Genomic DNA, 57,671 nt, shown 5'->3' on the forward strand with positions numbered 1-57,671 from the left:
TCGAGCTCGGGCCCTACGTCATTGATGACCAATCGCTCGATACGCGGCGCATGCGTGTCGCTTGCCGCCAACAACATACCCAGCAGGCCGCCCATGGACGTGCCGACCCAGGCCACGCGCTCTAGCTCGAAATGATCGAGCACGCCGATGGCCACGTCCATATAATGGCTGTACAGGTAATCCTGCGCTGGGAACAGCGACCAGCTCGACAGGCCTCGCCCCGGGGCATCCGGTGCCAGCAAACGCCACGTCGGCCCCAGCTCACGTGCCAACGCGTCGAAATCGCCCCCATGGCGAGCCAGACCGTGCCATGCGACGACCGTGCGCGGGGCTTCGGGATGCCAGATTCGAACGGCAACTTCCAACTGGCGAACGGTAATCAGGGCCAGGTCATCCATAGAAACGCTCCCCCTATGTGACACGACCCTGAGTGTAGCGGAATCTTGCTGCGTTGCAGCAGGCTTAGCGACGCATGAGCGTGAATAGCGTATCCACGAGTTGCTGTCCGTCGCGCACGATCGAGTAGCGTTCAGGATCGCGCAGCCAATCGTGAAGCAGGCCGCCGAGCGTCGATTGCAACAGGCGTGCGGCCAACTCTGGCGACAAGCCCTCTTTCATCAGCTCTAGCTCATGGGCGCGACGGAAGTGATCGAGGATATCGTCGAAGCATTGCTGGGCGAGAGCATTCTGCATTTCAAGGGGATTGATGTCGCTGAAGAACTCACAGCGATGAATCAAGATCGACAGGATTCGCTGGTAGCTGGGCTGTTCGAGCCGTTGCAGGCTGGCGTGGCACGCCAGGCGGATCGTCTCCAACGGTGAGGCATCGGCATTCAGACGAGCCGCTTCCTCTGCAAGCTCCTCGAACGGCATGCGAACCCGTTCGAGCAACGCCATGAACAGGTCGCCCTTGTTGCGAAAATGCCAATACACGGCACCCCGCGTCATATCGGCATGGCGTGCAATCTGCTCCAGCGAGGTGCGGGCCACGCCTTTCTCGTAGAAGACTTCTTCGGCGGCATCCAGCAGGGCTTCGCGGGTGGCGGCGGCTTCCGCTTTGGTCTTTCTGGCCATGGCGTGCTCGTCTTGGTGGACCTGGATGCCATTCTAACGCAATACATTGTTATTTACATACATGATTGTATGCTTGAAAGGGAAACTTGACCCAGGTCGTCTTACACGAGGTCAGTCGGGGGTCGTCAAGCTCGCATGAGACAGGTATAAAAGGAAACACTGTTCTTGTCAGGATGTCGATATGGCCCGCGCCCCCTTCGAAATTGCCGGTACCCGTGTGGCACCGGGCTCACGTGCCCAGATCGATGTGCCCGTGGCCAAGCTCTACACCCATGCACCGCTACACATCCCGGTCGAAGTGGTCCACGGCCGCCAGAGCGGCCCGGTCATGCTGGTGTGCGGTGCCATACACGGGGACGAGATCAATGGGGTCGAGATCGTGCGTCGCCTGTTGCGTTCCAAGGCGATACGCCCCTTGCGCGGCACCCTGATCGCGGTGCCCATCGTCAACGTATTCGGCTTCGTGCAGCACACTCGCTACCTGCCCGACCGGCGCGACTTGAACCGCTGCTTCCCGGGAACGGAGGAAGGCTCGCTCGGGTCGCGTATTGCCGCACTGTTTCGCGAACAGATCGTCGATCTCGCCACGCACATCATCGACCTGCATACCGGGGCGATTCATCGTACCAACCTGCCGCAGATCCGCGCCCAGTTGGTGCCCGATAGCGAAACCGATGCCATGGCGTCGGCCTTCGGCGCGCCGGTGATCCTCAATGCCGAGTTAAGAGAGGGCAGTATCCGCCATTACGCACAGAACCGGGGCGTGCCGGTGCTGACCTACGAGGCGGGAGAGGCATTGCGTTTCGATGAGTGGGCCATTGGCCCGGGGGTGCGCGGCATACTGCGGGTCATGAGGCGCATTGGCATGCTATCCGGCGATCAGCGCCGGCGTGCTCCGCGGGCGGCCGAAGTGGCCAATGGCTCGAGCTGGGCGCGGGCGCCCATCGACGGTATTCTGCGCCCCAAGGTGCGTCTCGGGGCCCGCGTGGCCAAGGGCGAGATTCTCGGTGTGGTGGCCGATCCCTTCGGCAATGCCGAAGGCGAGGTGCGTGCCAATGCCGATGGCATCGTCATCGGCATGAGCAACCTGCCGCTGGCCAACGAGGGTGAGGCGCTATTTCACGTCGCCCGCTTCGAAGCCATCGAGGAAGCCGAGAACGCTGTCGAAAGTTTCCAATCCGACTACCCGGCCAACGCGACCAATCATTGATCGGGTAGCGTTGGCAGGTACTCAGGCGGCAAAGTACTTACGCGGTGAGTGCGGTGCTTGCGTTGGCTTCCGGTACCAGGCCCAAGGCATCGTCGAATACCGACAGGCCCGCGCCATCGCGATGGGCATTCTCGGAAAGGTGCCGGCGGAAACGCCGCCCGCCGGGGCAGCCCTGGAACAGGCCGAGCACATGGCGGGTAATGTGATTGAGGCGTGCGCCTTCCTCGAGTCGCATGGCGATATACGGGCGCAGGGCGCGCGCCGCCTGGTGCCGGGTCGCCGCCGGCCCAGGCTCTCCGTATAGCGCGGCATCCACCTCGGCCAGCAGCCAAGGGTTCTGATAGGCTTCGCGCCCGAGCATCACGCTATCGACGTGCTCAAGATGGCTACGGCAATCCTCAAGCGTCTTGATGCCGCCATTGATGCCGATGTGCAGCTCGGGTCGGCTGGCCTTGAGGCGATAGACCCGCGGATAGTTGAGCGGGGGCACATCGCGGTTTTCCTTGGGCGACAGGCCCTGAAGCCACGCCTTGCGCGCGTGGACGATGAAGGTGTCGCAGCCGGCATCGGCCACCGTCTCGATGAAGCGCGTCAGGTCGGCATCCTCATCCTGATCGTCGATGCCGATACGGCACTTCACCGTGACCGGAATCGAGACCGCCTCGCGCATGGCACGAACCGCCGCTGCCACCTTGTCGGGGTGCGCCATCAGGCAGGCACCGATCAGATTGTTCTGCACCCGATCGCTGGGGCAGCCCACGTTGAGATTGACCTCGTCATAGCCCCACGCCTCGGCAATCGCCGCGCACTCGGCCAGTTCGCCGGCATCACTGCCGCCGAGCTGCAAGGCCAGCGGATGCTCGACCTCGCTGTAGCCCAGGAAGCGCTCGCGGGGGCTGCCGTGCAGGATCGCACCGGTGGTGACCATTTCGGTATACAGCAGGGCACGCCGCGTCAGCGTGCGGGCGAATGCACGGTAGTCACGTGTGGTCCAATCCATCATCGGCGCCACGGAGAACGTTCTATCCAGCGCAGGGCGCGTTATTTCATCACTCATAGGTTTCGCTGAGACTTGCCTTCGGCAATGTTGGGATCTCGAGTCGGTGCCCTTGGCATGGCATCGATGGATGCGCGCGAGTGCCTGCACGTATGCCTGGGATCCGAAGAAAGGGCGGCAGTTTCGCATATCTGAACGCAAACCGCATGGCTAACACGAGTCCAACTGACCTCGATAGTTATTCATATGATGATCTCATCGCAGCGGTCATCACCGACCAAAATTGTCATAGATCTCTTACACGCATTCATAACCCAGGTTAAACCCCGTGCCTGGTCTATGTGGGACCATGCTTTTCCAGAGCCAGGACGGCTCTGACGAAGGAACCCGAGCAAGGATTGCTCGACGACCCAAGGATGCGCGAACAGGATGTTCGTGGAGTGTGTAGCAAGGAAGCGTGTATGAAGAAGCCCGGCCTTGATGGCCGGGCTTCTTCGCGTTTGCCTGTTTGAAAAGCCCACCTCGACCGCTTTCCCCTGGTTCCTGCTATCGTACGGACGACACCCGCCGGGATAGGAGCGATCAACTGCCGGGACGACGTAATGTGATGGAGAGCACCTGGGTCGATGTGGGTGGACGACGCATCCACACTCGCTGGAACCCCTCGGCAACAGCCACTGACCAGCCGCCGATCGTGCTGGTGCATGGCTGGGGTGTGTCTGGCGGCTACTTCACGCCGACGGCGGAGCGGCTCGCCCAACGCGGCTACGCCGTTTACGTTCCCGACCTGCCCGGCCACGGTAAAAGCGACACGGCGGATGCGCCGTTGGATATCGCTGGCTTGGCTGATGTATTGATTGAATGGCTGGATGCCATGGGCATCGGTCGAGCCGATTGGGTAGGGCACTCGATGGGCTGCCAGATGGTGGTCGATGTGAGCGTTCGCTATCCCTCGCGAGTCAGGCGATTGGCCTTGATGGGCCTTACCACTGATCCGGCTCACTGCAGTGCGCCTGCTCAATTCTTTCGCGCCTTGTACGCCTGCGCGTTCGATCGGCCCGGGCTGCTCTACTACCTGATCAAGGATTACATGCGCATGGGGACGCGGCTGTGGCCGGAGGCCTTGGCGATGCTGCGCGATCCGGTGGAAGAGAAACTGACAAAACTCACACAGCCGGTGCTGCTGATGCGCGGCCAGCGTGATGCCATCGCGCCACAACGCTGGCTCGAGAGGGCGGCACAGCTAGCGAGAGCCGAACGGGTGGTCACCATCCCCAAGTGGGGTCATAACATCAATTACAGTGCGCCTGACGCTGTCGTCGCCGAACTGTGCGATTTCCTGGATCCGCCAGCGAGCTGATCAAGCGAACTTCATGGTTATAATGCCCGCCACGATGAGCAGGGCGGCGATGACGCGCAACGGGGTGATGGCTTCCCCCAGCCAAAGGACACCGACCACGAACGCCCCGATGGCGCCGATCCCCGTCCACACCATGTACGCCGTGCCCAGCGGCAACTGACGCATCGCCAACGACAGCAGGCCGAAGGAGCCGATCATGGCGACCAGCATGATGGCGGTGGGAACGAACCGCGTGAAGCCGTGCGATTGCTTCATCGCGTAGGCCCAGACGACTTCTAGCACCCCAGCCACGCCCAGAATCAACCAAGCCATGTATTTTCCCTAGTCCAAACGTTTTCCCAAACCATCGTCTCTCCAGCCTCGGAGTGAGCGATCACTCACCCAGCCTCAACGTAGCTTGGTAGCTCGCAAGGCCTGCTCACGGGCAGGGGGGTGAAAGGTATCCGTGCGCGCCGTGGCCCAATAGTCGCGGAAAACGGCGTGATCGGGCATGCCATTCAGCAGCTCATCCGGTTCCAGATGGGGGAACAGCGCGGCAAACGAGCGTATCTCATTCATCGAGACACGACGCAGTACATGTTCCGGGCCCAGCTCGCTAGTGTCGTTCAGGCCAGCTGCAGCGAGCATCTCGGCCAGCGCCTTCAGGGTATTGTCGTGATAGTGGTAAACCCGCTGGGTCTTGTCGGCGATGTCCAGCTTCTTGCTTCGACGGGTGTCCTGGGTCGCCACGCCACTGGGGCATCGGTCGGTATGGCAGGCCCGGGCTTGAATACAGCCCAAGGCGAACATGTAGCCTCGTGCGGCGTTGCACCAGTCCGCGCCCAGGGCAATGGTGCGGGCGATATCGAAGGCGGATACGATCTTGCCGGCGGCCCCGATATGGATCCTGGTGCGCAGCCCCGCGCCCACCAGCGTGTTGTGAACCAGCAGTAGCGCTTCGGTCAGAGGCATGCCCAGCCGGTTGATGAACTCCAGCGGTGCGGCGCCGGTACCGCCTTCGCCGCCGTCCACCACGATGAAATCGGGATGCTGCTCTGATTCCAGCATGGCCTTGACCAGCCCGAACCACTCCCAGGGGTGGCCAATGGTCAGCTTGATGCCCACCGGCTTGCCCCCCGAAAGTACCCGCAGGCGCGAGATGAACGCCATCATTTCCAGCGGTGTCGTGAACGCCGAGTGGGCGTAGGGTGAAATAACGTCTTCGCCGACCGGGACGCCGCGCGTCGCGGCAATTTCGGGCGTCACCTTGGCGCCGGGCAGGATACCCCCATGGCCGGGCTTGGCGCCCTGGCTGAGCTTGAGCTCGATCATCTTGACTTGATCGAGTTGAGCACCGGCGGCGAAACGCTCATCGCTGAACGTGCCATCCTCGTTGCGGCAGCCGAAATATCCCGAGCCGATCTCCCATACGAGGTCGCCGCCTTGGCGGTGATAGGGCGAAATCGCCCCTTCCCCGGTGTCATGGTAGAAGTTGCCCAGGCGGGCGCCGGCGTTCAGTGCGGTGATTGCATTGGCGGACAACGAGCCGAAGCTCATGGCTGAAATATTGAAGACGCTTGCCGAATAGGGCTTGGCGCAATCGGTACCGATAGTCACGCGAAAATCGTGGGAGTCGATGTGGGTGGGGCGCAGCGAGGGGTTGATCCACTCGTACCCCTCGGCATACATGTCCTGCACCGAGCCGAAGGCTTTCTTGTCGAGCACGTTCTTGGCGCGCTGGTAGACCACCGAGCGCTGCTCCCGTGAAAAGGGCACCTGTTCGGTGTCGGACTGAATGAAATACTGACGTATTTCCGGGCCAATCGACTCGAGGAAATAGCGAAAATGCGCCAGGACGGGATAAATGCGGCTTACGGTGTGACGGCGCTGGGTCAGGTCATGGGTGCCCAGCGCGGCTAACAACCCGAAGGGCAGCATCAGCCATGCCCAGGAGGCGCCGAATATGACCGTGGCGATCAGCGAGACCAGGAGCCCGACGATGCTGAGGAGATAGGCGGTATATCGCAACGGGATGCGCGTGTGCGCTGATGACGAACGTAGCAGCCATGTCGGCTTGGGCATGGGCGGGAAAACTCCTGCATCCGAGTAATTGGTAGGCATTGTAGCGACTCGACCCAGCCGGGTGCCATTCGGCCCGCCAAAGCGTGGAGAGCGGCATCAGGAAAAGAAAGAGGCCAAACCAGGTGGCTGATTCGGCCTCGGTGCTACCCTGGCAACGCTAGTTCTTCCGGCGACAGCGTCTCACGAGGGAAAGGAGAACTGGGCGCCTTCGCGAACGCCGGCCGATGGCCAGCGCTGGGTAATCGTCTTGCGCTTGGTATAAAAGCGCACGGCATCCGGGCCATAGGCGGAGAGATCGCCAAATAGCGAGCGCTTCCAACCCCCGAAGCTGTGGTAAGAGACCGGGACCGGTAGCGGGACGTTGATTCCCACCATGCCTACCTGGATATTGTCGCTGAAGTAGCGGGCCGCTTCGCCGTCGCGGGTGTAGATGCAGGTCCCGTTGCCGTATTCGTGATTGTCGATCAGCCTCATGGCATCGTCCATGGAATGGGCGCGGACCACCAGCAGGACCGGCCCGAAGATCTCTTCCTGATAACAGGTCATCTCCGGTGTGACGCGATCGATCAATGTGCCGCCGACGAAGAAGCCGTTTTCGGCACCGTCCACCCTGGGTCGACGGCCATCCACCACCACCTCGGCACCCTGTTGCTCGGCGCTGTCGATGTAACCGACCACCTTGTCGCGATGGGCGGCGGTAATCAGCGGACCGAAGTCATTGCTCTCGTCCGAGAACACGCCGACCTTGAGGCGTTCCATCTGGACTTTCATCTTGCCGATCAGCGTGTCCGCAGCGGCGTCGCCCACGGCAACCGCGACGGAGAGGGCCATGCAGCGTTCACCCGAGGAGCCGAAGGCTGCCCCGGTCAGCGAGTTGACGACATTATCCATGTCGGCGTCGGGCATCACGATGGCGTGATTCTTGGCGCCGCCCAGGGCCTGGCAGCGCTTGCCGTTGGCACTGGAGCGTGAATAGATGTACTCGGCAATCGGGGTGGAACCCACGAAGCTCACCGCCTGTACCCGCGGGTTGTCGAGCAGGGTATCGACGGCTTCCTTGTCGCCATTGACGACGTTGAGCACGCCGGCGGGTAAACCTGCTTCCATGGCCAGCTCGGCAATGAAGAGGGTGGATGTCGGGTCGCGTTCGGAAGGCTTGAGCACGAAGGTATTGCCGCAGGCGATGGCCATGGGGTACATCCACAGCGGGACCATGGCCGGGAAGTTGAACGGGGTGATACCCGCGACCACGCCCAGCGGCTGAAATTCGCTCCAGGAATCGATCCCAGGGCCGGTATTCTTGCTGTGCTCGCCCTTGAGCAGTTCCGGCACGCCGCAGGCATACTCCACGTTCTCGATACCGCGTTGCAGTTCGCCCTTGGCATCGTGACAGATCTTGCCGTGCTCCTCACCGATCAGGCGGCAGATCTCGTCGGCGTTCTGCTCCAAAAGCTCCCGGAAACGGTACATGACGCGGGCACGCTTGGCCGGTGGCGTAGTGCGCCAGGCCGGGTAGGCGGCCTGGGCAGCGGCAATGGCCTCTTCGACGGTGGCCTTGCTCGCGAGGCTCACCTGACCGGCAACTTCCCCGGTGGAGGGGTTGAAGATGTCCTGGGTGCGTCCTTCGCGGTCGACACGGGTGCCGTTGATCAAATGGCCGAGGGTATTCATGAAAGCCTCTCTATAGGACTGCAGGTATTAGGACTGAAGGTATTGTTTTAATCGAGTTCACTGATAGCGTCGCCCAGCACATTGACGAGACGGTCGATTTCGTCGCGCTCGACGATGAAGGGCAAGCCGAGCTGGATGGTGTCGCCGCCATAACGGACGTAATAGCCCTTGTCCCAGCACTTCATGGCGATCTCGAAGGGGCGACGGCCCGGCTCGCCGGGGTAGGGCTCGATTTGCAGGGCGCCGGCGAGCCCGTAGTTACGAATGTCGCTGATATAGCGTGTGCCCTTCAAGCTGTGCAGGGCGTCTTCGAAGACCGGGCTCATCTCGCGCACGCGCTCGATCAGGCGATCGTTTTCCAGCACATCCAGGGCGGCGAGGGCGGCGGCACACGCCACCGGATGGCCTGAGTAGGTATAGCCGTGGGGCAGCTCGAGCATGTAATCCGGCCCGCCTTGCTCCATGAAGGTGTGATAGATCTCGCTCTGCACGATCACCGCGCCCATGGGTACCGCACCGTTGGTGAGCTGCTTGGCGACGTTCATGATGTCGGGCACTACGCCGAACTCCTCGGCTCCGGTCATGGCCCCCATGCGGCCAAAGCCCGTGATGACCTCATCGAAGATCAGCAAGATGTCATATTGATCGCAGATCTCACGCAGTCGCTTCAAGTAGCCTTGGGGCGGCGGGATCACCCCGGCGGAACCCGCCATGGGCTCGACGATCACGGCAGCGATATTCGAGGCATCGTGCAGGGCGATCAGCTCGAGTAGGTCCTCGGCACGCTCGGCGCCTTGCTCGGGCATGCCGCGTGTGAAGGCGTTTTCCTTCAGCAGGGTGTGGGGCAGGTGGTCAGCATCGACCCCCTGGCCGAACATGGTGCGGTTGGCGGCGATACCGCCCAGGCTGAACCCTCCGAAATTGACCCCGTGATACCCCTTGGCCCGGCCGATGAGCTTGGTCTTGGTCGGCTTGCCCTTTTTACGCCAGTAGGCGCGAGCGATCTTCAACGAGGTGTCGGCGCTCTCGGAGCCCGAGCCGGTGAAAAACACGTGATCCAGCCCCTCCGGCGTCAAGCCGCGGATGCGGTGGGCCAACTCAAAGGCCTTGGGGTGGCCGAATTGAAAGGCGGGAGCATAATCCAGTGTCTTGAGCTGCTGGGCGACCGCTTCGGCGATTTCGGGGCGGCAATGGCCGGCACCGCAGGTCCAGAGCCCAGAAAGACCATCGTAGACCCGGCGGCCTTCGGCATCGGTGAAATAGCTGCCTTCGGCGCCGACAATGATACGTGGATCGCGCTTGAACTGGCGGTTGCCCGTGTAGGGCATCCAGTAGGCGTCCAACTGGTCGGGGCTCAGCCCTGCAGCCTTCGAATTTTCTTGTTCTGTCATGCGGACATCCTCGGTTATAGCCGCTGCGCTTTATCGGTCACTTGCAGTCGTCTGTCTTGCGAGCCTAGAGCGTGGCATCGATAAATGAAATTCCGGTTCGTTTAATTTCATGTAACCCGTTGCTTAACTTTCACGATGGGGCTGGCTATTCTCGACGCGTACAGGTTGGGCGAGGGGAGACCGATGTCGGCAAGAAAGGACGCCTTGGCGGGTCAAATGAGCGACGCGGACCTTCGTCTGCTTCGTATCTATAAAAAGGTAGTGGAGTGCGGGGGATTTGCCGCCGCCGAGGTGGAGCTGAATATCAGTCGTGCGGCCATCAGCATGGCCATGAACGATCTCGAGACGCGTCTCTCGTTGCGCTTGTGCCAACGCGGACGCAGCGGCTTTTCACTGACCGATGAAGGGGCGGAGGTCTATGAAGCCACGCTACAATTATTGGCGGCGACGGAGGGCTTTCGCACTCGGGTCAATAGTCTGCACGCCTGGCTCAAGGGCGAGCTCAATATCGGTATAACCGACAATCTCGTCACCATGCCGGAAATGCACATCACCCATGCTCTGAGTGCGCTCAAGAAGCGGGGCCCCGATGTGCACATCAACATTCGCATGATTCCGCCCAGCGATATCGAGCTGGCCGTGCTCGATGGCCGCTTGCATACCGGTGTGATCCCGGCCTTCAAGACCCTGCCTGGGCTGCATTATCTTTCGCTCTACGAAGAAATCTCTGAGCTCTATTGCGCCTCGGACCACCCACTGTACGAAGCCGAGAACGTGACTGAGGCGCAGCTGGCAGAATGTGAAGCCGTGCTGCCGGCCTATGCGCAGTCGCCTGCCATCAAGGCGTTGCATGACCCGCTCAGGACGGCTGCCTCCGCCACCGACCGGGAGGGCATCGCTTTCCTGATCCTCTCCGGGCGCTATATCGGTTACCTGCCGACCCACTACGCCCAGCGATGGGTTCGCGACGGCAGAATGAAGGCCTTGAATCCGGGAAAATTTCGCTATGTCACCCGCTATAGCTCGATTACCCGCAAGGGGGCTCCGCCCAACCGAGTGCTGGAATGCTATCTCGAAGAACTCGAGCGGCTGGTAGGGGCTTCATCAAGGGCATGACCCAAACGATGGCAGGGCAGGGCGCGTTGCTTTAGATGGACTCGAGGCGGCGGGTTTATCTCACACGGTCAACGCCTTATACTATTGCGGCTTTTCTTCGGCCCCCATAGCTCAGCTGGATAGAGCGTCCCCCTCCTAAGGGGAAGGTCTCAGGTTCGAATCCTGATGGGGGCACCACTGCTCGCTACGCCTACATAACCGCCCCCACGCTTAACGCCGCATAGGCGGGCTTCACCAAGCCCATTGGTTTCGTACCATGTCACTGGGCTACGCCAAGCCGTTTAGGGCAGGACAGTCATTTTTGCATGTTGACCCACCGCCTCAGGGAAGTCCGGTTGACTTCCGCTAACAGCGGTAATTGTGGGCAGGCGTAAACAACCCGATATGGGGAAGCCATTCGCATTATCAGCCATGTATGCCGTGGCGATGTACTTCATAGTTCCAATCACTAACATCTTATTATGCATAACCTTCTTTTTCATTAATTGATACAAATCAATTGTTGTTGGGGTAATGCTGTATTAAATAATGTAATTATTTCGTTTTGTTGCACTCAGACTGTTTGACCCTGCCTAAGCGGGAACCCTATAGTGTGTCCAAACCCAGCGCAGCGGTTCGGTAGAATTACTGCCATGAGCGATAAGATGCAGGGGCAGGTGGGTTGATTATGATGATTACTTGCGCCTGTTTGTTTCTAAAAGGACGTAGCCTTGGAAAAGATATTTAGAATACTCAGCTACGTGGTTCTCGTGCTTATGTTACTAGCGATCATTTATGCTGGGGTGATCGGTGTCACCTATTGGACCGGCATCGGCGTTTAAAAGGCACGGGAGCCTTTCATGAACAGACGACAGACCCGCTTGTTCGCTATCGGTTCGACAGCGCTTGCGACAATAGTATTCGTTGGGTTAACGATCGATAGTCATCGCCAATTCCCTGAGTTGACCAATGCAGACACGATTACTCCGGCCGTGACTCGCGGCAAGGATGTTTGGCATGAATATAACTGCATCAACTGTCATACCCTTTTTGGCGAAGGGGCGTATTATGCGCCCGACCTGACGAAGATAGCGCAGCACCGTGGCGAGCCCTACTTGACTGCCTTCCTCAAGGACCCCTCGCAGTTTTATGACGAGCAGCGTCATCGGCGATTGATGCCGAACCAGGATCTTGACGACGAGGAAATCGCGAGTCTCATCGCCTTCTTTGAATGGGTCGCTAACGTGGATAACCAGGGTTGGCCGCCTCGGCCGATTCTCGTCGCAGGATCGTCGATTCCCGGCACCAGCATGACGCTGGCTCAGCAGGATGCCTCAGGTCCTGGCAGTACAGACGAAACATTGCCTCCCGGTTCACGCCCCGTCAGTGAAGAAGACGACCCTGTTGCCTTGGGGGATGCGCTGTTCAACAGCGCTACGCCTACCTGTAGCGCCTGCCACTCCATTGCTCCCGGGGTGAATCTTGCAGGCCCTTCATTGGCGGGTATCGCCTCGCGGGCTGAGCAAATCATCGGCTCGGAGGAGTATCAGGGTGATGCGGATAGCGTTGAGGCCTATATCAGGGAGTCGATTGTTGCTCCCAGTGCCTATCTCTTCCCCGGCGAGATGTATTCCGCCAACGGCACGTCCTTCATGCCGACGACCTATGCCGAGTCCCTGACATCCGAACAGGTCGATCAACTGGTCGCTTACCTGTCGACATTCAAATAACAGTCATTCCGGCAAATGCCATGGAAGTCAGACTAGCTATTTTCTGCAGGAGTAGGCCATGCGCTACAAGTCTCAATCAGTCGCTTACTGGTATTTTGCCGTCGCGATGGCACTTTTCGGACTGCAGCTCGTATTCGGTCTGCTGTCCGCTGCCAAATACCTCGGTCCCGATCCGCTGCTTTACATCCTTCCTTTCGATGTGACCAAGGTCATCCATACCAACCTGTTAATCGTCTGGGTGCTCACCGGTTTCATGGGGGCCACTTACTGGATGGTCCCCGATGAGTCACGAACCGAGTTGTACAGTACCCGATTGGCCTATATCCAATTGGGGCTCTGGACTGCCATGGGCGTCACGGCAATTATCGGTTATCTATTCCGCTATGGTACTGGCAACAAGCTTCTTGAGCAGCCTCTACCACACAAGATCGTTATCGTGATCTGCATGTTGATCTTCCTCTACAACATCGGCATGACGATAAAGAAATCCGGTCGCTTCACGACCACAGAAGGCGTTCTATTGCTTGGCCTGGCCAGTGCTGCCGTTCTTTATATACCGGCTCTACTGCACTATGAAAACTATACGGTTTCTATCTATTATCGCTGGTGGACCATCCATCTCTGGGTCGAGGGTGTCTGGGAAATGATCCAGGGGGGCTTTCTGGCCTATCTATTGATTCGACTCTCGGGGGCGGATCGTGAGGTGATGGATAAATGGCTGTACGTCATCGTCGGCCTGGTGTTCATCGCGGGTATCCTGGGTACGGCCCACCATTATTACTGGGTTGGCGTACCGTCGTACTGGCTGCCGATTGGCGGTTTCTTCAGCGCGTTGGAGCCGGTCGCCCTGGTGGGCATGGCCATGTATGCCTACTATGCCATGCGCCGCTCGGGGCTGGCACACCCCAATAACCTGGCCCTGCATTGGACCATTGGTAGCGCCGTCTTCACGCTGTTCGGGGCGGGTCTGCTGGGCTTCGCCCATACCTTTCCTAGCGTCAACAAATGGACCCATGGCACCCTGATCACCGCCATGCATGGCCACGCGGCGTTCTATGGTGCCTACGCCATGATCATCATGGCAATGATTACCTATGCCTTGCCATCCCTGACCCGAGGACGAAGCGAGGATAGCAATAGCCTTGGCTATTGGGCTTTCTGGCTCCAGCTGGCAGGCATGTTCGGTATGACACTATCCTTTGCCACGGCAGGTATCGGTCAGGTCTATCTCGAACGCATCCTTGGCCTGGGTTATCTCGACACCCAATTGAAGATACAGATTCACTTCCTGATGCTGGTGGCGACGGGGTCTATCTTCGCTGTCGGGGTGGGGCTGTTCATCTACGATTTCTTCCGTCTTCCGCCACGACTCAGTGTCGACCGGGACGATCCGGCGCTTAGCACCCAAGCGGTAAGGTAGCATTATGATGGAGGGGGCCGAATCGACACTGAAACGCCTTGATAGCGAGCCTTTACAGCCCGAGGCCGAACCCTGGTACGAGCCTTGTGGGGACGAAGTATCCATCTTCGAGCAGTGTCATGCCCACCAGCTGGCAGTGATGCTCAAGGGGCCCACCGGCTGCGGCAAGACGCGTTTCGTTGAGCACATGGCATGGCGTCTCGGCCGGCCACTTATCACCATCTCGTGCCACGATGACATGACGGCCAGCGACCTGATCGGCCGTTTCCTGATTGGTCATGAAGGCACGCGCTGGGTTGATGGCCCATTGACCCGGGCGGTACGAGAGGGCGCAATCTGCTATCTGGATGAAGTGGTTGAAGCGAGACAGGACACGGTCGTTGTGCTTCATCCGCTGACCGATCATCGACGCATCCTTCCGCTGGACAAGACCGGCGAAACCATCAATGCCTCTCCCCATTTCCAGCTTGTCGTCTCCTATAACCCGGGCTATCAGCGCATGCTCAAGGACCTCAAGCCCAGTACGCGGCAGCGTTTCGTGGCCCTGGACTTCGAATTTCCCAAGCCTGAGCAGGAAATCGCAATCGTCATGCACGAGAGCGGGGTTGACCGCGCTACGGCTCAGGCGCTGGTGTCGCTCGGCCAACGCCTGCGGGCATTACAGGACCGAGGCTTGGCCGAAGTGCCAAGTACACGACTCTTGATTGCTACAGCCCGATTGAACGCCAGTGGCATTCCCATCCGTACGGCCTGCCAGGCGGCGCTGATCTCGCCACTCTCCGATGATGCTGCGTTGGTGGGAGCCATGCGTGACCTTGTCGAGATGACGTTTGTCTAATGGCCGAAGCTGAAGACGTCATCACTGACGTTGCCCGCCACGCAACGGTGTACGCTCAAGGGCTCTGGCGCCGGTACAGGGCACCTCATGACACCCCCGGCCCCATCGGACTGGAGGACGTGGCCGAACGGCTTGAACTCTTGTTACAGGCCGCCTTCGGTAATACCCACTCATTACGTATTGCCCAGCCTCCCGCACCGCCTACCTTGCTGGATAAACTGTTCCGGCGCGGTCAGCGGCCCCGCCGGCAGTGTGCCGTACCCGCCACTGACGGCGTCCAGATTTGGCTACCTGCACACTTGGGCATCCACGACTACGCCTTGGCGCTGGCGCGCTATCGGACCATGGCCTTACAGCAGGCGATACGTGCCCAACGGGGAAGCGCCCCCTATGCACACACACTCGATACCCCCTTGAAGCGTCACCTCTATCTGATTTTTGAGGCGTGGGCTGCCGATGCCGAGCTTGTAAAGCACCTCCCAGGCATGGCGCTCTCGATCAACGACTTGAAACAATACGCACTGTCAACAAGGCCTGCGCTAAAGCTGTTCCCGGGGGCCCGCCAGCCACTGGAGAGTGTTCTGCGTCAGGTATTGGGTGGGGGTGGGCTCGCTGGGGAAATAGCGCCCCCCGCGGCGCCCCTCGATTCGGCCGCCTTGGCTGAGCGAATGTCGGCTCAACTGAGTTCGGGCTCGATACCGAATGCTCAGCAACAATCGCTATTGCTCGATTATTGGACAGGGGACTTGCGACAACCTCCTTCGCGCCAGGCAGATGACTCCACCTACGCCGTCGACGAACCTGAAGATGACTTGGCACTTACCCGTAGCGCTCGTCTTGAGCGACGCCCCGAGGTGCGAGAGGCCCGCGAAGACGAAGACGAGGAGCAGCAACCCGGCCTGTGGATGGTGCAATCCGCACAGCCACAGGAGCATGCCGAGGACCCGATGGGAATGCAGCGCCCCGCCGACCGGGACCAGGCGACTCCAGCCGAGGATTTCGCGGATTCCCTCTCTGAGTTGAATGAAGCGCGCCTGGTAACCACCCCCGGTAGCCCCAAGGAAGTGCTGCTAGCCGACGATCCGCCCGAAACGAGACCACTGAACCAGAGTGGAGCGGGAGATCATTCCCAGGCCCGCTTCAACTATCCCGAATGGGACTACCGTGCCAGGGCCTACCGCAACCCGGGCGCCTCCATCCATCTGCTCGAGACGCCTTTGGGCCGCCAGCGATGGATCGATGAAACGCTTGAAACCTACCGCTCGTTACTTGATTCGATCCGCCGTCAATTCGAAATGCTACGGGCCCGTCGGGTACGGCTGCGTCGGCAGCTTGACGGTGACGAAATCGATCTTGATGCCTATCAGGATGGCCTGGCCGACACCCGGGCGGGGCTGAGTATGCCCCAGGCGGTCTACCAGACGCAGCGTACGGACAGGCGAGACATGGCCATCATGCTGCTGGTCGATGCCAGCGGCTCTACCGATAGCTGGCTGTCCAAGAATCGCCGCATAATCGATGTGGAGCGAGAAGCGCTGCTTTTGGTATGCCTGGCGCTGGAAGGGCTGGGAGAGCCCTACAGTGTCCAGGCCTTTTCCGGTGAAGGGCCACAGACGGTCACGATACGTAGCCTGAAGCGTTTTGATGAGCGCTATAGCGCTGAGGTGGGCAGACGGATTGCCGCATTGGAACCTGAACGTTATACGCGCACAGGTACTGCGATACGGCATGCCAGCACGTTATTGATGCAGGAGCCGGCGGAGCATCGGTTACTGTTGCTCCTGTCGGATGGCAAACCTAACGATATGGATGAATATGAGGGTCGGTACGGTGTCGAGGACACGCGCCAGGCAGTGACGGAGGCCAAACTGCAGGGAATATACCCGTTTTGCCTGACTATTGACCGCCAGGCCGCCAGCTATCTACCTGTCGTGTTCGGCGCACAACAGTATGCACTCCTGACAGAACCCGAACGTTTGCCCAGTGTCCTGCTGACGTGGCTCAAGCGCTTGTTGACGATCTGACCATCGATGATGTCATTTCTTGCCATGAGCCAGGGAAGAGCGGGGCCAGCCAGATCTTAATCGGCGTTGCACCAAGCGTACTGCGGCGGTTCGTGTAAACGTCAGCGTAAATATTTATCTTTATCTTTTGGATGACTCAGAATGCGCAAGCGCTCGGCTCGGTCGCAGCCAGCTTTTCGGTTGCCTGCTCATATCCTCTTCTTCCCCGCGGCGAGCCTGTATGCAGCGCTGCTGGCGCCCTTGTCGCTACTCGCGATGTTCGATGCCCCTGGACTCTTTCCAGGGCTGGCTAGTGGACTCGGCCATGCTCGGGAACTGCTATTCGGCTTCGCCCTGGCGGTGATCGCGGGCTATCTGCTGGGACCGGTAACGCCGCAGCGCCTGTTCGTGATGTTCTTCCTGTGGTTGGGGGCGAGAATAGGCTATCTCGTTACTCCAGCGAGCCTTACGCCCGCGTTACTTGGGGCAACATTCGCGATCGCCTTGGGCATTCTCATTGCCCCACGTTTTCTTGCCGCAAAGAAGTGGCGCAACCGCATCACGGCTCCCTTGCTGATGGCCATTTGTCTTGCTGCGGCGGCAGCCTTTGCAGCGAGGTATAGCGACGTAGGGGGCGGGCTTCAGTACGGCCTCATCCATCACGCTGTTCTGCTGGTGGCGCTTCTCATGGTCTTCATGGGCGGAAGGGTGATCGCTCCGGCGATGGCGGGATATCGTCTCAACCGGGGAAAAGCCATCGAGGCTCGAGTACAGCCGCGTATCGAGGGGCTGCTGATAGTAACGCTGGTCCTGGCTATTCTGCTTATGGCCTGGCCCGCCGGCCGGGCGTGGGCTGGCCTGCTCGAGACGATGGCGGGGCTACTAGCATTGATACGTCTACTGCGCTGGCAATTGTGGCATTGTCTTCGCCGGCCGGACCTGATCTGCCTTGGCATCGGCTATGGCTGGCTGGCGATTGGCCTGACGATCACTGGCCTCGCGCAGTGGCTTGGTCAGGGAACGCCGGCACTGACGCATCTTGTCACACTGGGCGCGCTGGGGACCCTGACGGGAGCCGTCATGTTGCGCGTGGCTGTGCTGCAGGCGAAACCGCGGGCCGAGGCTGACCTGGCCGGTGAATGCTGGATCGTGACATTCACCGTTCTGATCGCTATCGCGACTTTAATGCGGGTCGTGGCACCGCAGCTGGGGGACCTTTATCTTCCATTTTTATGGGGAGCTGCCCTGGCCTGGAGCCTGGCTTGGTTACTGGCAGCACATCGGTTGCTCCAGACAGGCTATCTAACGCTACAGCGCCGCCTCTCACGCTCCACCTGAAATAGTCCCGGGCCGGCCTGCGACAGTTTGAAAACCATAGCTGCTCCCGTGGTAGCCAGTAATCTTCCAGTGCCTCGACGAGCCGAGATTCTTGGTTGGCGAACGGCTTCACCTTAAGGTATATTCAAATTACATCTTTAAGGAGTGCGAAACGATTCACTGCTTAGCCAAGGATCTCCCATGGTTCTGCGATGTAAATCATCCTGATTACCGGGGGCAGCATGCGATATTGGAGAAAGAAGACTTCAGCATTAGATAGCAAGCAGAGCATTCGGCTCGATGCCCTGACCCATGAGCGTAACCTGCTGCAGGAACGTGTGGAGTCACTAGAGGCCGAGAAAAAGATGCATGAACATCTTTTCCAGAATCTTACCGGCTTCGGGGACTCCGTCGTCGCATTGCGCGAATCCTTTTCCGAACTCTCGTCGCTGTTGGTTGATAATCAGAAAATCAACTCTTCGACGGCCAATGAATCGCTACGTAGTCAGGAAGACCTGAGTTCCATGGTCGTCGAGCTCCGCTCCCTCAATGAGCGGATCAGCAAGACGGCAGAGCAAGTCACCGTATTGCGAGGCGATGCTGGCGATATCAGCATGTTTGTCGCCGCTATCGAAGAAATCTCCCTGCAGACTACGCTACTCGCTTTCAATGCAGGTATCGAAGCAGCCCGAGCCAGCGAGGCCGGGCGCGGTTTTGGCGTCGTGGCCTCCGAGATCAGAAGCTTGGCATCTCGTACCAATTCGGCTACTGACGAGATCCGCGGCCTCAACAGCAATATTCTGGACCAGGCGGGTGTTGTCGATAAAGACGTCGGTAATAACGCCAAGGAGGCAGAGCGGCTCAGTCTCAAGGCCAGTCAGGTAATGCAGCGCACCAAACAGCTATTGACGCTGATAGTGGAGAGCAGCCAAACGCTTTCGTTTGCGGCGATGCTAAGTGAAATCGAACTCGCCAACCTCGAAGAACTGGAAATCAAGCTGGAGGTCTACCGTATCTTCATGGGGCTTTCATCGACAACCGCGGCAGATCTGCCCGATGCAACACAGTGCGCCTTCGGTCAATGGTACTACCAAGGTACAGGCAACGCCCAATTCGTCGCGGACCCAGATTTCCAGGCATTGGAAGGCCCGCATCGGGAAGTACATGTGCAAGCCATAGAGGCCGTAAAGCACTTCCATTCCGGTGATAACGAGCTTGCCATGGAGGCGCTGGCAAAGATGGAAGCCGCCAATCTGGATGTAATGACTCGACTGAGAGCGGTAGTTCATAAACAACCTAAAGTAACGGCGGAGTCCAAGGCCAGCCTGCCAAGGTAAAAAATGAGTATGGCGTTATAAGTTGGCGCGCGGGTTTACTAAGTGAACTGTGATAGTTCTCTGGCTGCCTGATATGGCCGGTGCACTTCACGCAGGAGGAAGCATGAACTCTTTATTCGCTGATGAACATAAGGCACTTGCTCTCTCACGTTACATGCTGGCTTCCGGGGCGGCATTGTTGATTATCGGCATCCTTGGCGGCTATGTTTTCGATTCGATATTGACGCTACCAGCCCAAGTATTTTCCCACATCTTGGTTATTGCGGGTCCAACCCTAGTTAAAGTGGGCTATGTGATTCGGCTGAATGCGCTGGCACGGTGTGCCAAGAGTTTTAATTAATGGCATGACGAATCGGGTCATGGGCTGACACCATCGAGCGCTAGTCAAAAATGGCCCACCTGGAGGGGCGGCCACAGGCTCTAGAACCAGTGGGTGTGGCTTGCACACGGGGGCTCAGCGCGTTTGAGTTACCTTGCGTCGCGTTCAAGTAACAATTGCTAGCGCAAGCTTTCGTCTATGTGGCTTCTGATCGTTGCATTCTGTCTCGTGATGCACCATCGTTGTGCACAATTTTCTCCCGACTCGCGTTAGGTATCCCACAATGTCCTATGTCCACGATACTATCGTCCAATTGCAAAAAAGCAGTCCGGCTCAGACTGAGTTTTATCAGGCGGCAGAAGAGGTGCTGGATTCATTGCGTCCGCTCTTGGAGCTGAACCCTCGGTACCACCAGCACAAAATCATTGAGAGAATAGTCGAACCAGAGCGGCAAATCCTGTTTCGCGTTTGCTGGGTTGACGATCGTGGCGAAGTTCAAGTCAACAAAGGGTATCGGATACAATTTAATTCGGCACTCGGACCTTACAAGGGTGGTCTGCGGTTTCATCGAAGCGTAAACGCCAGTGTCATTAAATTTCTCGGTTTTGAGCAGATATTTAAAAATGCGCTTACAGGCCTACCCATCGGTGGGGGTAAGGGCGGTTCGAATTTCGACCCCAAAGGCAAGTCAGACGCTGAAATCATGCGTTTCTGTCAGGCATTCATGACGGAGTTACACCGGCATATCGGGCCCACGACTGACGTGCCAGCGGGGGATATCGGTGTTGGAGGCCGTGAGATCGGTTACTTATATGGTCAATATAAGCGGCTAACGACCCGCCATGAAGGCGTTCTTACCGGGAAGGGCCTGGACTGGGGCGGCTCCCTTGGGCGTAAGGAGGCGACCGGCTATGGCGCCGTTTATTTCGCGCAGAACATGCTGAAGTCGCTTGGTGAAGATATCGATGGCAAAACCTGTCTCGTCTCGGGGGCAGGCAATGTCGCGATCTATACCATCGAAAAGCTGTATCAACTTGGCGGTCTGCCGATTACCTGCTCCGACTCTCAGGGCGCGGTATATCACCCGCAAGGCATCAACCTCGATACGCTCAAGCTGATAAAGGAAACTCGGCGTAGCTCATTGAGAGAGTACGTGGAGCATCATCCAGAAGCCACCTATGTCGATGTCGAAAGTTATCCTGAGGACGGCCACGCCGTATGGCGCTACAAAGCCCACCTTGCTTTTCCTTCTGCCACCCAGAATGAATTAACCGAAGCGGATGCATTGGCCCTGTTAGGCAATGGTGTCTTCTGCATAAGCGAAGGCTCGAACATGGCTTCTACGGCCAGTGCTGTTGACCAAATTCTCCAAGCTGGAATCGCCTATGGTCCAGGTAAGGCTGCCAATGCAGGCGGTGTGGCGACGAGCCAGTTGGAGATGGCACAGAACAGCAGCATGCAGCAATGGACCATCGAGAAGGTGGATAAGAAACTGATGAGTATCATGCACGATATACACCATCGCTGTGCCAGTACCGCCGAAGAGTTCGACCAACCGCATAACCTTGTCCTGGGCGCTAATATCGCCGGTTTCCGTAAGGTGGCCGATGCGATGATCGATCAAGGGGTGTATTGATAACGCTTCGCACGCCCGCTTCGTGGGGCCTGAGCGGCAGCACGAGCCGGTCGTACCTATGCCAGCGGCATCAATAGTTGGGAACCGCGCCTTCGAGCGGCTCGGGCCGGTGCACGCCATACCCCTGAGCGAAATCGACGCCGAGGGAGCCGAGCAGCTTTAGAATCCGATCGTTCTCTACGTATTCTGCAATCGTCTGGATTCCCATCACGCTGGCGACCTTGGCGATGGCTTCGACCATGGCACGGTCTACTTGGTCTTCGACGATATCCTTGATGAATACGCCATCGATCTTGATGAAATCGACAGGGAGATGCTTAAGGTAGCCCAGTGATGACATGCCGCTGCCGAAATCGTCGAGCGCGAACCAGAAACCCAGTTGGCGTAGGGCACGGATAAGATGGGCGGTCTGTTTAAGGTTGGCGACTGCCATCGTCTCGGTAATCTCGAAACAGATTCGAGCGGGTGATACGGAATACTGCGTTAGCAGATCTTGAACGAACCTCAGAAAGTCATCGTCGCCCAGTGTCGCGCCCGACAGGTTGATCGAAAGTGTCGTTCGGTCTCGCTTGGCTGCGGGTAAGCTGGCTAGATGGCGAAATACCTTCTCAACGACATAACGGTCGAGGAGCGGCATCAGGTTATAGCGCTCCGCCGCGGGGATAAAGGCCATGGGAGGCACGATACTGCCGTCGGGCTCCTGCAATCTTATCAGTACTTCCCACCGATCCTGATTGCCATCACCGCGAATCGGAGCGATGCGCTGCGCATGGAGGACCAGCCGCTCCTCGTGAAGCGCTTCGCGCAACCGGCTGATCCAACTCATTTCACGCAGGCGAGACGATAGCTCATCATCGTCTGGAGAATAGACATGTACTCGGTTGCGCCCCTTCTCCTTGGCCAGGAAACAGGCGGAGTCCGCCGTGCTCAGGATTTCTTTGAGCGTCAATCCTTCCCCGAAGGTCATCACACCGATACTGACCGGGATACCGAAACGGAGTTTCCCCCAGCAGAACTCCAGCCCTGCGGTCAGCTCACGTAGCTCCTCGGCGATTCTATGAGCATAACCGCCCGACTCCTCCCGGATAAGCAGGCCAAACTCATCACCGCCCAAGCGGGCCAGGATGCTTCCACGGGGAGCCCATTCATCGAGCTGGGCGCTAAGGTAGCGCAGTAGTTCATCCCCCGCGGCGTGACCGCATGTATCGTTGACGACCTTGAATTGATCCAGGTCGAAATAAAGCAATGCGTAGCGCGAATCCGTGAGATGGGCTTCCTGGATGACCTGACTGACTTGCCGCTCGAACTCTCCCCGGTTGACAAGGCCAGTCAACGCATCGTGACTCGCCTGGTGCCTGATCTCGCACGCTAGCTGGTGCGCCTTGGTAACATCGTTCCCTTGAACGAAGATACCCGTAACGTTCCCTCCGGTATCTGTGATCGGTTGGTAGACGAAATCGAGATAGACCTCGTGCTGTTGCGAGCCTTCCGGCAGGAGTAGACGCACCGCGCGGCCGACGAAGGGGTTGCCCGTTGAGTAGACGCGATCGAGCAGTTCATAGATATCCTGCCCCTCGAGTCCGGGGAGGGCCTCCCTAACGGTCATGCCCATCAGATCCTGGCGGCCGACAAGTTGGCAATAGGCCGCATTCGCCAATTCAAAGACATGCTCGGGGCCACGTAACACGCAGACGAAGCCGGGGGCCTGTTCGAACAATCGACGCAGGTGCGTTCGTTCAGCGAGCAACGTCTCATTTGTCTGCTGCACGTCTTGGGCACGCCCGAACACGTACCTGTGCAAGTCATGGGCCGAGTCTACCGATTGTCCTTCAGCCTCAGCGCCCAGTTGTTGTCTGAGCTGGTGGAGCTTCGTCACGTCCGCGGTGTGGTGAAGAATCAACGCCACGTCTCCGTAGGCGTCGAAAATAGGAATGTTCGTCACGCTCCAGTAGCGATCTTCGATCTCACCCTTCGTCGTGGAGACGATGGGGTAATGCAGTAGCGCCAGGCTATCGGGCCGGCGCTCGAGGAGGGTGCGCTCGAAGGAGGCACGTAACAGCTTGACGCCCCTATCATCGTTCAGGGCGGGAAACGCCTCGAAAACATCCTTTCCAATCAGTGCTTCGTACCTGCGGCCCGTTGTACTTAGGTAGCTCTTGTTGACGTCGACGAGTACAAGTTCTGGCGAAAGCAGCAGGTAGGCGTTGGGTGATGCATGGAATATCGCTTCGAAATCCAACTGTGGCATTACCAAGTCTGGATTCGTCATCATCTCTCCCTGCTTCTTTTATGCTCCAAGCAGCTCATTCTGAATCAATCCGATGTAGTTTCATATTTATACATCAGTCTTTGACGAGCCCGATGCCCTGCTGGCCGAGGAGGTGCGTCATGGATCTACGCCTCGAGAGGGCAGAGGTAAGTTACCCTTCGATCAACACTTGCGTACCCACGCCCACCCATTTGGAGAGCTGTCGGATCTCGTCATCCGTTACCGCAAGGCATCCATCGGTCCAGTCCATCTGTTTATGCAAGAAAGCACTTCGCCCGCCCAGCCCATGGATACCGATATGCCCGCCAAGGGAGGTATTCGGCAGTGAAACACGATGCCGGTCATAGTGCCGTTGGATACGCTGCGCCTCGTAGTCGCTGATGAAGCCGCCTGCGATGGCTTCCTCGGCGATCTGGGGATTGGGATAGTTGATTCCGAAGAACGTATGGAATCGGCTGGCGCCATTGATTCGCTCGATGCGAAACGTGCCGATCGGAGTCATCTTGCTGCCTTTAAACCGGATGCGGCCGGCTCCGTTTTTGCCGATGGCCACATGGCCCACCTGCCAGATCACATCCTCTCCACGGAACACGAGCAGCCCACGCGTCTTGAGATCGATGTATAGCCAGGCCTCATCAGGTTTGACAGGCAGGAGCGGTACTCCGGTATCGACCTCTAACAGGAAATGTGGATCAGGCGCTACGATCACGGATTCAGGCGTGGAAGGGGCAGGCATCTCTATTGCTGACGCTAGGCTGGGGAGTAAACACAAGAAAGCAAGGGCGAAACGACGGAGAGCTTGGCGCATGATGGTCGATTCAGGTAGTGAGCGGATAGGACAGTATCTCAACTGTTTCGAGCAGTAAGACGGGCATAAGCGATACAAAACGGTGTTTTACCGTGGCGTTGGCCAGTCAATTGCAGGGAGGGAGCGTATGCGGGGCGAAGAATATTGCCGTTTCGATGGCCTCGGCCTGGCGGCAGTGATACGCAGTGGCGAGGTCAGTCGGTGGGAGGTATTCGAGGCGGCCTGCGAGGCGATCGAACGCGACAATCCTCGGTTCAATGCCGTGGTGCGTACCCGGTTCGACAAGGCCAGGCATGAGCTGAATGTTGTCGGTCCCGACGCACCCTTTGCAGGCGTGCCGTTCCTGACCAAGGATCTGCTGACGGCACTGGCTGGTGAGCCGCTAACGTTTGGCAGTGCCTCGCTCAAGCAGTGGCGCCCCCCGGCCGATTCCAGCGTTGTCACGCGATTTCGGCAGGCCGGGCTATCGATAGTGGGCCAGACCGCAACGCCGGAGTTGGGCCTGATGGGCATTACCGAGCCCAAGGCCTTCCCTGCCCCCCATAACCCTTGGAAACGGGGATATTCGCCCGGTGGCTCCAGCGGCGGCTCCGCCGCTGCCGTTGCGGCGGGGTTGGTGCCCTTGGCCGGTGGTGGCGATGGGGGCGGGTCGCTGCGTATTCCCGCCAGTTATTGCGGTCTGTTCGGCTTCAAGCCATCCCGGGGCCGCGTCCCGCAGGGGCCTACGCATGGAGACGTCTGGGAAGGTGCCGTGGTCGAGCACGTACTGACCCGCAGCGTGCGCGATAGCGCGGCAATGTACGAGGCCATCAACGGCCCGGATACCGGCAGTCCACTGCCGATAACTCGTGAGACGAATATCCTTTCAGCACTATCGCGTCCTCCCGCGTCAATGCGGGTGGCTGTATCTCTGGGCGAGCCTTTGGCGGCCCCGCTGGGGGCGCGCAACCATGCCGAAGTTCGCCTTGCGGTGGAGCGTGCCGCTGAGGCCTGTGCGTCATTGGGGCATCATGTCGAGTGGCGCGATCCGCCCGTCGATGGGGCGCGTTTGGCGCAGTGTTACCTGATTCTGTACCTGGGTCAGGTCGCTGCCGATCTCGAGTGGATCAGCCGCGCTACCGGTGTGGCGGTATCCCGCCTGGATATCGAGCCGTCAACGCGTGCCATAGGGCGGCTGGGGCGAGCCTTGAAAGCAAAGGACTACATCCTGGCGCGACGTGACTGGAATACCGCCGCGCGTGCCATGGGCGATTTCCATCGGGACTATGACGTCCTGCTGATGCCGGTGACAGCCGGCCCCCCGCCACGTATTGGAGCGCTCTACCCGAGTCCGATGCGGGAACGCTTGATGGCCGCCTTGGCGATTCCCGGCATGGCCAATGCAGCACTTGCACTGGATGTGTTGGGTCAACTCGCCCGCGATGCGTTGCGCCATACGCCGTATACCCAGCTAGCCAACCTGACCGGGCAACCGGCCATGTCGTTACCCATGCATGTGGCTGCCGAGGGCTTGCCGGTGGGAGTGCAAGTAGTCGGTGCCATGGGAGAAGACAGACGGATGTTGCAGTTCGCGGCGCAGATCGAGACGGCGTTTCCCTGGCCGGCGCTCCCTCTGGCCCCGAAACCGGACTCGCAGGCAGGGGTGCACCTAAATGAATGAGAGGGAGGCCGTTTCCGGCTAGACTGTCGCCCCAAATCGCAAGATGCCGGAGCCGCCATGCCGTCGCGCCCACCCTCGCCACGTCCCTCTTTCCTGTCCGAGCGGGGGGATCGTCATTTCGACGGGCTAGGCAACAAGTTTGCTGCCAGCCTGTACGGCGGTTCCCGGGGGCGGGTTCGCCTGGCCGTGCTCGACCACTTGCTCCCGCAGATGCTCCAACTGGACGGCCAGCCCGTATTGGATGTTGGGGCGGGTCTGGGCCAGATGGGCCTCTGGTTCGCACAAAGGGGGCATGCCGTCACGCTATGCGAGCCCGCGGAGGAGATGCGCGAGCAGGCACGTTCGGCAATGGAGGGGCATCCAGCCGAGTTCCTGCCACTCCCGTTACAGGATTTGCCCGAGCAGGCGCCAGGGCCTTGGTCGCTGGTGGTCTGTCATGCCGTGCTCGAGTGGCTGGGCGACCCCCGGGCGGGGCTGGAAACGCTGAGCCGGCTATTGGCCCCTGGCGGGCAGCTGTCATTGATGGTCTTCAATCGGGATGCACTGCGTTTCTCGAACGTGGTCAAGGGCAACCTTGAGAAAGCCCTTGCCGATCGACTGTCGGGCACGGGTCAACGCCAGCGTCTGACGCCTATCTCGCCGGTATCTCACGCAGAGATCGAAACCTGGGCCAGTGAGTGTGGTTTGACGATCGAAGCGGTCGCCGGGGTGCGGGTCTTTCACGATTACCTGCGGGTACGTGAGCCGAACGAGGCGGACCTTGAACGTCTGATAGAACTGGAGTGTCGCTACTGCCAGGCCGAGCCCTACTGGCGGCTGGGGCGCTATTTGCTCTATATGCTGAAACGACCCGAGGAGTTGCACCCATGAACGCCGAGACACCGGTCTGTCAGTTGCTGCAGCGACAGGATGAGGCGTATCGCGGCTGGCTGTGGGTAGCGCCGCCTAGGGACGCCTGGCTGGAGCAGGGGGATGGCAGCGTACTGTCGGGGGATCATGGCGTGCTGCACGCCTGGCAAGCGTGCGGGCGCCCCGCGTTTGGCGCTTTTGAGATACCCCCCGTTTTGCCACCGGGGGCGGTGCTGTTCTGGCCCAAGACCCACGCGCTAGGGGAGTGGTGGTTATTAACGCTTTGCAAGGTATTACCCGAGGGCACACCGCTGCAGATCGTGGGGGAGAACAACGGCGGTATCAAGCGCGTGCTCAAGGTACTGGCGGCGCTGGGGCTGGGGTGTCGCAAGCGCGATAGCGCGCGTCGCTGCAGCCTGTTCGAGACCCGGCTGGGTCCGGTCGACATCGATCCGGATGCTGTCTGGCAACGCTTCGAGATCGAGGGGCTGACCGTCGTCAGTCACCCCGGGGTGTTCGGCCACGGCAAGCTCGATGCCGGTACGCAGTTATTGCTATCCCAGCTACCCGGCACCTTGCCTGAAACAGGTGAGTCGATCCTCGATATGGGCTGTGGCGATGGGATTTTGGCCGCTTGGCTGGCTCGGCGTGGCGCATGGGTCACTGCGGTTGATGTGAACGCGTTCGCGGTGGAAGCGACGCGGCGAACGCTTACCGCCAATGCGTTGGAAGGCCAGGTCGTGGCAGGTGATGTGTATTCGTCCCTCGCAGGGCATCGCTACGACGCCGTCGTCAGCAACCCGCCGTTTCATCAGGAACGGGCCATCGACTACGGTCCGGCGGGGCGGCTCATCGGCGAGGCGCCTGAGCACCTGGTGCCCGGTGGGCAACTGGTGATCGTGGCCAATGCCTTTCTGCCTTACCCCGACCGGCTTCAAGCCGCCTTCGGCAATTTCGAGATCCTCGCCGATGACCGACGCTTTCGCGTCTACCGCGCGTTCAAGCGCTAGGCGCCTGGTAGGAAATATCTGTGATCACGTACGTGGTTTCTCCGCCGGGGGCGGCCACGGTGGCTTCATCGTCGAGCCCCTTGCCGAGCACGCTCTTGGCCAACGGCGCATCGATGCTGATCCAGTGCTTTCCTGCATCGGTCTCGTCGTGACCGACGATGCGTATACGTAACTCCTCGCCTTGCTCGTCCTCCAGGGTGACATAAGCCCCGAAATAGACGCGCCCGGTATCGGCCGGCAGCCGATCGACGACCTGCAACTCGTCGAGTCGCTTCCCCAGGTAGCGAATCCGCGCAATGACCCGGTTGAGTTCCTTCTTGTTGTAGGTGTAGTCGGCGTTCTCGCTACGATCGCCCAGGGCAGCGGCTTCCCCGACCTTAGTCGAGAGTTGCGGTCGCTTGACTCGGGAAAGGTGGTCATGGATGCCTTTGAGCCGGGCGAACCCTTCGGCGGTGATGAGGTTGCTCTTGGGTTCCTGGCGGGGATCCTTGGCGGGATCGCGCCAGCGAGTCATGTTGCGGCCTTTCATGGAAATTCGGCTGTGTGGCGGTATCAGCCGACACCTTACGCATCCTCTCGCCAGGCGCCAAGCCAGGCGTGTTAATTCATTGGTCTTGCCTGTCTGGCGATTCATTCAAACGTTCGTTACATTGAAATGGTCGCCTCTGTCGCGACGATAACAATCGATAATCGGAGTTCGCCATGATTCGTCGCCCCTTGACCGCCGGCATGTTCGGTGCCGCCTTGCTGGCCGCTACGCTGACGTCTGCCCACGCCTTCGAAAATGAGGTGTTTGCGCTCAAGAATCGCTGGGAGCACATCACCACCGAAATGCCCGCCAACGCACGTGAGGATGCGCTGGGCCAACTGGCCGACGAAGCCGATGCGCTGGCCGATGCCCATCCCGATGCAGCGCCGGTCCTGACGTGGCAAGGCATCATCCTGGCCAGCGAGGCCCGCGCCAAGGGAGGTGTCGGCGCGCTGGGGTTGGCCAAGCAGGCCCGTGCCGCCCTCGAACGCGCCATCGAACTTGATCCCCAGGGTCAGAACGGGTCGGCCTATGTCACCCTGGGTGCTCTTTACGACCGCGCGCCCGGCTGGCCGCTGGGCTTCGGCGATAGCGAAACTGCCGAACAGATGTTCAAGCGCGCCTTGGAAATACGACCCCAGGGGATCGACGTCAACTACTATTACGCCGCGTATCTTGCCGATGAAGGCCGTCGTGACGAGGCGCGCGAGTACGCTCAGCGCGCAGTGGCGGGTGAGCCCCGCGAGTCGCGCCAGACCTCGGACGAAGCCCTGCGCGAAGAGGCCCGGGCGTTTCTCGAAGGCTTGTAAGTATCGTCTCCACAAGAAAGGTCCTCGTCGAAGGGGAGAGAGCTGTAATAAGCTGGCGGCATGACGAACCATGACCCCCCCTCAGAACACATGCCGGATGTCCTCATTGGCCCGCTGCTGCGCCGTGTCGCCAACGATCGCCTGGTCTTGTGGTTGGTGGCATCACGTCCCCTGACGCTTTCACTCTCGCTGTGGCCGGTGTCGTCAGGCAGCGAGCAGCATCACAAGCTCGATGTATTGCAGTGCCGCTGCCTGGCCGTGGGACGATACGCCTACATACATCTTATCGACGTGTCGCTAGACACGCCGCTGCCCTGCGATGAACGTATCGCCTACGACGTGACAATCGAGGGCGAGGAGGGCAGCCAGCGGGGCATCGCCGATTGGGCACCTCACTTGTGCCATGACGGCGCGGCGTTACCGGGATTCGTCATTACCTCTCGGCTGTCGAGCGTGCTGCATGGCTCCTGTCGCCGCCCCCACCATCCCGTTGGCGATGGGCTGGCACGCGCCGATGCCTGGCTTAACGAGCGCTGGCAGGATCCTGGGGCGCGTCCTTCCTGGCTATTGATGACCGGCGATCAGGTCTACGTCGATGACGTGGCGGGTCCCATGTTGAGTGCCATCCACGCGCTGATCGCTCGGCTGGGACTGTTCGACGAGACCCTCGAAGGCGCCATGCTGGAGAGTAGCCAGGCGCTCTATGATTCGCCGCAGGGTTACTATCGTCGCGAGTGCCTGCTACCCGATATCGAATCGAGTGAAGCCCTGCGCGAGCGTTTCTTCGGCGGTGTCAGAAAACCGGTCTTTACGTCTGCCAGTGCGCATAACCACTTGATCACCTTCGCCGAGGTGATGGCCATGTATCTGCTAGTGTGGTCTCCGGTCCCGTGGAGGCTGATCGCGGCGATGCGACCGGCCCTGTCAGAGGAGCATGAGGCACGCTACGCCGAGGAAGCGGCGGCAGTGGATGCTTTCGTCGAAACCCTGCCTCAGGTGGCGCGCTTGCTGGCCAATCAGCCTACCCTGATGATTTTCGACGATCATGACGTCACCGATGACTGGAATCTCACCGCCGCCTGGGAACAGACGGCCTACGAGCATCCTTTTTCGCGGCGTATCATCGGTAATGCCTTGCTGGCCTATGCCTTGTGCCAGGGGTGGGGAAACGATCCGGATCGTTTGCGCGAGCCGATCGATGCGATTGCCGTTCTCCTCGCCGACGGAGCCAGCGATGGCTGGCTGTCCCCGCAGGGGCAGGACGCCGCGATTCGTCAGCTCATGCGCTTTCAAGGTTGGGAATACGAAGTCGCCTCGTCGCCCAAGCTGGTCGTGCTCGATACGCGAACACGACGCTGGCGCAGCGAGCGACGGCGGCATCGGCCTTCGGGTTTGATGGATTGGGAAGCCCTGACTGAGCTGCAGCAGGCGCTACTCGATGAGCGCGCGGTGGTGATCGTCTCGCCAGCGCCGATGTTCGGCGTCAAGCTTATCGAAGGGGTTCAGAAGCTCTTTGCCCTGGCGGGCAAGCCGCTATTGGTCGATGCCGAGAACTGGATGGCCCATCGCGGGGCGGCCAGTGTCATGCTCAATATCTTCCAGCACTCTCGGACCCCGGGTAACTACGTCATACTGTCCGGCGACGTTCACTACTCCTTCGTCTACGATATTCGTATTCGAGACCGCCGGCAGGGCCCCCGGCTTTGGCAGATCACCAGTAGCGGGGTGAAGAATACCTTCCCCGATACGCTGCTGGACTGGTTCGATCGTTTGAATCGTTGGTTGTACGCACCGCGCTCGCCGCTCAACTGGTTTACCCAGCGACGCGACATGCGGATTCGTCCGCGCACGCCGGACCGTGCCAAGGCGGGTGAGCGGCTCTGGAACGGTTCGGGGATTGGCTACGTTCGCTTCGATGCCCAGGGGCGCCCTCTCGAGATCATGGAACTGGGCGCCGATGGCCGGGATGTGCGTTTCCCCGAGTCGCGTCAGGACTAGCCGCCAGCGAAGTTTGCATCGTGGGGGTGGGTCGGGATAATGGTTGCTTTGGCCGATCAGGGGGCGTCATGAGTGAGAGCGTACCGCCGGTACCCTTTACCGCTAGCGATGTGGAGCGGCTCGAGGACGAATGCCTGTATCAGGGCTTCTTTCGTTTGGAGCGACGCACATTGCGCCATCGCATGTACGAAGGCGGCTGGAGCGATCGCGTCATTCGCGAAGTGCACGTCCGTCACGATGCCGTAGGGGTATTGCTCTACGATCCGGAACGCGACGCCGTAGTGATGGTCGAACAGATCCGCGCCGGTGCCCTCGACGATGCCATCAGCCCCTGGAAGATCGAGGTGGTGGCCGGGTTGATCGAAGCGGGCGAGAGCCCCGCCGATGTGGCGCGTCGCGAAGCCCAGGAAGAGGCTGGCTGCGAGATCGGCGAGCTGATCGAACTGTATACCTATTATCCCAGCCCCGGGGCCTGCAATGAACGCGTCACCCTGTTCTGCGGTCTGATCGACAGCCGCGGCATGGGCGGAATCCACGGCCTGGACGAGGAACACGAGGACATTCGCGTGCATGTGCTAGGGTTTCTCCAGGCCAAGGCGCTTCTCGATGCCGGCCGTCTCGATAATGCCATGAGTCTCATCGCCTTCCAGTGGCTGGCGGCCGAGCGAGCCTCACTACGTGCCAGGAGGTAATATTTTGGCCAGAACCGCATACGTCACCGACCTCAAGAGCCTGCAAGGCGAGTGTAGTGCGAACTACCTGCGCCTGACCCGGCTATTGGGTGAGCTGGAGGCCGGGGAGGTGCGAGAAGTGGCTTTGCGCGGGCGTGAAGCCCGCTTCGGATCGCTGTGGCTCGAGGTCATCGAGCGTGCTCCCTATACCACGGTCCTGCGCGTGTCGCAGTCGGGCGTGCTCGATACCGTCATCGAGCCCATGCGCATGCGCGTTCATCTCTATCACGACGTGCGCATGGCCGAAGTCATCGATTTTCAGCGTCAGCGGCACTTCAACGGACGTTACCGCTATCCCAATGCGCGGATGCATCAGCCTGACGAGAAGCTGCAATTGAACCGCTTTCTGGGTGAGTGGCTGGAATACGGGCTGGCACATGGCCATGCTGTCGATCTGCCTGAATTGCGTTAGGGACAGGGAATAGCGGCCGAATGCGTCTGATCCAGATCACTGATCTTCATCTTTATGCCGATCCGCAGCGCCGCTCCCGGGTCGGCTTTCCGTTACGCCAGCTACATGCCGTGATTGCCCACGCACGGCAGCGTCGCCCCGATATGGTCATCGTCACGGGGGACATCAGCCAGGACGAGACGCCTGCGTCCTATCGCTTGGCAGCCGACGCGTTCACCCGTCTGGATTGCCCCTGGTTCTGGCTACCCGGCAATCACGACGATAGCCAGGTGATGGACGAACAGCAGGCCCTGCATGACGAACTCGACCTGGGCGCTTGGCGGCTTCTGCTGCTGAATACGCAGGTCAGTGGGCACGCTCATGGCGAGCTGGGGCAGGCCAGGTTGCAGGCCTTGGCGGAACGCCTCGAAGAAGATGACAGGCCCACGCTGATCGCCATGCATCATCCCCCTGTGGAAATCGGGTCGAGCTGGATGGATGCCATCGGCCTGGTCGACCGCGAGACGTTCTGGCAGACCATTGCAGCCTATGCTCAGGTACGTGGCGTTGTGTGCGGGCACATCCATCAGGCCTTCGCCCATCGCCACGCCATGGCGGCCCACGAAGTCGCTGTCTTCGGCACCCCGGCGACGGCCGACCAGTTTCTGGGCGGTGCAGAGAGCTTCGCCGTCGACGAGGCGTCGCGCCCCGGCTACCGTGTCTTCGAACTGCACGATCAGACCGTAACCAGTTGGGTCGAGCGTGTCGAGGTGTAACGCTCGTTATGCTTTATACGGCTAAAAAGATAGTTCTTAATTCTTTGACGTTATCATAGGGGGCTCAGTACCCTACTTCTCATGAAACTGCCGGGGCTCCGTTGTACCCCGCGTCGTCCTTGAACGACGGGCAGATTACCCAGCTTACGCGCTGCCCCTCGTGGGGGCGCCATGGTCATGAGAGGTTGCCAAGCCGCGATGCTTTCCCCCGAGCGACAGACCCATCTCAAGCAGCTCGAAGCGGAGTCGATTCACATCATCCGCGAGGTAGCCGCCGAATTCCGCCACCCGGTGATGCTTTATTCCATCGGTAAGGACTCCTCGGTCATGCTGCACCTGGCGCGCAAGGCCTTCTATCCGGGCACGCCGCCGTTCCCGCTGATGCACATCAACACCACCTGGAAATTCCGCGAGATGATCGAGTTCCGCAACCGCATGGCGGCGGAGGCGGGCATGGAACTGATCGTGCATACCAATGAAGAGGGTCGGGCGGCCAACATCAACCCGTTCGATCATGGCAGCGCCAAGTATACTGACATCATGAAGACCCAGGCGCTCAAGCAGGCGCTGTCCCAACACGGCTTCGATGCGGCCTTCGGTGGCGCACGCCGCGACGAGGAAGCCTCCCGGGCCAAGGAGCGGGTCTACTCGTTCCGCGACAAGTATCATCGCTGGGATCCCAAGAACCAGCGTCCCGAGCTGTGGAACGTCTACAACGCCAAGATCAACAAGGGCGAATCGATTCGCGTATTCCCGCTCTCCAACTGGACCGAGCTCGATATCTGGCAGTACATCTACCTCGAAGAAATCCCCATCGTGCCGCTGTATTACGCCGCCCCGCGCCCGGTAGTCGAGCGTGACGGCATGCAGATCATGGTCGACGACGAGCGCCTGCCCCTCGAACCGGGTGAGGTGCCCGAAGAGAAGTGGGTGCGCTTCCGCACGCTCGGCTGCTACCCGCTGACCGGGGCCGTCGAGTCCAAGGCCGCCACGCTGCCCGAGATCATCCAGGAAATGCTGCTGACCAAGACCAGCGAACGCAGCGGCCGGGCCATTGACCATGACCAGGCGGGATCCATGGAGAAGAAGAAGCGCGAGGGCTACTTCTAGCCGCTGGCAACAAACCGCTGTGCTCGGCCATACGGCGTTGAGAATTGGCTCAAGATGCTCATTTACTTCAGTAAACTCCGCTCTTTCGTCAATTCTCGCCTTGTCTGGCCATCGCTCGCTGGCTTCTTGCTCAGCGCCTAAACAGTTATTTATCGGGGCGTTCCCATGTCACATCAATCGAACCTGATCGCCGAGAACATCGAGCAGTACCTGCACGAGCATGAGAACAAGGATCTGCTGCGCTTCATCACCTGCGGCAGCGTCGATGACGGCAAGTCGACCCTGATCGGGCGGCTGCTGCACGACTCCAAGATGATCTACGAAGATCAGCTCGCCGCGATCACCCAGGCCTCCAAGACCAGCGGTACCACCGGCGAGGCCGTCGATCTTGCGCTGCTCGTCGACGGGTTGCAGTCCGAGCGTGAGCAGGGCATCACCATCGATGTGGCCTATCGCTTCTTCTCCACCGACAAGCGCAAGTTCATCATCGCCGATACCCCGGGGCACGAGCAGTACACCCGCAACATGGCCACCGGCGCCTCGACGGCGAGTCTCGCCATCATCCTGATCGATGCCCGCTACGGCGTGCAGACCCAGACCCGCCGGCACAGCTTCATTGCCGACCTGCTGGGTATCCAGCACCTGGTCATCGCCATCAACAAGATGGACCTGGTCGACTTCGACAAGACTCGCTTCGACGAGATCGTCGCCGACTACCAGGCCTTCGCCCGCAACCTCAGCGCCCGCGATATTCGCTTCGTACCCATCTCCGCGCTGGAAGGCGACAATGTGGTCAATCGCAGCGAGCGGACGCCCTGGTACTTCGAGGCAGGCCACGAGGGCCGGCCGCTGCTCGAATTGCTCGAAAGCGTCGAGATCAGCCGTGACCAGAACCTCAGCGACCTGCGTTTGCCGGTGCAGTACGTCAATCGTCCCAACCTCGATTTCCGTGGTTACTGCGGAACGCTGGCGGCCGGTATCTTGCGCCCGGGCCAGAAGGTCATGGCACTGCCCTCGGGCAAGACCTCCACGGTCGAGCGTATCGTCACCTTCGATGGCGATCTCGACGCGGCCTACCCCGGCCAGGCGATCACCGTGACCCTGGAAGACGAGATCGACATCTCACGCGGCGACTGGATCGTCGAGGCCGAGGCCGAGGTGCCGCTGTCGAATGCCTTCGACGCCGATATCGTCTGGATGCATGACACCCCCATGCAGCTTGGCAAGCTGTATGACTTCAAGCTGGCGACCCGCGATCAGTCAGGCGAGATCACCGGCATCGAGTATCAGATCGACGTCAACACGCTCGAGCGCAAGCCTGCCGGGCAACTGGCACTCAATGCCATTGCCCGTTGCCAGGTAGAGCTGACCGGCCGGGTTCCCGTCGATGACTACCGCAAGAGCCCGGGAACCGGCAGCTTCATCGTCATCGACCGACTGACCAACGTCACGGTGGGCGCGGGGATGATCCGCGGGGCCAGGCAGGCCACCGGCGGGAATGGCGAGCAGGTCGATTGGCAGGCCTTCGAAGTCGAGCTCAACGCCTTGATCCGTAAGCACTTCCCGCATTGGGAAGCCAAGGACGTGCGCGACCTGCTGACACGTTGAGCGCGTTTCACCGGCTTGACGTGCCGGGCTGAGCCACCACACTGAAGAATAACGGTCGCTGGCTTCGGAGGAAGCGCTTGAAGCGGCCGTCTTCGTCTCCGGTGCATGCAACCGCATCGGTGTGTCTATTCGCATGGCGGCAAGGGAGTGTCGACGTGCAGCCAAACGATACACAACCCAAGCGAGGCAGGCTGTCTCGCTTCTTCAAGCGCCTGCTGCACATCGTCTCCAAGCCGATGAAAAGCGACAGCGGGCAGGGCGGGATGGTCGTGCATCCCTACCGGGGCTATGGATCACGTAAAGAGGCGTACCTGATGGGGCGCGTGTTCCGCCAGGCGGGACTGGGGCGCGCTATTCCTCGGCGAGGCCCATTGCGGGATACGGCCGATGTAGTGCGCCGTATCACCCGGCGGGGCATGGCGGATGTCGAGGTCCACGTCCGGCTGGGGGACAATGTCGTGACTGTCATCACGGACCATGACGGATACTTCGATGTCCACCTGCCTATCAAGGTGCCGGTTGCCGACGATGTGGCCTGGCACCGTGCCGAACTCCATGTGGTGGCCCGAGATGAGTCGCCCCTGCATACCTATGCCAATATCTACATCCCTCCGCCGAATACCGACCTGATCGTAATCAGCGATATCGACGATACCGTGATGTTCACCGGGGTCGCCGACAAGCTGCGGATGCTTTATCGGCTGTTCGTGGAAAAGGCCCACCATCGCACTGCCTTTCCAGGGGTAGCCGCGTTCTACCAAGCACTTCACGTGGGCAAGCATGGCGAGGCGAGGCGTCCGATTCTCTACGTCTCTCGGGGTCCTTGGGCCATTTATGAAGTACTCGAGGCCTTTTTCCAGCTCAACCAGATTCCGGTGGGGCCGATCCTGTTCCTGAGGGAATGGGGCATCTCATTGCGACACCCCTGGCCACGGCGGGCCGAGGATCATAAGCATGCCCTGATCACGCGGATGCTGTCGCTATTCGAGGATCTGCCTTGTGTATTGATTGGCGATAGTGGCCAGCACGATCCCGAGGTCTACACGCGCATCGTCAAGGAGCATCCCGGGCGGGTGAAAGCCATTTACATACGCCGTATCGGGCAGAAGGCCGACCGGGAGCGCGCCATCGCGCGCTTGCAGGATGAAATTCGCCACACCGACTGTGAACTGAAACTCGCATCCGACAGTGTTGCCATGGCTGAGCATGCCCGGGATCGTGGCTATATTTCCGATAATGCACTGGACGCCGTGGACCGCGACAGTCGCCTCTGATCGTTCCGCTCATTATTCAACGTATCTCTCATCCCATGCCCTGATTAGGCGCCCATCCCGGGCGCTGCTAGAGCTATTGGCGGGGTACACAGAATTTATGATAGTTGACGTATTCTTACATATTTAGCCCTTAGGCGGCGCCAGATCGGGACTCCCTCGAGGCTGGCAACGCTCGAAGGGGCTCGCTGAGGCAACCAAAACGACGAGTGCCTGAGTCTGGCCAGTCAGGCTCGCACAGCTCGAGAGGTACGCAGAATGACGACTATCGTATGGGACGGAACGACGCTCGCGACGGATTCGCTGATCAGTGTCAATGGCTCGACCTACAACCATGCGCAGAAGCTCTTTCAGCTCGATAACGGCGAGTGGGTCGCGTTCGCCGGCGAACAGCAAGAGTGGTGGGAAGTAATGGAATGGCTTAACGCCGGCGCACCAAGCAATAACAAACCCCATGTTTCCCGAATCGAGATGATCATTGTCGGTCCTGGCGGGGTCTTCGAAATGTTTACCAAGCTGGTGCGTATGCCGGTGAGTGGTCCGGTCGCGTACGGTACCGGTTGGAAATGGGCGTTGGCCGCCATCGACCATGGCAGGAATGCCGTCGAAGCCGTCGAATATGCCAAGACCCGAGACCACGACACTGGTGGCGAGGTGCAGTCGGTGACCATGCCGTCCAAGGCCGATAAGCCCTTCACGACCCTGCTGAAGGAAGCCAACGACACTGCCGTCATGGCCTGATCGCCGCCTCCAAGCGATTCGACATACAACGACACCCCGGCCCAGGCCGGGGTGTCTGCTTTTGCCTTGAGCATAAGCGGAAGGCTTCACTACGCTCTGAATACTGTTGAACTCGGTTAACACGTCAGGACAGGGAGGAGCGGATATGACGTCACCCCTTGAACACGTTCGTGACCATGCCGTGCGTCTCGAAGGACGCGACAACGACTATGATGGGCTGTTGGATCAGGTCGGGGAGCGTTCCCTGGTTCTGCTGGGCGAGGCGTCCCATGGCACACGCGAGTTCTATCGTATGCGCTCCGAGATCACGCGTCGTCTGATCCTGGAGAAAGGCTTCGAAGCGGTCGTCGTCGAAGCTGACTGGCCCGATGCCTTGCGACTTAATCGCTATGTGCGGGGCGATAGTGAGGACACGCTCAAGCAGGCGTTCGACGATTTTCAGCGGTTTCCGCAGTGGATGTGGCGCAACACGGAAGTCCGGGACTTCATCGGATGGTTACATGATCACAATGCCGATAGGCCCACGGGCCACCAAGTCGGCTTCCATGGCCTGGACCTTTATAGCCTGCATCGCTCGGCAGCAGCGGTAATCGAGTACCTGGAGGAGATCGATCCCGAGCAGGCGCAACGAGCCCGCGACGGTTATGCCTGTCTCGACCACGGTGGCGATCCGGTGCGGTACGGTCACGACGCCGCCTTTGGGCTCAGCCGTATCTGTGAAGACGCCACGGTCAACCTGCTGGCCGACTTGCTCGATAAGTCGCAAGCGCATTTGCAGCCCGACGGCCGCCGCTCTATCGACGAGCAATTCTATGCCGAGCAGAATGCCCGTGTCGTGGTCAACGCCGAAGCCTATTACCGGGAAATGTTCGGTTCTCGTGTCGATACCTGGAACCTGCGTGACGAGCACATGGCCGATACCATTGCCGAATTGCGCGAGCATCTTATCCGCCACGGCGGGCGGGGCAAGATCGTCGTCTGGGCGCACAACTCTCACCTGGGCGATGCCAAGGCCACCGACATGGGCTGGCATCGCGGCCAGCATAACGTGGGTCAGCTTGTCCGGCGTCGGTTCGGTGATGACGAGGCGCTATTGGTCGGTTTCACTACGCATACCGGTTTCGTGTCGGCGGCGCATGATTGGGACAGCCCGGTCGAGCATCGTCGTGTCAGACCTTCCCTCGAAGGAAGCGTGGAACGCCTGTTCCACGAGACGGGGATTGGTGATTTCTACCTTCCCCTGCAGGGCGAGGTGGCCGAAGCGCTGCGTCCGCCCCTGCTTGAGCGTGCCATCGGCGTGATCTATCGGCCCGAGTCGGAACGTATCAGTCACTACTTCAAGGCCTCGGTGGCCGACCAGTTCGATGCCGTTTTCCATGTGGATGAAACGACCGCCCTGGAGCCCTTCGAGAAAGGCGATCTTTGGCGTCCCGAGGAGGTCCCCGAGACGTATCCCTTCGGCGTCTAACGCGCCTTGTTGGCGATCAGCACCGCACGGCGCGGTGCTGGGTAGCCTTCCCGGGTTCGGCTGGGATCCTCGGGATCGAGGAAATCCGCCAATGACTGGAAGGTCATCCATTCGGTGGCACGCTGTTCGTCCAGCCCGGTTACGGCTTCGTCGACCACGCGGACCTGCTCGAAGCCGCTGCGCACCAGCCAATGGGTCAGCGCCGCTGCAGAAGGCAGGAAGAACACGTTGGGCATTGCCGCGTAGCGCTCGCCTGGCAGTAACACCGTCGTCTCATCGCCTTCGACCACTAGCGTCTCCAGTACCAGCTCGCCACCGGGGCGCAGGGCGTCCTTCAACTGTGCCAGGTGCTCCAGTGGCGAGGGCCGGTGGTAAAGCACACCCATCGAGAAGACCGTATCGAAGAAGCCTAGTTGTTCGGGAACGTCTTCGACGCCGACGGGGAGAAAATGGGTGCGCCCCCCATCGGCATCCCCGACGAAATGACGTATCGCCTGAAACTGGTAATAGAACCGGGGAGAGGGGTCGATCACCAGCACGAAGCTGGCGCCGGCCCCTGCCATGCGCCAGGCGTGGTAACCACTGCCGCCCCCTACGTCCAGCACGCGTCGCCCTGCCAAGGGCGTCAGGTGAGGGGCCACCCGTTGCCATTTCCAGTCGGAGCGCCACTCGGTATCGATAGTGATGCCGCCTAGCGAATAAGGACCCTTGCGCCATGGAGCGAGCTTCTTGAGAAGATTTTCGCATTGGCGCTGTTGGGCGTCGCTCAATGCCACCTCGACCGTGACGGTGTCACGATCCAGTGCGACCTCGCGAACCGCTGGCAAATCGGGAAGCTTGGCCACGGCTTTTTCCCAGGCAGGCAAGTCGCCGTAGCGCTTGCGGTCGAGGCCACGTGCCAGTTGCTCCGGCAAGCGTGCCAGCCAACGGTCCAGTCCCTGGTCGACGAAGGCGTGATAGAGGTCGCGGTGAGATGGGGAGGTCATCGGATCAGGCTAGTCCTTGAAAGCGATCAGCGAAGCGAAATTCAGATACTGAAACCAGGTCTGGCTGCGGGGAAACCCCGCCTGGGCCAGGCGCGCGTGATGCGCGTCCAGGGTATCCGGGACCAGCACATTCTCCAGGGCCGTACGCTTCTGGCTGATCTCCATGTCGCTGTAGCCGTTGGCGCGCTTGAAGTCGTGGTAGCGCTCGACCAGCCAGGCGTTGGCCTGCTCGTCGGCATCGACGATCTTCTCTGACAGGACCAGGACACCCCCGGGTTCGAGCGCGGCGTACAGCTTCTCGATCACCGCGTCGCGATCCTGCGGCGCCAGAAACTGCAGCGTGAAGTTGAGCACGATCATGCCCGATGGGCGGTAATCCAGGTGCCGTATATCGCCTTCGATCACTTCGATATCATGCGCCGGCGACTCCTCGGCAAAGGTTGCCCGAGCACGTTCGACCATGGCCGGCGAGAGGTCCACGCCGGTCAGCGAGAACGCATCGGGAGGCAACCGGCCGGCCAGGGCCAGGCCGACTGCGCCCAGGGAGCACCCAAGATCGTAGACGTGAGCCCCATGGCGCAGGTGACGTGCCGCAATCACCCCCAACATGCCGAGGATCTGACCATAACCGGGCACCGATCGGCGGATCATGTCAGGGAAGCAGGCCACGACCCGTTCATCGAAGGAAAAACTGGCGACGCGGTCCAGGGGTGTCGAAAAGATCGCGTCACGGTAAGATGCGTCACTCATGGCAAATTCATGGAGTCGTTTCGAAAAGCGCTATCTTACGCGCCACAGGCCATGTCTGCACGGAGCGACCGATCAGGGAGAGAGAGTGACCATGAGCAAGAGTGAACGTGACACGATCGACCAGGGTACCGCTTGGGAGGCCTTGAAGGCCCATGCCCGGGACGTTGGACAGGCCCACCTGCGTGACCTGTTCAACGAGCAGGCGGGACGCTTTGAGTATTATCGTCGCCAGGCGGCAGGCCTCACGCTGGATCTTTCCAAGCAGCGTTGGCGCCCCGAGACGCTCGAGCTGCTGCTGGACCTGGCCAAGGAGGCCGGGCTGCCCAGCGCCATCGAGCGACTGCTCGATGGCAAGCGGGTCAACCTGAGCGAGGACCGCCCGGCCCTGCACACCGCGCTACGCATGCCCGAAGACGCCAGGCTGGTCGTCGAGGGCGAGGATGTGGTGCCGGCAGTGCACCGTACCCTGACGCGTATGGAAGAGATGGTCGACAAGTTTCATGGCGGCCAGTGGCGTGGCGCGACCGGCCGAGCCATACGCGATGTCGTCAATCTCGGCGTGGGCGGTTCCGACCTGGGGCCACTGATGGTGACCCATGCCCTGGCGGACTACCAACCCGAAGGGATACATCAGGTCAACGTGCACTTCGCTTCGACCATGGACGGCTCTCAACTGGCCGACTACCTGACGCGGCTCAACCCCGAAACGACGCTGTTCGTGTTGTCATCCAAATCGTTCACCACCATCGACACGCTGTCCAATGCCCGTACGGCCCGCGACTGGTTGCTGTCACGGTTAATGCAGGAGAAGCAGGGCGGTAACGGCAATGGTCATTTCCATGCCGACGACATCGACCGCGACCTGGTGATGCGACAGCACTTCATCGGCGTCTCGGCGAGTCCCGAAAAGATGAGTGAGTGGGGCATCGCGCCGTCCAACCAGCTTGAATTCTGGGATTGGGTAGGGGGTCGCTACTCGCTATGGGGCGCCATCGGCTTGCCCATCGCGCTGGCCGTAGGCATGGATAATTTCCGCGGTCTGCTGGCTGGTGCGCATGAAATGGATCGCCATTTTCGCGAAGCGCCCCTTCAGGACAACCTGCCGGTCATGCTGGCCCTCGCCGGGATCTGGAACGTCAATTTCCTCGATATTCGGGCACACTCCATCTTGCCGTATGACGGCCGCCTCGAGTATTTCGCCAGTTATCTCGAACAGCTGGAAATGGAATCCAACGGCAAGTCGGCGACCAACGATGGCCAGGTCACGACCTACTCGACATGTCCCGTACTCTGGGGCCAGCTTGGGCCCAATGCCCAGCATGCCTTCTATCAATTGCTTCATCAGGGAACCCAGGCGGTCGAGTGCGATTTCATCGCGCCGCTGAAGCGCTACGACGACGTCGAGGACGACGCCACCCGGGAGCATCTCCAAGGGCAGCATCGCCTGACGCTCGCCAACTGCTTCGCTCAGTCTCGTGTCTTGATGCTCGGCGACGACGCCATTGATGAGCCGGGTGAACGTCCCAGCCACAAGCGCTATCGCGGCAACCAGCCCTCGTCCACGCTGCTGCTCGATCGCCTGACGCCGCATACGCTAGGGGCCTTGGTGGCTCTGTATGAGCATAAGGTCTTCGTCCAGGCGACCATCTGGGATATCAACCCCTTCGATCAATGGGGCGTTGAGCTGGGTAAGAAGATCGCCGGTGAAACCGAGCAGATTCTGGCGTCCCGGGACGGGATCGATGCCATGGACGACTCCAGTCGTGGCCTGATCGAGACATTCTGGGCCTTCGAACCCGATCAGACCGGTTCGTCTTCCCGTGATGCGTGAGATCCTGCCGATCCGTTAGCGAAGAGGGCGTGCTGGTCATTTATACAGGAGTTGCGTTATGCTGAATGACCGGCACGCGCTCGGCAGGGCGAGCGGTGTGCTTTACCTGCATGGCTTCAATAGCGGGAGTGACTCGCCCAAGGCGCAACTGATGCGCATGGCCTGCCAGGCCTTGCCGGAGGAGACCCCGCGCGGGGCAACACTGCCCTGCGAGACGCCTCAACTCTCGCATCGTCCCGATGCGGCATTCGAGCAGGCCGAGGCGAGTCTGGCGTTGCTGGGACCGAGGCCGCTGATCGTGGGCAGTTCCATGGGCGGTTTTCTGGCCACCTGCCTCGCCGAACGGCATGGATTGCCTGCCGTCGCGATCAACCCCGCGGTGCGGCCGGCGCGGCTTGTAGAGGCATGGGAGGGGCAAGGCTTCGTCAATCCCTACACGGGAGAATCCTTCACCGTGGAGAGCGCCCACCGCGATGCGTTGGAGGCGTTGACACCGAAGGCCATCACGCCGCCTCACTACCTGTTATTGTTGGGCACACGCGATGAAACGCTGGATTGCCGCGATGCCTTCGTGGCGTACCGGGGATGCCGTACCATCCTGCATCCCGGTGGCGATCATGGCTTCAGCGCAATGGCGGACTACCTGCCGGCAATATTCGCCCATGGTGGGTGGCCCCTGCCCCCCGGAAGAATAACCGCTATCGATCTGGACGACGCATGACGCAATACAGTGCCAGCTCCATCGAGGTCCTCTCGGGCCTCGATCCGGTGCGCAAGCGCCCCGGGATGTATACCGATACCACCCGACCCAACCATCTGGTTCAGGAGGTCGTCGATAATAGTGTCGACGAGGCTCTGGCCGAATACGCCAGGGAGATTCACGTCCGCCTGCTCGAGGATGGCGGGGTCGAGGTCAGCGACGACGGGCGTGGCATGCCCATCGACGAGCACCCCGATCATGGTGTGAGCGGGGTGGAGCTGATCCTCACCCGGCTGCATGCCGGGGGCAAGTTCTCGCAATCGAGCTACCGCTTTTCGGGCGGCCTGCACGGCGTGGGCGTGTCGGTGGTGAATGCCTTGTCGACCCGCCTGGAAGTCGAAGTGTGCCGCGACGGCAATCGCTATGGCATTGCCTTCGAGAACGGTGACAAGGTCAGCGAGCTCCAGGTAATCGGCAGCTGTGCCAAACGCGCCACGGGAACACTGGTGCGTTTCTGGCCGGATGCCAGCTATTTCGACAGCCCGCGGCTCGCTTTGCCGCGGCTCAAGCATCTGCTCCGGGCCAAGGCCGTGCTCTGTCCTGGGCTCAAGGTCACATTGACCGAGACCGATGGCAGTGCCAGCGAATGGCAGTACGCCGATGGCCTTCGCGACTACCTGGCCCAGGCCACCGATGGCTACGAGGTCTTGCCGGCTTCGCCGTTCATCGGCCATTTCGCCGATGACGATCAGGGCGTCGACTGGGCCATCCAGTGGTTGCCCGAAGGTGGCGAACCGCTGATGGAGAGCTACGTCAACCTGATTCCCACGCCGCTGGGCGGGACGCACGTCAATGGGCTGCGTTCGGGACTGCTCGAGGCCCTGCGCGAATTCTGCGATTACCGCAACTTGCTCCCGCGCGGGGTCAAGCTGACGCCCGAGGATCTGTGGGAGCGGGTGGCCTACGTGCTGTCGGTCAAGCTGCTCGACCCTCAGTTCGCCGGCCAGACCAAGGAGCGCTTGTCTTCTCGCGCCGTGGCAGCCTTTGTCGCGGGCGTGGTCAAGGACGCCTTTTCGCTATGGCTGAACCACCATGTCGACCAGGCCGAAGCGTTGGCCGAGATGGTGATCAACGCCGCTCAGCGTCGCCAGAAGAGCGCCAAGAAAGTGGCCCGCAAAAAGGTGACCTCCGGCCCAGCGCTTCCCGGCAAGTTAGCCGACTGCTCGGGGCAGGATCCGGCCGCCGGTGAACTGTTCCTGGTGGAGGGCGACTCGGCCGGGGGCAGCGCCAAGCAGGCCCGTAATCGCGAGACTCAGGCGATCCTGCCGCTGCGCGGCAAGATTCTAAATACCTGGGAGGTGGAGTCTCACGACATCTATGGCTCACAGGAAGTGCACGATATCGCGGTGGCCATCGGTATCGATCCAGACAGCGAAGACCTGTCCAAGCTGCGCTACCACAAGATTTGTATCCTGGCCGATGCCGACTCCGACGGGTTGCACATCGCCACGCTACTATGCGCCCTGTTCGTGCGCCACTTTCCGGCCCTGGTCGATGCCGGCCACGTCTACGTCGCCATGCCGCCACTTTACCGTATCGATCTGGGCAAGGAGGTTCATTACGCCCTGGACGAGAGCGAGAAGGCCGCCATTCTCAAGCGCCTGGAAGGCAAGCGCGGTACGCCCAATGTCCAGCGGTTCAAGGGCTTGGGTGAGATGAGTCCGCTACAGCTTCGTGAAACCACCATGGCGGTCGACACCCGGCGCCTGGTGCAGCTCACCCGGGAGGAAGGCGACGGCACCGGGGAAATGCTCGATATGCTGCTGGCCAAGAAGCGCTCCGCCGACCGCAAGAGCTGGCTCGAGGACTACGGTAACCTGGCGGATATCGAGGTTTAGGCCGCGGATAGGTGAGCCGATATTGATTCTTTAACCCTGACCAAGGGCTAACCGAATGACCATGGATATCCAGGTGGCGGAAGGCGACGTCGAACGTCTCTCGCTGCGCGAATACACCGAGAAGGCGTATCTCGATTATTCGATGTACGTCATTCTCGATCGTGCCTTGCCGCATATCGGTGACGGCATGAAGCCGGTACAGCGGCGTATCATCTATGCCATGCGTGAGCTGTCGCTGACGGCCAACGCCAAGTACAAGAAGTCGGCACGTACCGTCGGCGACGTGCTGGGCAAATTCCATCCCCACGGCGATAGCGCCTGCTATGAAGCCATGGTGCTGATGGCGCAGTCGTTCAGCTATCGCTATCCCCTGGTGGATGGCCAGGGCAACTGGGGGAGTCCCGACGATCCCAAGTCGTTCGCGGCGATGCGCTACACCGAGGCACGATTGTCGAAGTTCTCGGAAGCGTTGCTGGCCGAATTGGGGCAGGGCACCGTCGAATGGACGCCCAATTTCGACGGCACCATGAACGAGCCGGTGGTACTGCCGGCGCGCTTGCCGCATGTGCTGCTCAATGGTGGCACCGGGATTGCCGTCGGCATGGCGACCGACATACCGCCACACAATGTGAATGAGGTAGTGGAGGCGACGTGCCACCTGCTGCGTCATCCCGAGGCGACCGCTACAGACCTGAATCGCTTCCTGCCGGCGCCCGATTTCCCGACCGCCGCAGAGATCATCACCTCGCGCAGTGATCTGAAAAAGGTCTACGAGAGTGGCCGCGGCTCGGTGAAGCTGCGCGCGCGTTATACCCTGGAAGAGGGCAACGTCGTGGTCACTGCGTTGCCTTACCAGGTCAGTGGCTCCAAGGTCCTCGAGCAGATAGCCGCGCAGATGCAGGCCAAGAAGTTGCCGATGGTGGCCGATCTGCGAGACGAATCGACCCACGAGGACCCGACACGACTGGTCATCGAGCCGCGCTCCAACCGTGTCGATATCGAATCGCTGATGGCGCACCTGTTCGCCACCACCGATCTCGAAAAGAACATTCGGGTCAACATGAACGTCATCGCGCTCGATGGCCGTCCGCGGGTCATGGCGCTTCCCGAGCTTCTGGTTGAATGGTTGACGTTCCGGCGTGCCACCGTGCGCAAGCGGCTCGAGCACCGCCTGGGCAAGGTCGAGGATCGCTTGCATATCCTCGAGGGCCTCCTTGCGGCTTATCTGAACATCGACGAGGTGATTCGCATCATCCGCGAGGAGGATGAGCCCAAGCCCGCGCTGATGAATGCATTCGGGCTCAGTGAGCGGCAGGCGGAAGCGATCCTCGAGCTGCGCCTGCGTCACCTGGCCAAGCTCGAAGAGATGAAGATTCGCGGCGAGCAGGACGAACTCGAAGCCGAGCGCAAGCACCTCAAGGCGCTATTGGGCAGCGAAGCCAAGCTGACCGATCTCATCGAGGAAGAGTTGCGCGAGGCGGCACGTGAGCATGGCGATCCTCGTCGGTCACCATTGGTCGAGCGTGAGGAGTCACGGGCGCTATCGGAAGTCGAGCTGATGGGCGCCGACCCGGTCACCGTGGTGTTGTCTGAAAAAGGCTGGATACGCGCAGCACGCGGGCATGACATCGACCCTGCCGGCCTGTCTTTCAAATCGGGCGATAGCTTCCACCTGGCAGCTCGGGGCAAGACCAACCAGCCCTTGGTGTTACTCGACGCTAGCGGGCGTGCCTACACGCTGGCCGCTCACAACCTGCCCAGCGCTCGCAGCCAGGGCGAACCCATCACCGGGCGCATCAATACCGTGGCCGGGGCGCATATGGCCGGGCTTATGCTGGCCCCGCCCGAGACCCGCTATCTGCTGGCCTCTGACGGTGGCTACGGTTTCGTTTGCCGGCTCTCGGACCTGATCGGCAAGAACAAGGCCGGCAAGGCGGTGCTGTCGCTACCCAAGGGCTGTAACGTACTCCCGCCCCAACCGCTGCCTGAGCGGGAACGAAGCAGCGCGGCGGCGGTGTCCAACGAGGGCAGGCTGCTGGTCTTCGACATGGATCAGCTGCCCGAGATGACCAAGGGCAAGGGCAACAAGATGATCGATATCCCCGGACCGCGTGCGGCACGCCGCGAAGAGTTCGTGCGCGACCTGATCATCGTCCCCGAGGGGGGGGCACTGGTGATACATGCCGGCAAGCGCAAGCTGACGTTGAAGTCCGGTGACCTGGATTATTACCGCGGCGAGCGAGGACGGCGGGGTAGCAAGCTCCCCCGTGGCTTCCAGAAGGTCGACCGCCTCGAAGTGGAAGGATGACATGACACGACGCGTCCTGATTCGCGCGACCGGTAACGCACGCCCTGGACAACTGTCCGAACTGGGACGTGCACTGGCCAAAAGCGGCGCACGCCTGCTCAATATCAATCAGAGCGTGACCTTCGGCATCCTCTCACTGGAGGCGCTGGTAGGACTCGACCGTGATAGCGATCTCGAGGCGACACTCAGTGAAGCCGGTGACCTGCTGGGCCTCGATGTCCAGGCCATCCAGGTCAGCGCCGAGGATTACCAGCGCTGGAGCGGCCAAGCCAGTCAACCGCGCTTGATACTGACCCTGCTTGCGCCGAGATTGCCGGCGGGCATCCTGGCCGAAGTGGGGGCATTGACGGCCGAGCATGGCCTGACCGTTGAGCTGATCCATCGCCTGTCCGGGCGTGAACCCCTCGAAGGGGGAGCGCCGACGCACGGGGCCTGCGTGGAGTGCTGGTTGCGAGGCGAAGAGGTCGATCTCGAGGCATTGCGTATCAAGGCCCTGGCGCTGGGAGCGATGCATGGGGTGGATATCGCCCTTCAGGAGGATTCGATCTGGCGCCGGCATCGTCGCCTGGTGTGCTTCGATATGGACTCGACCCTGATCCAGGCCGAAGTCATCGATGAGCTGGCCCGGCGGCACGGTGTCTACGATGAGGTATCAGCCGTCACCGAGCGTGCCATGCGGGGCGAGTTGGATTTTCAACAGAGCTTTCGCGAGCGCATGAGTAAGCTCAAGGGGCTCGATGAGTCGGTGCTGGCCGAGATTGCCGAATCACTGCCGCTGATGGATGGGCTCGAGCGGTTGATGCGGCATTTGAAGCGGTTGGGCTATCGAACGGCCATTCTCTCCGGTGGCTTCACCTATTTCGCGCACTATCTTCAGCGTCGTCTGGGCTTTGATGAGGTCCATGCCAACGAATTGTTGATCGAGAATGGTGTGGTGACCGGCGAAGTCCGTGAGCCCATTGTCGATGCCGACCGCAAGGCGGTGCTGCTCAAGGAGATCGCCGAGCGCGAGGGGCTACGTCTCGAACAGACCATTGCCGTGGGTGACGGGGCCAACGACCTCAAGATGCTGGCCAGCGCCGGCCTGGGTATCGCCTTCCGCGCCAAGCCCTTGGTGCGGGAGCAGGCGAGCCAGGCGATCTCCACGCTGGGGCTGGATGCCGTGCTGTACTTGATGGGCTATCGTCAGGTCGACCTTGAGGATGAGGATCGACAGGAGTAAATTTCTGCCGCACGCAGCCGATAACATTTTGATACAGACAGCCCTCACCGAGCCGAGACTACATGCAGCAGGACAGCGACGCCATTAGCCGTATCGAACACCCCAGCGAAATGCAGGCCGCGCTCGAAGCGCTGACCCAGCCTGGGGGCGCCTCGCTCATGTTCGAGTCGCCGGGAAGCGAGCCATTGCCAGCGCTTGTCGTCTATGTTCGTCAGGGCGAGGGGATTCTGGTCGACATCACGGCCATTGCCGATATTGCACCTGCGATCGAAAAGGGACGGCTCGTCTACCTGGTCGGCCAGAGCAATGGCAGCATGCTGCGCACGCCCGTGCTCGAGAATATCGAATGGTTGCCGCGTCAGAACGACCGGCTGCGTTTCGCCTGCGATTATCCCTCGCATGTCGAAATCATGCATCGCCGCAGCGCCTATCGTGCCGAGTTGAAACCGGGAATGGAAGCGCGCGCCACGCTGCTCATGGCGCACAGTGAGGTTCCCGTCAGCGGCGCCCTGAGAAACCTGTCGTTGGGGGGCTGCTTGCTGGAACTTTCTCTGGCAGCCGCCATGAGCCTGCAGCCCGAGCAATCGGTCCAGGGGCTCGTTCTTGACTTCCCCGGTGGGCAACGGCTCCGGGTGCCGGCCAAGCTACGTCACGTGCAGGGCGACAATACCCAGCAAGTGGCGCGCATCGGCTGCGAGTTTCTCGCTGTCGACCCCCAGGCCGAGCGGGAAATCTGGTTTTTCGTGCGCGAGATCGAGCGTGAAGGTGCGCGATATGGGCAGCAGGACGCGCGTTCGCTGGCGCCTTCACCGCTGTTCGAATCCCGGGGTGGTGCCATGGCGCCACCCAGCCGGCCCCATGGAGCGGATTACGCTACTCCCATGGCACGCCGCCTGGCCAAGATCAGTGCCTATCTGGATACCCAGCTACTTGGGCTCCAGGAGGGAGAACGTATTGCACCGCGCGACCTGTCTCGGCACAGCGATCAATTGCTGGGATTGCTCGAGGAGGATCGTGAAGCGCTGCTCTTCGCCAGTGTATGCATGGTCGATGATCATCCCCTGGTACAGCATGGTATCGCGGTTGCGGTGCGTCTGGTGGATTGGGCCTCTAGCCAGCGTCTTTCCCGCGACGTGCTCAAGGCCATGGCGGCCTGCGCGCTCGTCCATGATTTCGGCAAGATCCTTCTGCCCAATGAGCTGCGGCATGCTCAGCAGTTCAGCAACGATGACAAGCGGCGGATGGCCGAGCATGTCTCGTTGCTGGATGCACGCATGGTCGACTGTCGCTGGTTGTCGCCCGAAGTCGTGAATTCCGTCATCTGGCGGATCAATGAGCGATTGGATGGAAGCGGGTACCCCCAAGGCCTGGCCCAGCGCAAGGTCGATTCCCTGTCACGTATGGCGGCGGTGATCGATGTCGTCGATGCCATGGGGCGGGAGCGCGCGGATCGCAAGGGACGTACCGTCAGCCAGACTTATCGGCACTTGCTCAGCCATGGCGAGGCCTTCGATCTCGCCTGCGTCGAACGCTACGTCAAGCACTTCGGCATCGCGCCCATCGGCGGGCTGGCCCGCTTCAGCAATGGCCAATTGGCCTGGATACAGCGACTCGACAAAGAGGGCCGGCCCCGCCAGGTTCAGGTAGCACCGACAGATACCTTGCCACGCAACGTCTTGGGTGAGGTGCTGATCGACTCGGAGTTGGCCAGGCTCGGTAAGCTCGAGGCGTTGGTCGTACCCGCTGTTGGCTGAAGGCTCCTTCGTTTGCGTCATGGCGTGTTTCGCGCATAATCCCTCAACTTTTTCGTAAGGGGATCCGCCGTTAGTGCCGAAAAACTCGGCGCAAGCCCAGGATTTCCGCTACCTGTGAGTCACTCATGCCTGCTTCCGCCCTGACGTGGCGCGATCGCTTCGAGCGGCTGCGCGCCAACAAGCTCTTCGAAGCCTGTGTCATCGCTATCATCATCCTCTCGGCCTTGCTGATCGGCGCCAAGACCTACGAAGAAACCAGTCGCTTCGAACAGGTCCTGCGCGTTTTCGACATGGCGGTGACGGTGTTTTTCCTGATCGAAATCCTGATTCGCATGGCCGCCGAGCGTCGTGTTCGCGACTTCTTCCGAAGTGGGTGGAATATCTTCGATTTCGTGATCGTGCTCGCCAGCCTGATACCGCTGGATAACACCGATATGGTGTTATTGGCCAGGCTGCTGCGGATCTTTCGGGTACTGCGCCTGGTATCGATGATTCCAGAGCTACGCATGCTGACGGCTGCCCTGGTCAAGTCGATTCCGCGCATGGGTTACGTGGTGCTGATCATGTTCATCATTTTCTATATTTACGGCGCGATCGGGAGTTTCCTGTTCCATGACGTCAACCCGAATCTCTGGGGCAATATCTCCCTGGCCATGTTGACCCTGTTCCAGGTAGCGACCTTCGAAAGCTGGGCGACGGCGGTGCTGTATCCGACCATGGAGCATTATCCCTACAGCTGGATCTATTTCCTGACATTCATCTTCCTGAATGCCTTCATCTTTCTCAACATGATGATCGGTATCGTTCTCGACGTGATGCAAAAGGAGAGTCTTCAAATGGACCTTGAGAATGGCGAGGGAGAAGCCGCGGAGATGCAGGGGCTTCGCAGTGATGTACGCGACCTGCGTGAACAGATGACACGTATGGAGGCGCTTCTTGAGCGCGACCGCAACTGAGATTCGGGTAGGCTTGGCTTGTCGTGAACACAAACGTTCAGGTTTGTCTTGACAGGGAAGCCCGGGCCTGATTTTCTAGAGGCCATGAACACGACATTATTGAACCTGAGCCTAGACCTACGACTACTAGCCGGCCTTTGATCGCGCCGGGCGGTGTTTTGCACATCGCACATTTCGAGTCTAGGTTTGCTGAGGTGTCACATGTCGAAGTTCACTACGAAAGCCCACGCGGCCCACCCTAATACGGTAAATCGCGTTACGCCCCATTCTGTCGACGCCCCGGCATGCCTTGCGCTGCCGGGGCGTTGTCGTTTCTGTCGCATACCCTACGCCCCGTCACGCATGCAAGCCCAGGAGACCACGCCATGATGCTCAGCGACCCGTCCGCCAAATACCGCCCTTTCGTCGCCATCGATCTGCCCGATAGACGTTGGCCCGATGTGCGACTGACCCATCCACCGCTGTGGTGTAGTGTGGACATGCGGGACGGCAACCAGGCGCTGATCGATCCCATGGACATGGAGCGCAAGCGTCGCTTCTTCTCCATGCTGGTAGAAATCGGCTTCAAGGAAATCGAAGTCGGTTTTCCCTCGGCCTCCCAGATCGACTTCGATTATGTGCGTGAACTGATCGAGCAGGATCTGATCCCGGATGACGTAACCATCCAGGTATTGACCCAAGCGCGTCCTCACCTGATCGAGCGCACCTTCGAGGCGCTCCAGGGCGCCAAGCGGGCCATCGTTCACGTCTACAATGCCACCGATCCCTTGTTCCGCCGCGTGGTGTTCAACGTCGACAAGCCGGAGTGCATCAATATCGCCTGCGAAGCGACGGCACAGATCAAGCAATTTATGGCGGAGCGCCCCGAGACCCAGTGGACCTTCCAGTATTCGCCGGAGTTGTTCACCTCCACCGAAATGGATTTCGCCGTGGAGATCGTCGAGGCGGTCATGGACGTGTACGGTCCAACGCACGAGACGCCGATGATCGTCAACTTGCCGGCGACGGTCGAAGTGGCCACGCCCAATAACTATGCCGACCAGATCGAATGGTTCTGCCGTCACGTCAAGGATCGCGACAGCCTCATCGTCAGCGTGCATCCCCATAACGACCGGGGTACCGGGGTGGCAGCCGCCGAGCTGGCGGTGATGGCCGGGGCCGATCGCGTCGAGGGTACCCTGTTCGGCAATGGGGAACGCACCGGCAACGTCGACATCGTGACGTTGGCCATGAACCTGTACACGCAAGGAGTTCATCCGGGGCTCGATTTCTCCAACATCACGCCAATCATGCGTGAAGTGGAACACTGCAACCAATTGCCGGTACACCCACGCCATCCCTATGTTGGCGATCTCGTCTTCACCGCCTTCTCCGGCTCGCATCAGGATGCCATCAAGAAGGGCATGGCCGAGCGACGCCAGGATCCCGATGCCGCCTGGGCAGTACCGTACCTGCCGATCGATCCGCTCGATGTGGGGCGTAGCTATGAGGCAGTGATCCGTGTCAACAGCCAGTCGGGCAAGGGGGGCGTCTCCTACCTGCTCGAGAGCGAGCACGGCATCGAGTTGCCGCGTCGCCTCTCCATCGAATTCAGCCATGTGGTCCAGGAAGTCGCCGAGCGTACGGGCAAGGAGATTACCTCCCAGATGATCTTCCAGGCGTTCTCCGACGAGTATCTCGACAAGGCCAGTGACTACGCATTGATAAACCATCGCCTGGCATCCGAGCCGGACAGCCCGCGCATCCTCCTGGAAGCGGCGATCGAAGACAAGGGAACAAGACGTACCATTGCCGGTGAGGGTAACGGGCCCCTGGCCGCCTTTATCAAGGCGCTGGGAGCCAGCGGTATCGATGCCGAGATCATCGATTACCACGAGCATTCCCGCGGGCAGGGCTCCGAAGCCGAGGCGATCGCCTATGTGGAGGTTCGTATCGGCGAGAGCGCGGTGTTCGGCGTAGGTATCGACGAGAGCATTACCAGCGCCTCGATGAAAGCGGTGCTCAGTGCCCTGAATCGTCACCAGGCGTCGAACCAGCCGGCGGCCCCCAACGTCACGGCGGAGAGCCTGGCCGATACCAAGTAGGCGGTAATGGCTAAGCCCCGCGCCTGGTGATTCCTAGAGCGGGGTCTTGCTGGCCTCGCCGGGTACCTCCCTTACCAGGCGAGGCATGAGAAATCCCGGCAGCACCTCCCTGAGGTCCGCGACCAGTGCGCGGGCTTCTTCGTCCGTCACATCGAAATGAGCGGCCCCTGTCACCGGGTCCAGCACATGCAGGTAATAGGGAAGTATGCCCGCCTCGAACAGCCGCTCCGAGAGCGCGGACAGCGCCGACACCGAATCATTGACCCCCCGTAGCAGGACACTTTGGTTGAGTAGGGTGACACCGGCCTGCTTCAGCCGTGCACAGGCCTCGACCACGGCCGTGTCGATCTCGTTGGCATGGTTGATGTGCAGGACCATGACTTTTTGCAGTCGCGTGGCCGAGAGCCAATCGAGCATACTCGCGTCCACCCGGTCGGGGATGACCACGGGCAGCCGGGTATGGATGCGCAACCGTTTTAAATGCGCAATCGATTCCAGTCGCTGGCTGAGCCAGGCGAGCTGGCGATCGCTTGACGCCAATGGATCGCCACCGGACAGGATCACCTCGTTGAGCGATGGGTCGTCTCGGATATAAGCCAGCGTATCGTCCCACTGGGCTCGTGAGGGGGCGTTCTCCTGATAAGGGAAATGGCGGCGAAAACAGTAGCGGCAATTGATGGCACAGGCCGGGCTGGCAATCAACAACACACGGCTGGCGTACTTGTGGATCAGCCCACGGCGCGGTGTATGCTCGGCTTCCTGCAGGGGATCCTGCACGTAGCCAATGGGGGTCTCGGATTCGGCGGCAAGGGGCAGCACCTGGCGCAACAGCGGGTCCTGTGGGTCATTGACACGGATCCGGGCAAGATAGGCCTCGGGTACGCGCACCTCGAATAGGGCATGGCCTGTCGACGCCCCCGGCAACCAGCCAGGGTCCAGATTCAGCCGTCGACACAGCTCTCTGGGGTCGCGAATGGCAGCGGCGAGCTGCGCCTGCCAGCCCGGGCGGGCCTCATCGTGCACGACAATCCGGCGACCGGACTCCGGCATGGAGGAGGGCGTCTGCACATTGGCGGGGCTTCGGGTTATCATGCGGGCACTCATTCACGTCGAGCGAAGGCGCAGGGCCTTCGTGGAACCAATTTTCGGGGCGGAGCGATACGGCCGCCCACGTCAGGAGCGTTGCGAGGAATCATGGCGAACTATTCTACCAACGAATTCAAGGCCGGGCTGAAAGTGATGCTGGACGGCGATCCGTGCAACATCGTCGAGAACGAATTCGTCAAGCCAGGCAAGGGGCAGGCCTTCAGCCGCGTCAAGCTGCGCAACCTGATTACCGGGCGTGTCTGGGAGCGTACCTTCAAGTCCGGTGAATCGCTGGAAGGTGCCGACGTCATGGATCTGGAGATGGAATATCTCTACAACGACGGCGAAATGTGGCACTTCATGAAGACCGACGGCTCCTTCGAGCAGTACGCCGTCGACAAGAAGGCGCTGGGCGACACCGAAAAATGGCTCAAGGAGCAGGTCGCCTACACCGTCACCCTGTGGAACGACAACGCGATCAGCGTAACGCCGCCCAACTTCATCGAGCTGGAAGTGGTCGAGACCGACCCGGGCCTCAAGGGCGATACCGCCCAGGGCGGTTCCAAGCCGGCCACGTTGTCCTCCGGCGCAGTGGTTCGCGTGCCGCTGTTCATCAATCAGGGCGAAGTGTTGAAGGTGGACACCCGCAGTGGCGAGTACGTGTCTCGCGCCTGAAGCGAGCACCTGCATGCGCTCGCTCATGTGGCGGTAAGCCTGTCGTAGCGATTAGGTTGCAGCGTCGGGGGCAGGCCAAAGCGGAGGTCATTTGTCATGGCTGACAAATGTAGCGCCCAGGGACGGGTTCACAGCGCTACCGCGGAGTGCCTGTCCCCGGCGACCCCGCAACGCCGCCACGCTTTTGGAAGGCCACACTCATGAGTGTGGCCTTCTTCGTTCTTGAGGTATTCCATGACAATCGACTGGCACCCCACGGCAAGTGTAGAGACGTTACGCGAGCGGGCGCAGCTGCTGGGTGAGGTTCGGACGTTTTTCGCCGAACGCGGCGTACTTGAAGTAGAGACCCCGATATTGGGGCATGGCGGTAGCACCGACGTACACCTCGATTCGCTCTCCTGTGACGCGTTGACGCCGGCGGGGCGCGAGCGGCTGTGGCTGCAGACCTCGCCCGAATTCCACATGAAGCGCCTGTTGGCGGCAGGCAGCGGGCCGATTTTCCAACTGGCGCGAAGTTTTCGGGACGGTGAGGTGGGCGGCCGCCATAACATCGAATTCACCATGCTCGAATGGTATCGCCCGGGCTTCAACCTCGAAGAGCTGATTGGCGAGACGACAGCGCTGATTCGCGCTCTGCTGCCACATGATCCGGGCCCGACCCGGCGCCGCCGCTATCGTGAGCTGTTCGAACAGCACCTGTCGATCGATCCGTTTCAGGCCCCTTTGACGACGCTTCGAGAACGGGCGGCGAGGCATGGGGGTATGGCGATGGATGATAGCGCCCGCGACGATTGCCTGGACCTACTGATGAGCCACGTCATCGAACCTCAGTTGGGCATCGACGGTCTGGATGTCGTCATCGAATACCCCGCCAGCCAGGCGGCGCTGGCGCGGCGTCATCGTGACGCTCAGGGCGAGTGGGTAGCGTCGCGCTTCGAGATTTATCTACGAGGCACCGAGCTCGCCAATGGGTATGACGAACTCACCGATGCCGACGAGCAGGCAGCGCGCTTTGCTGCCGACAATGCCGAGCGAGAACGGATCGGAAAGCCGCTCGTGGCATACGACAAGCATCTGGTGGCGGCCCTGTGCGCTGGTATGCCGCAGGGGTGCGGTGTGGCGCTGGGGGTCGATCGATTGATACAACTGGCACTGGACAAGCACAGCGTGGCGGAGGTGATGGCGTTTGCCACCCCGGTGTGCTGAAACGCAAACGATCACCGGTGCAGGAACCATGATGGCGATAGTTATCCGCCTCCTTTCGATAGCCTTACTGAGCCTGTTCCTTGGCAGCCAGGCCACGCACGCGCAAGCACCCGCCCAAGATCGAGATCCAAGCCGAGACGCCCTGATCGAGAAGGGCGAATACCTGGCGCGTGCCGGCGACTGCGTGGCCTGTCACACCGCCGACGAAAATAAGATGTTTGCCGGCGGCCTGGCAATGCAGACGCCGATCGGCACCATCTACTCGACCAATATCACCCCGGACCCCGAAACCGGCATCGGTCGCTATACGCTCGAAGACTTTACGCGAGCCATGCGCGAGGGCGTGACGCCAGCCGGGCATGCGTTGTATCCGGCCATGCCCTATCCGTCTTACGCACGAATCACCGACGAAGACATGCAGGCGCTGTACGTTTACTTCCTGCATGGCGTCGAGCCGATCCAACAGCAGAATCGCGATTCCGTGATCCCCTGGCCACTGAGCATGCGCTGGCCATTGCGCATATGGAGCTGGATGTTCACTCCCGACGAGACGGGTTTCGACCCGGACCCGGAGCGTAGCGACGAGTGGAATCGTGGGGCCTACCTGGTCGAAGGGCTGGGGCACTGTGGGGCTTGCCATACCCCGCGTGGCCTGGCCTATCAGGAGCAGGGCTTCAAGGCGGGAGACAATGGCTTTCTGGGGGGCGAAATGGTCGAAGGCTGGTACA

48 protein-coding genes and 1 tRNA gene (2 of these 49 cut by a window edge) are annotated in these 57,671 nt (G+C 60.4%); 36 read left to right on the forward strand and 13 right to left on the reverse strand.

What is annotated here, in order from left to right; translation table 11 throughout:
* Window positions 1-398, reverse strand: partial view of an alpha/beta fold hydrolase gene (locus tag JH15_RS10780; protein WP_043530098.1) — the 5' end (the start) only. The gene continues 520 nt to the left of window position 1, outside the view; only the first 398 of its 918 coding nucleotides appear in the window; its start codon is at window positions 396-398; its stop codon lies beyond the left edge, outside the window.
* A gap of 64 nt (window positions 399-462) precedes the next feature.
* On the reverse strand, window positions 463-1,074 hold the full coding sequence (locus JH15_RS10785) for a TetR family transcriptional regulator (RefSeq protein WP_043530100.1): 612 nt from the start codon (window positions 1,072-1,074) through the stop codon (window positions 463-465).
* 181 nt (window positions 1,075-1,255) lie between these two features.
* On the opposite strand from JH15_RS10785, the gene JH15_RS10790 reads away from it, so the two are divergent.
* A complete protein-coding gene (locus JH15_RS10790) occupies window positions 1,256-2,284 on the forward strand; it encodes a succinylglutamate desuccinylase/aspartoacylase family protein (RefSeq protein WP_043530102.1) in 1,029 nt (342 codons plus the stop codon).
* Between the two features lie 37 nt (window positions 2,285-2,321).
* On the opposite strand, the gene dusA is transcribed toward JH15_RS10790, so the two are convergent.
* Window positions 2,322-3,341, reverse strand: coding sequence for a tRNA dihydrouridine(20/20a) synthase DusA (gene dusA / locus JH15_RS10795; protein WP_043530104.1), 1,020 nt, complete (start codon window positions 3,339-3,341; stop codon window positions 2,322-2,324).
* A 547-nt stretch (window positions 3,342-3,888) separates the two neighbouring features.
* Between dusA and JH15_RS10800 the strand changes: the two genes are divergently transcribed.
* Window positions 3,889-4,641, forward strand: coding sequence for an alpha/beta fold hydrolase (locus JH15_RS10800; protein ID WP_043530105.1), 753 nt, complete (start codon window positions 3,889-3,891; stop codon window positions 4,639-4,641).
* Here JH15_RS10800 and JH15_RS10805 read toward each other — a convergent pair whose 3' ends face one another.
* The 4 genes from JH15_RS10805 to aptA form a co-directional block, all read right to left on the reverse strand.
* Window positions 4,642-4,953 carry a DMT family transporter gene (locus JH15_RS10805; RefSeq protein ID WP_043530107.1) on the reverse strand — a complete coding sequence of 104 codons (312 nt, stop codon included), beginning with the start codon at window positions 4,951-4,953 and terminating at the stop codon, window positions 4,642-4,644.
* Window positions 4,954-5,028: 75 nt separating this feature from the next.
* Window positions 5,029-6,702, reverse strand: coding sequence for an FMN-binding glutamate synthase family protein (locus tag JH15_RS10810; protein WP_052384046.1), 1,674 nt, complete (start codon window positions 6,700-6,702; stop codon window positions 5,029-5,031).
* A 180-nt stretch (window positions 6,703-6,882) separates the two neighbouring features.
* Entirely contained in the window at window positions 6,883-8,373 is a 1,491-nt protein-coding gene (locus tag JH15_RS10815) for a CoA-acylating methylmalonate-semialdehyde dehydrogenase (RefSeq protein WP_043530109.1), read from the reverse strand.
* Window positions 8,374-8,420: 47 nt separating this feature from the next.
* Window positions 8,421-9,764, reverse strand: a complete 1,344-nt coding sequence (gene aptA / locus JH15_RS10820) for an omega-aminotransferase AptA (RefSeq protein WP_043530111.1) — start codon at window positions 9,762-9,764, stop codon at window positions 8,421-8,423.
* A 183-nt stretch (window positions 9,765-9,947) separates the two neighbouring features.
* On the opposite strand from aptA, the gene JH15_RS10825 reads away from it, so the two are divergent.
* The 10 genes from JH15_RS10825 to gdhA all read left to right on the forward strand — a co-directional run bounded on the left by JH15_RS10825 (window position 9,948) and on the right by gdhA (window position 21,459).
* A complete protein-coding gene (locus JH15_RS10825; protein ID WP_043530113.1) occupies window positions 9,948-10,880 on the forward strand; it encodes a LysR family transcriptional regulator in 933 nt (310 codons plus the stop codon).
* Between the two features lie 100 nt (window positions 10,881-10,980).
* Window positions 10,981-11,057 (forward strand) — tRNA-Arg (locus JH15_RS10830).
* A 662-nt stretch (window positions 11,058-11,719) separates the two neighbouring features.
* A complete protein-coding gene (locus tag JH15_RS10840; RefSeq protein WP_043530117.1) occupies window positions 11,720-12,589 on the forward strand; it encodes a c-type cytochrome in 870 nt (289 codons plus the stop codon).
* Between the two features lie 58 nt (window positions 12,590-12,647).
* Window positions 12,648-14,009 carry a cbb3-type cytochrome c oxidase subunit I gene (locus JH15_RS10845; protein ID WP_043530119.1) on the forward strand — a complete coding sequence of 454 codons (1,362 nt, stop codon included), beginning with the start codon at window positions 12,648-12,650 and terminating at the stop codon, window positions 14,007-14,009.
* A gap of 4 nt (window positions 14,010-14,013) precedes the next feature.
* Window positions 14,014-14,847: a CbbQ/NirQ/NorQ/GpvN family protein gene (locus JH15_RS10850; RefSeq protein ID WP_269319789.1), complete on the forward strand. Its 834-nt coding sequence runs from the start codon at window positions 14,014-14,016 to the stop codon at window positions 14,845-14,847.
* The gene (locus tag JH15_RS10855) at window positions 14,847-16,871 is read left to right on the forward strand and encodes a nitric oxide reductase activation protein NorD (RefSeq protein WP_043530122.1); all 2,025 of its coding nucleotides are present in this window, start codon (window positions 14,847-14,849) and stop codon (window positions 16,869-16,871) included. The genes JH15_RS10850 and JH15_RS10855 overlap by 1 nt, the downstream gene beginning before the upstream one ends.
* A gap of 141 nt (window positions 16,872-17,012) precedes the next feature.
* Complete coding sequence (locus JH15_RS10860; RefSeq protein ID WP_043530123.1) at window positions 17,013-18,188, forward strand: NnrS family protein; 1,176 nt, start codon at window positions 17,013-17,015, stop codon at window positions 18,186-18,188.
* Between the two features lie 221 nt (window positions 18,189-18,409).
* Window positions 18,410-19,504 (forward strand): methyl-accepting chemotaxis protein, encoded by a 1,095-nt coding sequence (locus tag JH15_RS10865; protein ID WP_081948986.1) that lies wholly within the window; start codon window positions 18,410-18,412, stop codon window positions 19,502-19,504.
* 103 nt (window positions 19,505-19,607) lie between these two features.
* Window positions 19,608-19,844, forward strand: coding sequence for a hypothetical protein (locus JH15_RS10870; protein WP_043530125.1), 237 nt, complete (start codon window positions 19,608-19,610; stop codon window positions 19,842-19,844).
* A 262-nt stretch (window positions 19,845-20,106) separates the two neighbouring features.
* A complete protein-coding gene (gene gdhA / locus JH15_RS10875; RefSeq protein ID WP_043530127.1) occupies window positions 20,107-21,459 on the forward strand; it encodes an NADP-specific glutamate dehydrogenase in 1,353 nt (450 codons plus the stop codon).
* Between the two features lie 70 nt (window positions 21,460-21,529).
* Here the strand turns inward: gdhA and JH15_RS10880 are convergent, their stop codons facing one another.
* Both JH15_RS10880 and JH15_RS10885 read right to left on the reverse strand, forming a co-directional pair.
* A complete protein-coding gene (locus JH15_RS10880; RefSeq protein ID WP_052384048.1) occupies window positions 21,530-23,728 on the reverse strand; it encodes an EAL domain-containing protein in 2,199 nt (732 codons plus the stop codon).
* A gap of 151 nt (window positions 23,729-23,879) precedes the next feature.
* Entirely contained in the window at window positions 23,880-24,464 is a 585-nt protein-coding gene (locus JH15_RS10885) for a L,D-transpeptidase family protein (RefSeq protein ID WP_052384049.1), read from the reverse strand.
* Between the two features lie 199 nt (window positions 24,465-24,663).
* Between JH15_RS10885 and JH15_RS10890 the strand changes: the two genes are divergently transcribed.
* Genes JH15_RS10890 through JH15_RS10900 form a run of 3 tightly spaced genes read left to right on the forward strand, consistent with a single transcriptional unit; the run spans window position 24,664 to window position 28,055 of the window.
* Window positions 24,664-26,196 (forward strand): amidase, encoded by a 1,533-nt coding sequence (locus tag JH15_RS10890; protein WP_081948989.1) that lies wholly within the window; start codon window positions 24,664-24,666, stop codon window positions 26,194-26,196.
* Between the two features lie 57 nt (window positions 26,197-26,253).
* Complete coding sequence (locus JH15_RS10895; protein ID WP_043530129.1) at window positions 26,254-27,066, forward strand: methyltransferase domain-containing protein; 813 nt, start codon at window positions 26,254-26,256, stop codon at window positions 27,064-27,066.
* Window positions 27,063-28,055 carry a methyltransferase gene (locus tag JH15_RS10900; RefSeq protein ID WP_043530131.1) on the forward strand — a complete coding sequence of 331 codons (993 nt, stop codon included), beginning with the start codon at window positions 27,063-27,065 and terminating at the stop codon, window positions 28,053-28,055. Before JH15_RS10895 ends, JH15_RS10900 begins: the two co-directional genes overlap by 4 nt.
* On the opposite strand, the gene greB is transcribed toward JH15_RS10900, so the two are convergent.
* A complete protein-coding gene (gene greB / locus JH15_RS10905; RefSeq protein ID WP_081948990.1) occupies window positions 28,045-28,584 on the reverse strand; it encodes a transcription elongation factor GreB in 540 nt (179 codons plus the stop codon). The genes JH15_RS10900 and greB overlap by 11 nt on opposite strands.
* A gap of 173 nt (window positions 28,585-28,757) precedes the next feature.
* Here greB and JH15_RS10910 point away from each other — a divergent pair, with 173 nt between their 5' ends.
* The 10 genes from JH15_RS10910 to JH15_RS10955 all read left to right on the forward strand — a co-directional run bounded on the left by JH15_RS10910 (window position 28,758) and on the right by JH15_RS10955 (window position 39,487).
* Window positions 28,758-29,393, forward strand: coding sequence for a TRAP transporter TatT component family protein (locus tag JH15_RS10910; RefSeq protein WP_043530133.1), 636 nt, complete (start codon window positions 28,758-28,760; stop codon window positions 29,391-29,393).
* 60 nt (window positions 29,394-29,453) lie between these two features.
* Window positions 29,454-31,391 (forward strand): metallophosphoesterase family protein, encoded by a 1,938-nt coding sequence (locus JH15_RS10915; protein WP_043530135.1) that lies wholly within the window; start codon window positions 29,454-29,456, stop codon window positions 31,389-31,391.
* 68 nt (window positions 31,392-31,459) lie between these two features.
* On the forward strand, window positions 31,460-32,083 hold the full coding sequence (locus JH15_RS10920) for an NUDIX domain-containing protein (RefSeq protein ID WP_043530137.1): 624 nt from the start codon (window positions 31,460-31,462) through the stop codon (window positions 32,081-32,083).
* A gap of 4 nt (window positions 32,084-32,087) precedes the next feature.
* Window positions 32,088-32,534 (forward strand): DUF1249 domain-containing protein, encoded by a 447-nt coding sequence (locus tag JH15_RS10925; RefSeq protein WP_043530138.1) that lies wholly within the window; start codon window positions 32,088-32,090, stop codon window positions 32,532-32,534.
* Between the two features lie 20 nt (window positions 32,535-32,554).
* On the forward strand, window positions 32,555-33,289 hold the full coding sequence (locus tag JH15_RS10930) for a phosphodiesterase (protein WP_043530140.1): 735 nt from the start codon (window positions 32,555-32,557) through the stop codon (window positions 33,287-33,289).
* Window positions 33,290-33,487: 198 nt separating this feature from the next.
* Window positions 33,488-34,399, forward strand: a complete 912-nt coding sequence (cysD, locus tag JH15_RS10935; protein ID WP_043530141.1) for a sulfate adenylyltransferase subunit CysD — start codon at window positions 33,488-33,490, stop codon at window positions 34,397-34,399.
* Between the two features lie 165 nt (window positions 34,400-34,564).
* Complete coding sequence (gene cysN / locus JH15_RS10940; protein ID WP_043530142.1) at window positions 34,565-36,007, forward strand: sulfate adenylyltransferase subunit CysN; 1,443 nt, start codon at window positions 34,565-34,567, stop codon at window positions 36,005-36,007.
* Between the two features lie 236 nt (window positions 36,008-36,243).
* Entirely contained in the window at window positions 36,244-37,281 is a 1,038-nt protein-coding gene (locus tag JH15_RS10945; protein WP_231566431.1) for an App1 family protein, read from the forward strand.
* A 255-nt stretch (window positions 37,282-37,536) separates the two neighbouring features.
* Window positions 37,537-38,019, forward strand: coding sequence for a hypothetical protein (locus JH15_RS10950; protein WP_043530144.1), 483 nt, complete (start codon window positions 37,537-37,539; stop codon window positions 38,017-38,019).
* A 145-nt stretch (window positions 38,020-38,164) separates the two neighbouring features.
* The gene (locus tag JH15_RS10955; protein WP_043530146.1) at window positions 38,165-39,487 is read left to right on the forward strand and encodes an erythromycin esterase family protein; all 1,323 of its coding nucleotides are present in this window, start codon (window positions 38,165-38,167) and stop codon (window positions 39,485-39,487) included.
* Here the strand turns inward: JH15_RS10955 and cmoB are convergent.
* Window positions 39,484-40,473, reverse strand: a complete 990-nt coding sequence (gene cmoB, locus JH15_RS10960) for a tRNA 5-methoxyuridine(34)/uridine 5-oxyacetic acid(34) synthase CmoB (protein ID WP_043530148.1) — start codon at window positions 40,471-40,473, stop codon at window positions 39,484-39,486. The genes JH15_RS10955 and cmoB overlap by 4 nt on opposite strands.
* 9 nt (window positions 40,474-40,482) lie before the next feature.
* The gene (cmoA, locus tag JH15_RS10965; protein WP_043530150.1) at window positions 40,483-41,223 is read right to left on the reverse strand and encodes a carboxy-S-adenosyl-L-methionine synthase CmoA; all 741 of its coding nucleotides are present in this window, start codon (window positions 41,221-41,223) and stop codon (window positions 40,483-40,485) included.
* A 91-nt stretch (window positions 41,224-41,314) separates the two neighbouring features.
* On the opposite strand from cmoA, the gene pgi reads away from it, so the two are divergent.
* The 8 genes from pgi (at window position 41,315) to leuA (ending at window position 53,976) form a co-directional block, all read left to right on the forward strand.
* A complete protein-coding gene (gene pgi / locus JH15_RS10970; protein ID WP_043530152.1) occupies window positions 41,315-43,054 on the forward strand; it encodes a glucose-6-phosphate isomerase in 1,740 nt (579 codons plus the stop codon).
* A 58-nt stretch (window positions 43,055-43,112) separates the two neighbouring features.
* Window positions 43,113-43,775 (forward strand): YqiA/YcfP family alpha/beta fold hydrolase, encoded by a 663-nt coding sequence (locus JH15_RS10975; RefSeq protein WP_052384050.1) that lies wholly within the window; start codon window positions 43,113-43,115, stop codon window positions 43,773-43,775.
* Window positions 43,772-45,652 carry a DNA topoisomerase IV subunit B gene (gene parE, locus JH15_RS10980; protein ID WP_043530154.1) on the forward strand — a complete coding sequence of 627 codons (1,881 nt, stop codon included), beginning with the start codon at window positions 43,772-43,774 and terminating at the stop codon, window positions 45,650-45,652. Before JH15_RS10975 ends, parE begins: the two co-directional genes overlap by 4 nt.
* Before the next feature lie 55 nt (window positions 45,653-45,707).
* On the forward strand, window positions 45,708-47,960 hold the full coding sequence (gene parC / locus JH15_RS10985; RefSeq protein WP_043530156.1) for a DNA topoisomerase IV subunit A: 2,253 nt from the start codon (window positions 45,708-45,710) through the stop codon (window positions 47,958-47,960).
* A 1-nt stretch (window position 47,961) separates the two neighbouring features.
* The gene (serB, locus tag JH15_RS10990; protein WP_043530158.1) at window positions 47,962-49,182 is read left to right on the forward strand and encodes a phosphoserine phosphatase SerB; all 1,221 of its coding nucleotides are present in this window, start codon (window positions 47,962-47,964) and stop codon (window positions 49,180-49,182) included.
* A 62-nt stretch (window positions 49,183-49,244) separates the two neighbouring features.
* On the forward strand, window positions 49,245-50,936 hold the full coding sequence (locus JH15_RS10995; protein ID WP_043530160.1) for an HD domain-containing phosphohydrolase: 1,692 nt from the start codon (window positions 49,245-49,247) through the stop codon (window positions 50,934-50,936).
* 125 nt (window positions 50,937-51,061) lie between these two features.
* Window positions 51,062-51,892, forward strand: coding sequence for an ion transporter (locus JH15_RS11000; protein ID WP_043530162.1), 831 nt, complete (start codon window positions 51,062-51,064; stop codon window positions 51,890-51,892).
* A gap of 365 nt (window positions 51,893-52,257) precedes the next feature.
* Window positions 52,258-53,976, forward strand: coding sequence for a 2-isopropylmalate synthase (gene leuA, locus JH15_RS11005; protein ID WP_043530164.1), 1,719 nt, complete (start codon window positions 52,258-52,260; stop codon window positions 53,974-53,976).
* A 33-nt stretch (window positions 53,977-54,009) separates the two neighbouring features.
* Here leuA and epmB read toward each other — a convergent pair whose 3' ends face one another.
* Window positions 54,010-55,026, reverse strand: a complete 1,017-nt coding sequence (epmB, locus tag JH15_RS11010; protein WP_052384095.1) for an EF-P beta-lysylation protein EpmB — start codon at window positions 55,024-55,026, stop codon at window positions 54,010-54,012.
* Between the two features lie 144 nt (window positions 55,027-55,170).
* Here epmB and efp point away from each other — a divergent pair, with 144 nt between their 5' ends.
* The 3 genes from efp to JH15_RS11025 all read left to right on the forward strand — a co-directional run.
* Entirely contained in the window at window positions 55,171-55,737 is a 567-nt protein-coding gene (efp, locus tag JH15_RS11015) for an elongation factor P (protein ID WP_043530168.1), read from the forward strand.
* Between the two features lie 234 nt (window positions 55,738-55,971).
* Window positions 55,972-56,943 (forward strand): EF-P lysine aminoacylase EpmA, encoded by a 972-nt coding sequence (epmA, locus tag JH15_RS11020; RefSeq protein WP_043530170.1) that lies wholly within the window; start codon window positions 55,972-55,974, stop codon window positions 56,941-56,943.
* 31 nt (window positions 56,944-56,974) lie between these two features.
* Window positions 56,975-57,671 carry the 5' portion of a c-type cytochrome gene (locus JH15_RS11025; protein WP_043530172.1) on the forward strand. 611 nt of this gene lie beyond the right edge of the window, so the window shows 697 of its 1,308 coding nt (coding positions 1-697); its start codon is at window positions 56,975-56,977; the stop codon falls past the right edge of the window.

Origin of the sequence: Litchfieldella xinjiangensis (assembly GCF_000759345.1) — a bacterium.
Lineage (GTDB): Bacteria > Pseudomonadota > Gammaproteobacteria > Pseudomonadales > Halomonadaceae > Litchfieldella_A > Litchfieldella_A xinjiangensis.

What these genes read in the sequence shown, in the direction of transcription:
- JH15_RS10785 (WP_043530100.1), bottom strand. Translation starts at nt 1,074, where the DNA reads ATGGCCAGAAAGACCAAAGCGGAAGCCGCCGCCACCCGCGAAGCCCTG.
- JH15_RS10790 (WP_043530102.1), top strand. Translation starts at nt 1,256, where the DNA reads ATGGCCCGCGCCCCCTTCGAAATTGCCGGTACCCGTGTGGCACCGGGC.
- dusA (WP_043530104.1), bottom strand. Translation starts at nt 3,341, where the DNA reads ATGAGTGATGAAATAACGCGCCCTGCGCTGGATAGAACGTTCTCCGTG.
- JH15_RS10800 (WP_043530105.1), top strand. Translation starts at nt 3,889, where the DNA reads ATGGAGAGCACCTGGGTCGATGTGGGTGGACGACGCATCCACACTCGC.
- JH15_RS10805 (WP_043530107.1), bottom strand. Translation starts at nt 4,953, where the DNA reads ATGGCTTGGTTGATTCTGGGCGTGGCTGGGGTGCTAGAAGTCGTCTGG.
- JH15_RS10810 (WP_052384046.1), bottom strand. Translation starts at nt 6,702, where the DNA reads ATGCCCAAGCCGACATGGCTGCTACGTTCGTCATCAGCGCACACGCGC.
- JH15_RS10815 (WP_043530109.1), bottom strand. Translation starts at nt 8,373, where the DNA reads ATGAATACCCTCGGCCATTTGATCAACGGCACCCGTGTCGACCGCGAA.
- aptA (WP_043530111.1), bottom strand. Translation starts at nt 9,764, where the DNA reads ATGACAGAACAAGAAAATTCGAAGGCTGCAGGGCTGAGCCCCGACCAG.
- JH15_RS10825 (WP_043530113.1), top strand. Translation starts at nt 9,948, where the DNA reads ATGTCGGCAAGAAAGGACGCCTTGGCGGGTCAAATGAGCGACGCGGAC.
- JH15_RS10840 (WP_043530117.1), top strand. Translation starts at nt 11,720, where the DNA reads ATGAACAGACGACAGACCCGCTTGTTCGCTATCGGTTCGACAGCGCTT.
- JH15_RS10845 (WP_043530119.1), top strand. Translation starts at nt 12,648, where the DNA reads ATGCGCTACAAGTCTCAATCAGTCGCTTACTGGTATTTTGCCGTCGCG.
- JH15_RS10850 (WP_269319789.1), top strand. Translation starts at nt 14,014, where the DNA reads ATGATGGAGGGGGCCGAATCGACACTGAAACGCCTTGATAGCGAGCCT.
- JH15_RS10855 (WP_043530122.1), top strand. Translation starts at nt 14,847, where the DNA reads ATGGCCGAAGCTGAAGACGTCATCACTGACGTTGCCCGCCACGCAACG.
- JH15_RS10860 (WP_043530123.1), top strand. Translation starts at nt 17,013, where the DNA reads ATGCGCAAGCGCTCGGCTCGGTCGCAGCCAGCTTTTCGGTTGCCTGCT.
- JH15_RS10865 (WP_081948986.1), top strand. Translation starts at nt 18,410, where the DNA reads ATGCGATATTGGAGAAAGAAGACTTCAGCATTAGATAGCAAGCAGAGC.
- JH15_RS10870 (WP_043530125.1), top strand. Translation starts at nt 19,608, where the DNA reads ATGAACTCTTTATTCGCTGATGAACATAAGGCACTTGCTCTCTCACGT.
- gdhA (WP_043530127.1), top strand. Translation starts at nt 20,107, where the DNA reads ATGTCCTATGTCCACGATACTATCGTCCAATTGCAAAAAAGCAGTCCG.
- JH15_RS10880 (WP_052384048.1), bottom strand. Translation starts at nt 23,728, where the DNA reads ATGACGAATCCAGACTTGGTAATGCCACAGTTGGATTTCGAAGCGATA.
- JH15_RS10885 (WP_052384049.1), bottom strand. Translation starts at nt 24,464, where the DNA reads ATGCCTGCCCCTTCCACGCCTGAATCCGTGATCGTAGCGCCTGATCCA.
- JH15_RS10890 (WP_081948989.1), top strand. Translation starts at nt 24,664, where the DNA reads ATGCGGGGCGAAGAATATTGCCGTTTCGATGGCCTCGGCCTGGCGGCA.
- JH15_RS10895 (WP_043530129.1), top strand. Translation starts at nt 26,254, where the DNA reads ATGCCGTCGCGCCCACCCTCGCCACGTCCCTCTTTCCTGTCCGAGCGG.
- JH15_RS10900 (WP_043530131.1), top strand. Translation starts at nt 27,063, where the DNA reads ATGAACGCCGAGACACCGGTCTGTCAGTTGCTGCAGCGACAGGATGAG.
- greB (WP_081948990.1), bottom strand. Translation starts at nt 28,584, where the DNA reads ATGAAAGGCCGCAACATGACTCGCTGGCGCGATCCCGCCAAGGATCCC.
- JH15_RS10910 (WP_043530133.1), top strand. Translation starts at nt 28,758, where the DNA reads ATGATTCGTCGCCCCTTGACCGCCGGCATGTTCGGTGCCGCCTTGCTG.
- JH15_RS10915 (WP_043530135.1), top strand. Translation starts at nt 29,454, where the DNA reads ATGACGAACCATGACCCCCCCTCAGAACACATGCCGGATGTCCTCATT.
- JH15_RS10920 (WP_043530137.1), top strand. Translation starts at nt 31,460, where the DNA reads ATGAGTGAGAGCGTACCGCCGGTACCCTTTACCGCTAGCGATGTGGAG.
- JH15_RS10930 (WP_043530140.1), top strand. Translation starts at nt 32,555, where the DNA reads ATGCGTCTGATCCAGATCACTGATCTTCATCTTTATGCCGATCCGCAG.
- cysD (WP_043530141.1), top strand. Translation starts at nt 33,488, where the DNA reads ATGCTTTCCCCCGAGCGACAGACCCATCTCAAGCAGCTCGAAGCGGAG.
- cysN (WP_043530142.1), top strand. Translation starts at nt 34,565, where the DNA reads ATGTCACATCAATCGAACCTGATCGCCGAGAACATCGAGCAGTACCTG.
- JH15_RS10945 (WP_231566431.1), top strand. Translation starts at nt 36,244, where the DNA reads ATGAAAAGCGACAGCGGGCAGGGCGGGATGGTCGTGCATCCCTACCGG.
- JH15_RS10950 (WP_043530144.1), top strand. Translation starts at nt 37,537, where the DNA reads ATGACGACTATCGTATGGGACGGAACGACGCTCGCGACGGATTCGCTG.
- JH15_RS10955 (WP_043530146.1), top strand. Translation starts at nt 38,165, where the DNA reads ATGACGTCACCCCTTGAACACGTTCGTGACCATGCCGTGCGTCTCGAA.
- cmoB (WP_043530148.1), bottom strand. Translation starts at nt 40,473, where the DNA reads ATGACCTCCCCATCTCACCGCGACCTCTATCACGCCTTCGTCGACCAG.
- cmoA (WP_043530150.1), bottom strand. Translation starts at nt 41,223, where the DNA reads ATGAGTGACGCATCTTACCGTGACGCGATCTTTTCGACACCCCTGGAC.
- pgi (WP_043530152.1), top strand. Translation starts at nt 41,315, where the DNA reads ATGAGCAAGAGTGAACGTGACACGATCGACCAGGGTACCGCTTGGGAG.
- JH15_RS10975 (WP_052384050.1), top strand. Translation starts at nt 43,113, where the DNA reads ATGCTGAATGACCGGCACGCGCTCGGCAGGGCGAGCGGTGTGCTTTAC.
- parE (WP_043530154.1), top strand. Translation starts at nt 43,772, where the DNA reads ATGACGCAATACAGTGCCAGCTCCATCGAGGTCCTCTCGGGCCTCGAT.
- parC (WP_043530156.1), top strand. Translation starts at nt 45,708, where the DNA reads ATGACCATGGATATCCAGGTGGCGGAAGGCGACGTCGAACGTCTCTCG.
- serB (WP_043530158.1), top strand. Translation starts at nt 47,962, where the DNA reads ATGACACGACGCGTCCTGATTCGCGCGACCGGTAACGCACGCCCTGGA.
- JH15_RS10995 (WP_043530160.1), top strand. Translation starts at nt 49,245, where the DNA reads ATGCAGCAGGACAGCGACGCCATTAGCCGTATCGAACACCCCAGCGAA.
- JH15_RS11000 (WP_043530162.1), top strand. Translation starts at nt 51,062, where the DNA reads ATGCCTGCTTCCGCCCTGACGTGGCGCGATCGCTTCGAGCGGCTGCGC.
- leuA (WP_043530164.1), top strand. Translation starts at nt 52,258, where the DNA reads ATGATGCTCAGCGACCCGTCCGCCAAATACCGCCCTTTCGTCGCCATC.
- epmB (WP_052384095.1), bottom strand. Translation starts at nt 55,026, where the DNA reads ATGCCGGAGTCCGGTCGCCGGATTGTCGTGCACGATGAGGCCCGCCCG.
- efp (WP_043530168.1), top strand. Translation starts at nt 55,171, where the DNA reads ATGGCGAACTATTCTACCAACGAATTCAAGGCCGGGCTGAAAGTGATG.
- epmA (WP_043530170.1), top strand. Translation starts at nt 55,972, where the DNA reads ATGACAATCGACTGGCACCCCACGGCAAGTGTAGAGACGTTACGCGAG.